General features: G+C 69.5%; 58 protein-coding genes (2 of these 58 running past the window's edge). 36 read left to right on the top strand and 22 right to left on the bottom strand.

Annotated features, from left to right (window positions below):
• The 3 genes in view from G6N31_RS18190 to G6N31_RS18180 are tightly spaced (at most 6 nt apart) and all read left to right on the top strand, a layout consistent with a single transcriptional unit that may run on beyond the window.
• Positions 1–128, top strand: the end of a protein-coding gene (locus G6N31_RS18190) for a glycosyltransferase family 2 protein (RefSeq protein WP_098000761.1). It extends 529 nt beyond the left edge of the window; only the last 128 of its 657 coding nucleotides appear in the window; the start codon falls outside the window, past its left edge; its stop codon occupies positions 126–128.
• Positions 125–796, top strand: coding sequence for a TIGR04282 family arsenosugar biosynthesis glycosyltransferase (locus G6N31_RS18185; RefSeq protein ID WP_165776213.1), 672 nt, complete (start codon positions 125–127; stop codon positions 794–796). Before G6N31_RS18190 ends, G6N31_RS18185 begins: the two co-directional genes overlap by 4 nt.
• A 6-nt stretch (positions 797–802) precedes the next feature.
• Positions 803–1,432, top strand: coding sequence for a methyltransferase domain-containing protein (locus G6N31_RS18180; RefSeq protein ID WP_098000759.1), 630 nt, complete (start codon positions 803–805; stop codon positions 1,430–1,432).
• Here the strand turns inward: G6N31_RS18180 and G6N31_RS18175 are convergent.
• From G6N31_RS18175 to G6N31_RS18125, 11 genes are all read right to left on the bottom strand, one after another.
• Positions 1,413–1,901 carry a hypothetical protein gene (locus tag G6N31_RS18175; protein ID WP_098000757.1) on the bottom strand — a complete coding sequence of 163 codons (489 nt, stop codon included), beginning with the start codon at positions 1,899–1,901 and terminating at the stop codon, positions 1,413–1,415. The genes G6N31_RS18180 and G6N31_RS18175 overlap by 20 nt on opposite strands.
• Positions 1,898–3,160 (bottom strand): molybdopterin-dependent oxidoreductase, encoded by a 1,263-nt coding sequence (locus G6N31_RS18170; RefSeq protein WP_098000755.1) that lies wholly within the window; start codon positions 3,158–3,160, stop codon positions 1,898–1,900. The genes G6N31_RS18175 and G6N31_RS18170 overlap by 4 nt, the downstream gene beginning before the upstream one ends.
• An 11-nt stretch (positions 3,161–3,171) precedes the next feature.
• On the bottom strand, positions 3,172–4,524 hold the full coding sequence (locus G6N31_RS18165) for a hypothetical protein (RefSeq protein ID WP_098001071.1): 1,353 nt from the start codon (positions 4,522–4,524) through the stop codon (positions 3,172–3,174).
• 24 nt (positions 4,525–4,548) lie between these two features.
• Positions 4,549–5,163 carry an MSMEG_1061 family FMN-dependent PPOX-type flavoprotein gene (locus G6N31_RS18160; RefSeq protein WP_098001069.1) on the bottom strand — a complete coding sequence of 205 codons (615 nt, stop codon included), beginning with the start codon at positions 5,161–5,163 and terminating at the stop codon, positions 4,549–4,551.
• A gap of 8 nt (positions 5,164–5,171) precedes the next feature.
• Positions 5,172–6,335 carry an o-succinylbenzoate--CoA ligase gene (gene menE, locus G6N31_RS18155; protein ID WP_163722477.1) on the bottom strand — a complete coding sequence of 388 codons (1,164 nt, stop codon included), beginning with the start codon at positions 6,333–6,335 and terminating at the stop codon, positions 5,172–5,174.
• Between the two features lie 16 nt (positions 6,336–6,351).
• Positions 6,352–6,735, bottom strand: coding sequence for a VOC family protein (locus G6N31_RS18150; protein ID WP_098000753.1), 384 nt, complete (start codon positions 6,733–6,735; stop codon positions 6,352–6,354).
• A 22-nt stretch (positions 6,736–6,757) separates the two neighbouring features.
• Positions 6,758–8,296: a long-chain-fatty-acid--CoA ligase gene (locus tag G6N31_RS18145; protein ID WP_098000751.1), complete on the bottom strand. Its 1,539-nt coding sequence runs from the start codon at positions 8,294–8,296 to the stop codon at positions 6,758–6,760.
• On the bottom strand, positions 8,293–9,180 hold the full coding sequence (locus G6N31_RS18140; RefSeq protein ID WP_098000749.1) for an SDR family oxidoreductase: 888 nt from the start codon (positions 9,178–9,180) through the stop codon (positions 8,293–8,295). Before G6N31_RS18140 ends, G6N31_RS18145 begins: the two co-directional genes overlap by 4 nt.
• A 67-nt stretch (positions 9,181–9,247) precedes the next feature.
• Positions 9,248–10,171 (bottom strand): 1,4-dihydroxy-2-naphthoyl-CoA synthase, encoded by a 924-nt coding sequence (locus G6N31_RS18135; protein WP_098000747.1) that lies wholly within the window; start codon positions 10,169–10,171, stop codon positions 9,248–9,250.
• A 4-nt stretch (positions 10,172–10,175) separates the two neighbouring features.
• Complete coding sequence (locus tag G6N31_RS18130; protein ID WP_098000745.1) at positions 10,176–10,622, bottom strand: nitroreductase family deazaflavin-dependent oxidoreductase; 447 nt, start codon at positions 10,620–10,622, stop codon at positions 10,176–10,178.
• A gap of 11 nt (positions 10,623–10,633) precedes the next feature.
• A complete protein-coding gene (locus tag G6N31_RS18125; RefSeq protein WP_098000743.1) occupies positions 10,634–11,344 on the bottom strand; it encodes an HAD family hydrolase in 711 nt (236 codons plus the stop codon).
• Positions 11,345–11,386: 42 nt separating this feature from the next.
• Between G6N31_RS18125 and G6N31_RS18120 the strand changes: the two genes are divergently transcribed.
• From G6N31_RS18120 to G6N31_RS18105, 4 genes are read left to right on the top strand one after another with little or no spacing between them, the layout of a single operon-like run.
• Positions 11,387–12,130 (top strand): glycosyltransferase family 2 protein, encoded by a 744-nt coding sequence (locus G6N31_RS18120; RefSeq protein ID WP_234815136.1) that lies wholly within the window; start codon positions 11,387–11,389, stop codon positions 12,128–12,130.
• Positions 12,127–13,068, top strand: coding sequence for an acyl-CoA dehydrogenase family protein (locus tag G6N31_RS18115; RefSeq protein ID WP_098000741.1), 942 nt, complete (start codon positions 12,127–12,129; stop codon positions 13,066–13,068). Before G6N31_RS18120 ends, G6N31_RS18115 begins: the two co-directional genes overlap by 4 nt.
• Complete coding sequence (locus tag G6N31_RS18110; RefSeq protein ID WP_098000739.1) at positions 13,065–13,814, top strand: PIG-L deacetylase family protein; 750 nt, start codon at positions 13,065–13,067, stop codon at positions 13,812–13,814. The genes G6N31_RS18115 and G6N31_RS18110 overlap by 4 nt, the downstream gene beginning before the upstream one ends.
• A 32-nt stretch (positions 13,815–13,846) precedes the next feature.
• The gene (locus G6N31_RS18105) at positions 13,847–14,437 is read left to right on the top strand and encodes an SAM-dependent methyltransferase (protein ID WP_098000737.1); all 591 of its coding nucleotides are present in this window, start codon (positions 13,847–13,849) and stop codon (positions 14,435–14,437) included.
• Here G6N31_RS18105 and G6N31_RS18100 read toward each other — a convergent pair.
• A complete protein-coding gene (locus tag G6N31_RS18100; protein ID WP_098000735.1) occupies positions 14,431–15,681 on the bottom strand; it encodes a hypothetical protein in 1,251 nt (416 codons plus the stop codon). The two genes, G6N31_RS18105 and G6N31_RS18100, sit on opposite strands and share 7 nt — an antisense overlap.
• Before the next feature lie 22 nt (positions 15,682–15,703).
• Positions 15,704–16,921 carry a CynX/NimT family MFS transporter gene (locus tag G6N31_RS18095; protein WP_098000733.1) on the bottom strand — a complete coding sequence of 406 codons (1,218 nt, stop codon included), beginning with the start codon at positions 16,919–16,921 and terminating at the stop codon, positions 15,704–15,706.
• Positions 16,922–16,968: 47 nt separating this feature from the next.
• On the opposite strand from G6N31_RS18095, the gene G6N31_RS18090 reads away from it, so the two are divergent.
• Complete coding sequence (locus G6N31_RS18090; RefSeq protein WP_098000731.1) at positions 16,969–17,694, top strand: FadR/GntR family transcriptional regulator; 726 nt, start codon at positions 16,969–16,971, stop codon at positions 17,692–17,694.
• 5 nt (positions 17,695–17,699) lie between these two features.
• Here the strand turns inward: G6N31_RS18090 and fadD8 are convergent, their stop codons facing one another.
• The 3 genes from fadD8 to G6N31_RS18075 form a co-directional block, all read right to left on the bottom strand.
• Positions 17,700–19,343: a fatty-acid--CoA ligase FadD8 gene (gene fadD8 / locus G6N31_RS18085; protein ID WP_165776212.1), complete on the bottom strand. Its 1,644-nt coding sequence runs from the start codon at positions 19,341–19,343 to the stop codon at positions 17,700–17,702.
• A gap of 66 nt (positions 19,344–19,409) precedes the next feature.
• Positions 19,410–19,700 (bottom strand): hypothetical protein, encoded by a 291-nt coding sequence (locus G6N31_RS18080; RefSeq protein WP_098000728.1) that lies wholly within the window; start codon positions 19,698–19,700, stop codon positions 19,410–19,412.
• On the bottom strand, positions 19,700–20,350 hold the full coding sequence (locus tag G6N31_RS18075) for a TetR/AcrR family transcriptional regulator (RefSeq protein ID WP_098000727.1): 651 nt from the start codon (positions 20,348–20,350) through the stop codon (positions 19,700–19,702). Before G6N31_RS18075 ends, G6N31_RS18080 begins: the two co-directional genes overlap by 1 nt.
• A 47-nt stretch (positions 20,351–20,397) precedes the next feature.
• Between G6N31_RS18075 and G6N31_RS18070 the strand changes: the two genes are divergently transcribed.
• The 17 genes from G6N31_RS18070 (at position 20,398) to G6N31_RS17990 (ending at position 38,353) form a co-directional block, all read left to right on the top strand.
• Complete coding sequence (locus G6N31_RS18070; protein ID WP_098000725.1) at positions 20,398–21,321, top strand: oxygenase MpaB family protein; 924 nt, start codon at positions 20,398–20,400, stop codon at positions 21,319–21,321.
• Between the two features lie 121 nt (positions 21,322–21,442).
• Complete coding sequence (locus G6N31_RS18065) at positions 21,443–22,702, top strand: TetR/AcrR family transcriptional regulator (protein ID WP_098001061.1); 1,260 nt, start codon at positions 21,443–21,445, stop codon at positions 22,700–22,702.
• Between the two features lie 219 nt (positions 22,703–22,921).
• Positions 22,922–23,779 carry an MlaE family ABC transporter permease gene (locus G6N31_RS18060; protein ID WP_098000723.1) on the top strand — a complete coding sequence of 286 codons (858 nt, stop codon included), beginning with the start codon at positions 22,922–22,924 and terminating at the stop codon, positions 23,777–23,779.
• 41 nt (positions 23,780–23,820) lie between these two features.
• Positions 23,821–24,639: an MlaE family ABC transporter permease gene (locus G6N31_RS18055; protein ID WP_098001059.1), complete on the top strand. Its 819-nt coding sequence runs from the start codon at positions 23,821–23,823 to the stop codon at positions 24,637–24,639.
• Complete coding sequence (locus tag G6N31_RS18050; protein ID WP_098000721.1) at positions 24,640–26,226, top strand: MlaD family protein; 1,587 nt, start codon at positions 24,640–24,642, stop codon at positions 26,224–26,226.
• Positions 26,223–27,278: an MlaD family protein gene (locus G6N31_RS18045; protein WP_098000719.1), complete on the top strand. Its 1,056-nt coding sequence runs from the start codon at positions 26,223–26,225 to the stop codon at positions 27,276–27,278. The genes G6N31_RS18050 and G6N31_RS18045 overlap by 4 nt, the downstream gene beginning before the upstream one ends.
• Positions 27,271–28,308, top strand: coding sequence for an MCE family protein (locus G6N31_RS18040; protein ID WP_098000717.1), 1,038 nt, complete (start codon positions 27,271–27,273; stop codon positions 28,306–28,308). Before G6N31_RS18045 ends, G6N31_RS18040 begins: the two co-directional genes overlap by 8 nt.
• Complete coding sequence (locus G6N31_RS18035; RefSeq protein WP_098000715.1) at positions 28,305–29,420, top strand: MCE family protein; 1,116 nt, start codon at positions 28,305–28,307, stop codon at positions 29,418–29,420. Before G6N31_RS18040 ends, G6N31_RS18035 begins: the two co-directional genes overlap by 4 nt.
• The gene (locus tag G6N31_RS18030) at positions 29,420–30,754 is read left to right on the top strand and encodes an MlaD family protein (RefSeq protein ID WP_098000713.1); all 1,335 of its coding nucleotides are present in this window, start codon (positions 29,420–29,422) and stop codon (positions 30,752–30,754) included. Before G6N31_RS18035 ends, G6N31_RS18030 begins: the two co-directional genes overlap by 1 nt.
• Entirely contained in the window at positions 30,751–32,001 is a 1,251-nt protein-coding gene (locus G6N31_RS18025; protein WP_098000711.1) for an MlaD family protein, read from the top strand. The genes G6N31_RS18030 and G6N31_RS18025 overlap by 4 nt, the downstream gene beginning before the upstream one ends.
• A 45-nt stretch (positions 32,002–32,046) precedes the next feature.
• Positions 32,047–32,676 (top strand): Rv1363c family protein, encoded by a 630-nt coding sequence (locus tag G6N31_RS18020; protein WP_098000710.1) that lies wholly within the window; start codon positions 32,047–32,049, stop codon positions 32,674–32,676.
• A 2-nt stretch (positions 32,677–32,678) separates the two neighbouring features.
• The gene (locus tag G6N31_RS18015) at positions 32,679–33,482 is read left to right on the top strand and encodes a mannan-binding family protein (RefSeq protein ID WP_098000708.1); all 804 of its coding nucleotides are present in this window, start codon (positions 32,679–32,681) and stop codon (positions 33,480–33,482) included.
• Positions 33,483–33,484: 2 nt separating this feature from the next.
• Positions 33,485–34,072: a hypothetical protein gene (locus G6N31_RS18010; RefSeq protein WP_179964201.1), complete on the top strand. Its 588-nt coding sequence runs from the start codon at positions 33,485–33,487 to the stop codon at positions 34,070–34,072.
• Positions 34,073–34,137: 65 nt separating this feature from the next.
• Positions 34,138–35,103, top strand: coding sequence for an oxygenase MpaB family protein (locus G6N31_RS18005; protein ID WP_098000706.1), 966 nt, complete (start codon positions 34,138–34,140; stop codon positions 35,101–35,103).
• Positions 35,082–35,687 carry a TetR/AcrR family transcriptional regulator gene (locus tag G6N31_RS18000; RefSeq protein ID WP_234815134.1) on the top strand — a complete coding sequence of 202 codons (606 nt, stop codon included), beginning with the start codon at positions 35,082–35,084 and terminating at the stop codon, positions 35,685–35,687. Before G6N31_RS18005 ends, G6N31_RS18000 begins: the two co-directional genes overlap by 22 nt.
• A gap of 67 nt (positions 35,688–35,754) precedes the next feature.
• Positions 35,755–37,314, top strand: coding sequence for a long-chain-fatty-acid--CoA ligase (locus G6N31_RS17995; RefSeq protein WP_098000704.1), 1,560 nt, complete (start codon positions 35,755–35,757; stop codon positions 37,312–37,314).
• A gap of 109 nt (positions 37,315–37,423) precedes the next feature.
• Positions 37,424–38,353 carry an o-succinylbenzoate synthase gene (locus G6N31_RS17990; protein WP_234815151.1) on the top strand — a complete coding sequence of 310 codons (930 nt, stop codon included), beginning with the start codon at positions 37,424–37,426 and terminating at the stop codon, positions 38,351–38,353.
• Here the strand turns inward: G6N31_RS17990 and G6N31_RS17985 are convergent.
• Complete coding sequence (locus tag G6N31_RS17985; protein WP_098000702.1) at positions 38,329–39,987, bottom strand: glycine/sarcosine N-methyltransferase; 1,659 nt, start codon at positions 39,985–39,987, stop codon at positions 38,329–38,331. The genes G6N31_RS17990 and G6N31_RS17985 overlap by 25 nt on opposite strands.
• 244 nt (positions 39,988–40,231) lie before the next feature.
• Positions 40,232–41,041 carry a potassium channel family protein gene (locus G6N31_RS17980; protein ID WP_098000700.1) on the bottom strand — a complete coding sequence of 270 codons (810 nt, stop codon included), beginning with the start codon at positions 41,039–41,041 and terminating at the stop codon, positions 40,232–40,234.
• Between the two features lie 206 nt (positions 41,042–41,247).
• On the opposite strand from G6N31_RS17980, the gene G6N31_RS17975 reads away from it, so the two are divergent.
• Positions 41,248–42,210 (top strand): GlxA family transcriptional regulator, encoded by a 963-nt coding sequence (locus tag G6N31_RS17975; protein ID WP_098000698.1) that lies wholly within the window; start codon positions 41,248–41,250, stop codon positions 42,208–42,210.
• A gap of 11 nt (positions 42,211–42,221) precedes the next feature.
• Positions 42,222–42,977 carry a DJ-1/PfpI family protein gene (locus G6N31_RS17970; RefSeq protein ID WP_098000696.1) on the top strand — a complete coding sequence of 252 codons (756 nt, stop codon included), beginning with the start codon at positions 42,222–42,224 and terminating at the stop codon, positions 42,975–42,977.
• Here G6N31_RS17970 and G6N31_RS17965 read toward each other — a convergent pair.
• On the bottom strand, positions 42,952–43,809 hold the full coding sequence (locus tag G6N31_RS17965; protein WP_098000694.1) for a type IV toxin-antitoxin system AbiEi family antitoxin domain-containing protein: 858 nt from the start codon (positions 43,807–43,809) through the stop codon (positions 42,952–42,954). The genes G6N31_RS17970 and G6N31_RS17965 overlap by 26 nt on opposite strands.
• A gap of 115 nt (positions 43,810–43,924) precedes the next feature.
• On the opposite strand from G6N31_RS17965, the gene G6N31_RS17960 reads away from it, so the two are divergent.
• The 3 genes from G6N31_RS17960 to G6N31_RS17950 are packed head-to-tail and all read left to right on the top strand — an operon-like array spanning position 43,925 to position 46,925.
• Positions 43,925–44,707 (top strand): alpha/beta fold hydrolase, encoded by a 783-nt coding sequence (locus tag G6N31_RS17960; protein ID WP_098000692.1) that lies wholly within the window; start codon positions 43,925–43,927, stop codon positions 44,705–44,707.
• A gap of 2 nt (positions 44,708–44,709) precedes the next feature.
• Entirely contained in the window at positions 44,710–46,356 is a 1,647-nt protein-coding gene (menD, locus tag G6N31_RS17955; protein WP_098000690.1) for a 2-succinyl-5-enolpyruvyl-6-hydroxy-3-cyclohexene-1-carboxylic-acid synthase, read from the top strand.
• 23 nt (positions 46,357–46,379) lie between these two features.
• Positions 46,380–46,925: a DUF3592 domain-containing protein gene (locus tag G6N31_RS17950; RefSeq protein WP_098000688.1), complete on the top strand. Its 546-nt coding sequence runs from the start codon at positions 46,380–46,382 to the stop codon at positions 46,923–46,925.
• On the opposite strand, the gene G6N31_RS17945 is transcribed toward G6N31_RS17950, so the two are convergent.
• Positions 46,886–47,572, bottom strand: a complete 687-nt coding sequence (locus G6N31_RS17945) for a DsbA family protein (RefSeq protein WP_098000686.1) — start codon at positions 47,570–47,572, stop codon at positions 46,886–46,888. The genes G6N31_RS17950 and G6N31_RS17945 overlap by 40 nt on opposite strands.
• 85 nt (positions 47,573–47,657) lie before the next feature.
• On the opposite strand from G6N31_RS17945, the gene G6N31_RS17940 reads away from it, so the two are divergent.
• The 3 genes from G6N31_RS17940 (at position 47,658) to G6N31_RS17930 (ending at position 50,020) form a co-directional block, all read left to right on the top strand.
• A complete protein-coding gene (locus G6N31_RS17940) occupies positions 47,658–48,779 on the top strand; it encodes a glycosyltransferase family 4 protein (RefSeq protein ID WP_098000684.1) in 1,122 nt (373 codons plus the stop codon).
• A gap of 119 nt (positions 48,780–48,898) precedes the next feature.
• Positions 48,899–49,315: a nitroreductase family deazaflavin-dependent oxidoreductase gene (locus tag G6N31_RS17935; RefSeq protein ID WP_234815133.1), complete on the top strand. Its 417-nt coding sequence runs from the start codon at positions 48,899–48,901 to the stop codon at positions 49,313–49,315.
• Positions 49,316–49,333: 18 nt separating this feature from the next.
• Positions 49,334–50,020 (top strand): demethylmenaquinone methyltransferase, encoded by a 687-nt coding sequence (locus G6N31_RS17930; RefSeq protein WP_098000680.1) that lies wholly within the window; start codon positions 49,334–49,336, stop codon positions 50,018–50,020.
• An 8-nt stretch (positions 50,021–50,028) separates the two neighbouring features.
• Here G6N31_RS17930 and G6N31_RS17925 read toward each other — a convergent pair whose 3' ends face one another.
• The gene (locus tag G6N31_RS17925) at positions 50,029–50,400 is read right to left on the bottom strand and encodes a helix-turn-helix transcriptional regulator (RefSeq protein WP_420089976.1); all 372 of its coding nucleotides are present in this window, start codon (positions 50,398–50,400) and stop codon (positions 50,029–50,031) included.
• Positions 50,401–50,439: 39 nt separating this feature from the next.
• Positions 50,440–51,390, bottom strand: a complete 951-nt coding sequence (locus G6N31_RS17920) for a TerC family protein (RefSeq protein WP_098000678.1) — start codon at positions 51,388–51,390, stop codon at positions 50,440–50,442.
• A 124-nt stretch (positions 51,391–51,514) separates the two neighbouring features.
• Here G6N31_RS17920 and G6N31_RS17915 point away from each other — a divergent pair, with 124 nt between their 5' ends.
• The 3 genes in view from G6N31_RS17915 to G6N31_RS17905 are tightly spaced (each overlapping or abutting the next) and all read left to right on the top strand, a layout consistent with a single transcriptional unit that may run on beyond the window.
• Entirely contained in the window at positions 51,515–53,029 is a 1,515-nt protein-coding gene (locus G6N31_RS17915) for a proton-conducting transporter transmembrane domain-containing protein (protein WP_098000676.1), read from the top strand.
• Complete coding sequence (locus G6N31_RS17910) at positions 53,026–55,566, top strand: DUF2309 domain-containing protein (RefSeq protein ID WP_098000674.1); 2,541 nt, start codon at positions 53,026–53,028, stop codon at positions 55,564–55,566. The genes G6N31_RS17915 and G6N31_RS17910 overlap by 4 nt, the downstream gene beginning before the upstream one ends.
• A protein-coding gene (locus G6N31_RS17905; RefSeq protein WP_098000672.1) for a P-II family nitrogen regulator crosses the window boundary here: on the top strand, positions 55,563–55,860 show its 5' portion. 65 nt of this gene lie beyond the right edge of the window; 298 of the gene's 363 nt are visible here — the first part of the coding sequence; it begins with the start codon at positions 55,563–55,565; the stop codon falls past the right edge of the window. The genes G6N31_RS17910 and G6N31_RS17905 overlap by 4 nt, the downstream gene beginning before the upstream one ends.

The raw sequence follows: 55,860 nt of genomic DNA, 5'->3' as shown, positions 1-55,860 counted from the left end.
CCGGGGACTGGCATGTGGTGGAACGCAACGTTCGGTACGGACCGCGCACCGGCGGCCGGTCCAAGGTGTCGGGCTCACTGCGCGGCAGCGTGACCGCGGCCGTGGACTTCTGGCGGGTGATCTCGTGACGGTGCGACCGGTGACGGTGTTGGTGGTGGCCAAGGCCCCGGTGCCCGGGCTGGCCAAGACGCGGCTGGCCGCGACCGTCGGTGCCGACGCGGCGGCCGATGTGGCCGCGGCAGCGCTGCTCGACACCCTCGACGCGGTGGCCGCCGTTCCGGTGGCGGCGCGGGTGGTGGCGATGACCGGCGACCTGGATCGCGCGTGCCGGTCCGACGAGATCCGGGAGCGGCTGGCGTCCTTCACCGTCGTGCCGCAGCGCGGGGTGGATTTCGCCGAACGCCTGGTCTTCGCGCACGCCGACACCGCCGCCGCAGCGGGCCCGCAGCCGATCGTGCAGATCGGGATGGATACCCCGCAGGTGAGCGGCGAGCTGCTCGCGCGCTGCGCCGACGTCCTCGCGGACGCCCAGGCGGTGCTGGGCCCGGCCGCCGATGGGGGCTGGTGGGTGCTCGGAGTGCGATCGGGTGCGATGGCCGAATGCCTGCGGCCGGTGCCGATGTCGCGACCCGACACCGGTGCGTTGACTCTGAAAGCGTTGCGCGACAAAGGGTATACGGTTTCCCTGGCCGAGGAGCTGGCCGACGTCGACACCGCGGCCGACGTCGAGGGCGTGCGGCGATGTTGTCCGCCGGGCAGTAGGTTCGCCGCGGCAACCCGGTCAGCGGGTCTGTGACGCGACATGATGGGAAACCTGTACGACCGCGCCCTCGACGGGGAACGCTGCTGGATCCGGCGCGACGACGGCGAGGTCAGCAACCTCCCGGTGCGCAGCTGGCTCGGCGGCCGGCACGCCGACGCGCAGTTCGACCGCGCGATCGTCGATCTCTGCGAGGGCCCGACCATCGACCTGGGGTGCGGTCCCGGCCGCCTGGTCGTCGACCTGATCCGACGGGGCATCCCGGCGCTCGGTGTCGACCAGTCGGTCACGGCCGTGCAGTTGGCCAGGCGCAACGGAGCGCAGGCGCTGTGCCGCGACATGTTCGACGTGCTGCCGGGAACCGGCCGGTGGCGCACCGCGCTGCTGGCCGACGGCAACATCGGGCTCGGCGGCGATCCACGCCGCCTGCTGCGCCGGGTGACCGAACTGCTCTCGCGCGGCGGGCGGTGCATCGCCGAGTTCGACCCGACCATCAGCGGCGTGCGGACCGGGATGGTGCGGCTGGAGTCGTCGAACACGATCGGGCCCTGGTTCCGCTGGGCGTCGGTGGGGGTGGACTGCGCTGCGGAGTTGGCCGACGACGTCGGGCTGGCGCTGACCGGCCTGCACCCGGCCGGCAGTCGGGTGCTGGCTAGTCTGGCGATCCGCTGATCCGTCGGGACGCGCGGGCGAGACGGACCACGTAGACCGCGGCGCTGACCGCGAACATCGCGGCCACCAGCAGCAGCCACCGGCCCAGGAAGGGCTGTTGGGTCTGGCCGGTGGCGGCCAGGTACGCCGGGGCGCCCTGTTCGATGATGCCGGGCAGGAAGATCAGCAACGTCAGGCCGGCGCCCAGCGCGGGCACCCGGACGAAGTTGAGCGCCGGCACCCGCGGGGCGGGCCGGAGGCGTTGCGCGGCAAGCAGAATGCGGTCGGCAAGCGCGTACAGGGGGAACAGCACGAGGTCGTGGAGGAGGATCGCGGCGGCGAACCACACCACGATGGACTGCCACCAGGTGTTCGGGTTCCACAGCGCGGCGAACCCGATGGTCGCGACGACGTAGCCGCACAGCGCGAATCCGGCGATCAGCGTGAGCAGGTGCAGCGGGCCCGACCCGTAGAGCCGGCGGAATCTCATCGGTCGCCGCCCGCCGCGAAGTCGATGGTGCCGACCCACTTCGTGTTGTGCACACCCGGCAGCGCGGGCACGATCACGCGCGCGGGAAAGCCGTGGTCGAGGGACAGGTCGACCCCGTTGACCCGAAGTGCCAGCAACGAATCCGGGTGTGCCACCTGGTTGGCCGCCAGCACCGCGCGATTGAACGCGCCGAACCGCTCGATCGAGAACACCCGCGCCGGTCCGCGGTCGGCCTGGCCGGTCAGCGCGGCGAGGTCGCGCAACGGCACCCCGGTCCACGTCTGCACGGTGGACCACCCTTCCACGCACGCGATCGGCAGCACCGCGGTGTGCTGCGGCATGGCCAGCAGCGCGGCACGGTCCAGCTGCACCGGGACCGGACCGCCGAGCAGCGTCAAACGCCAAGCGGGACCCGTGATTTCGGGGGTGATGCGCGCCGCGGCGGCGGTGCGGTTGACCGGGAATCCGTTGGGCCCGTCGCCGGCGTCGCGGCCACGCGGCAGCAACAGCGCGGCGTGCCGGGTCCAGCCTCCGATGGTCTGCCCGGCGGTGAGCACCGCGACGAACAGGGCGCCTCCGCCGACCAGCGCCAGGGCGCCCCGCCTGCTGACGGTCGGTTCGGCGGGGTCCGCCGCAGCCAGCCCGTCGGGTTCGTGCGGCTCGGGCTCGGTGTCGGCACGGCTGGTGCGCAACACTTCTCGCATCGACCGGGAGCGCAGCCCGCGCCACATTCTCGGCAGTTTGATCGCCACGTGCACCGCGAACCCGGCGATGAACACCCACGCGCCGTAATAGTGGGCGGTGTAGAAGCTGAACCCGAAGATGTAGTCGTACTGGATGTTCAGCACGCCGGTGACGATTTCGAACAAGGCGCCGCCGACCAGCATGATCAGCGAGATCCGTTCCAGCAGCTGGGCGGGCGACCGGAACGGCGGCCAGCTGAAGAAGCGGGGGATGACCGACCACAGCTTGGCCAGCACGACCGGGATGAGCACCAGACCGAGGCCGACGTGCAGGCCCTGGGTGAGCCTGTACAACCACGACGGGTCGGTCGGCCAATCGAAGGTGGGCAGCTTGAGGAATCCGACGTCGCCGGGAATGGCCTGCCCGAACTGCGGGCCGTAGGCGATGTAGGACAGCAACCCGGTGATCGTCACGATCGGCAGCGTCACCAGGAGCACCGCGCCCAACACCGAGGTCAGCCACAGCCCGCGCAGGGGACTACGCCAGCGCGGTGGACGTGGTGGTGTTCCCCTCATCGACGGCCGCCTCACCAATTGGTGAAGATGACGTGATTGAGCACCAGGGCGCCCAGCGCGTTGACGGCCAGCCACCAGTGCTGCGATCTCGGGGGCAGCAGTGCCGCGGCGGCGGTCAGCCATACGGTGAACGGCAGCCAGATCCGTTCCACCTCCGCTTTGCTCAGCATGCTCAGGTCGGCGGCCAGCACGGCAGCCAGCGCGCCGAGCACCAGCAGATGGAGTCCGGCGCGGCGGCGCAGCGCGCCGAGGTCGAACACCCGCGCGATACCGGCGACGCTGCCCAGACCGATCGCGAGCACCGTCGCGGCGAGGTTGCCCCACACCCAGTAGGAGAACGGCCGGTCACTGGCGATGCCCTGCCAGTACCGCTCCTGCACCAGGTGGTAGCCGTCGAACCACCAGAATCCGGCCGCGGCGAACACCGCGACCACCGCGACCGCCGCCAGCACGGCAGGCACCAGCGCGCGCATCGCGGCACGCCAGTGCGTGGCACACAGCAGCACCGCCACCGCCGGCAGCGCCATCAAGCCGAGCCCGTAGGACAGGAAGATGGCCCAGCCCAGCAGCAGCCCCGCACCCGCGGCGGCCACGATCGGCCACCGGACCGTGCCAGCGACGGCGAGGGCCAGCAGCGCGATACCCCAGGCCGCCACGCCCACGAAGTAGCCGTCGGCCGACACCGCGATCCAGATGGCGGTCGGCGCGACGGCGACGAACGGCGCCGCCAGCCGGGCGGTGTCCTCGTCGGCCAAAGCCCGCACCGCGACCAGGATCGCCGCCGCCGCACTCGAGCCGACCAGCAGGCACAGCGTCCCGGCCCAGGCGCCGCCGCCGAGGCCGATCCGGTCCAGCCAGACGAACGTCAGCAGCGCGCCGGGCGGGTGGCCGGACACATGGGTGATCCACGAGTCGGGCTGGTAGTCGAGTATCCGGTCGGAGAAGGTGCGGACGGCCTCGCCGACGTCGTCGACGGTGGGCACCTGGCGCAGATACTCGTGGCGCGCTGTCAGGCGGCCCGCGAAGCCGCGCTGCCAGCCGTCGACCATCGCCAGCGAGAACGCCCAGGCCGCCGACGTCGCCCAGGCCACCACGAGCAGCACCCGCCACGGCAACCGACGGGCCAGCCGCTGTCCCCACAGCACCGCGGCCACCGCGATCAGGATCGCCGGGCCGGTGCCCCAGCCGATGTGGTTCTCCCACCAGCCGAAGACGGGCGCCGCGCCGGCGAATGCCGCGAAACGCTCCTCGTCGGCGTTGATCAGCGGGGTGACGCCCAGGTCCAGGCGCGGAACGACGAACGCCGCGGCCACCAGGATGACGCCGAGGGTGACCGCCACCGCTTCTCTACGACCGGGCCGCACCACCCCACCCTAGGAGCATGCGGGTCAATACAGCATCGTGCGCATGTTGGTCTCGTCGAAGTACGTGCTGAGCTGGTCCTCGTCGGCCCACGCGTTGAGCATCTTGACCAACTGCGCGGCGCTGGGCACCGCCGTCGGATCCCAGGTTTCCGGCTGCCAGGCATCCGAGCGCAGGAACGCCTTCGAGCAGTGGAAGAACACCTCTTCGACCGTGATCTCGAGCGCCAGGATCGGGCGCTTGCCGTGCACCGCCAACGCGTCGAAGTAGTCGGCGTCGGCCATCACCCGGGCGCTGCCGTTGATGCGCAGGGTGTCACCGCGGCCGGGGATGACGAACAGCGTGCCCACCCGCGGACGTTCCAGCACGTTGAGGTAGCCGTCGACCCGGCGATTGCCCGGGCGCTCCGGGATGGCGATCGTCGCGTCGTCGAGCACGTGGACGAACCCGGCGGGGTCGCCTTTCGGGGACACGTCGACCCGCCCGGCGGAGTCGGTGGTGGCGACGAAGCCCAGCGGGGACCGCGCCAGCCACAGCCGATGCGCGGGGGCCAACCGGTCCTTGACCTTGTCGGCGACCAGCGAAGTGGGATACCCCACGATCGTGCGCAACTCCTCGGCGGTGGTCACTTCTCGACGCATGCGCCCCATCATGCCGTCGACGACCCCGGCCCGGCCCCGTACGTGCGGGCCAGCGCGCGGCGGTCCACTTTGCCGATGCCGTGGCGCGGCAGCGTTTCGACGATGTGCAGCTCCCGCGGGGCGGCTGTCGGCGCCAAGCGCCCCGCGACGTGTCTGCGGATGTCCTCCAGCGTCAACGTCGCTGCGGGTTCGAGCACCACCGCCGCGACCACCCGCTGACCCAGCCGCTCGTCGGCGACCCCGAACACCGCGCACTCGGCCACCGCGGGGTGGGTGTGCATCGCCGCCTCGACCAGATCCGGCAGCACGGTCAGGCCGCCGGTGCTGATTCCGTCGTCGGCGCGGCCCAGCACCCGGAGAACGCCGGCGTCGTCGATCATGCCGACGTCGTCGGTGCGGAACCAGCCGGTCTCGGCGAACGGGTCCGGCGTGACCGGGTTACGGTAACCCAGCGCCACGGTGGGCCCGCCCAGCGAGATCCGGCCGGTCTCCGAGACCGTCACGCTGACCCCGGCCAGCGGGACACCGTCGTACACGCAGCCGCCCGCGGTTTCGCTCATGCCGTACGTCCGCACCACCGGAACCCCTGCCGCGGAAGCCTTTTCGGACAGCGACACCGGCATCGGGCCGCCCCCGATCAAGACCGCGTCGACATCGGCCAGCGCGTCAGCGGCCGCCGGATCGCGCAGGGCCTTGTCCAACTGCGCGGCCACCAGCGACACATAACGGCGGCCGCCACCCAGAGTGGCGACGGCCGAGACCAACTCGGCCGGCTCGAAGCCGGGGCGAACCGCGACCGGATCGACCCCGGCGATCAGGCTGCGCACCAGCACCTGGAATCCCGCCACGTGATAGGCCGGCAGCGCCAGCAGCCACCGGCCCCGACCGCCCAGCCGGTCATGCGTCGCGCCGGCGCTGGCCGTCAGCGCCGCCGCCGAGAGCAACGCGCCTTTCGGCGCACCGGTCGTACCCGACGTCGACAACACCACCGCGACCGCGTCATCGATCGGCTCGCCGGCCCGCAAAACCGTTGTCAGCAGCGAGGTTTGTGTGGCGTCGGTGGCCGGCACCGGCAACGCGCACACCCGCCCGGCCAGCACGTCGGAGACCACCGGCAGCGCGGACAACGCGGCCGGGCCGGAATCGATCGGGAGGGGGCGCAGCGTGGCGATGGCGGGTCCTGGAGGGCTAACGGGTGTCGCGGCGCAGCGGATGATCCTCGGGTACCTGCACGAAGATCAGGGCCACGCCGTCCGGGTCGGTCACGTGCATCTCGTGCAGACCCCACGGCTCCCGCCGCGCCTCCCGCGCGATAGCGACTCCGCGCGAGCGCAACTCGTCCTGAGTCGCGGCCAGGTCGCGCACCTGCAGCCACAGCGCGCCGGGGAAGGGCGGCGCCCCGGCGGCGGGGCTGCCGTGCCCGGCGATCTCGATCAGCGACTGACCCGCATAGAACACTGTGCCGCCGGCGTATTCGCGGGCGACCGCCAAGCCGAGTTGGTCCCGGTAGAAGGACACCGAACGGGCGTAGTCCTGCGGGCGGAACAGCACCCGGCTGGCCAGGATCTCCATGAAGTCGTGTCTACCATGCGCGTCAGCCGATGTGGCGATCCGCGTCGGCCCAGTACGGTTCGCGCAGCGCGCGTTTGAGGATCTTGCCGCTGGGCGTGCGGGGCAGCGCGTCGACGAGATCGACGCTCTTGGGCAGTTTGAAGCCGCCGAGCCGCGCGCGGGCGAAGGCGATCAATTCGGCGCCGTCGAGCGTGGCGCCGGCGGTGGGTACCACCACGGCCTTCACGGCCTCGCCCCAGCGCCGGTCGGGCACCCCGATGACGGCCACGTCGGCCACCTCGGGGTGGGTCATCAGCACGTTCTCGACTTCGGCGGGGTAGACGTTCTCGCCGCCGGAGACGATCATGTCCTTGACCCGATCGTGCAGGTAGAGGTAGCCGTCGGCGTCGAGGTAGCCGGCGTCGCCGGTGCGCAGCCAGCCGTCGGGGGTCAGGGTGGCCGCGGTGGCGTCGGGATTGTTCCAGTAGCCCAGCATGTTCTGCGCCGACCGGGTCCAGACCTCGCCCACCGAGCCCACCGGCAGCTCGGCGCCGTCAGTACCGACGATGCGAACCTCGACCCACGGATACGGTCGTCCGCACGAGCGCAGCAGATGGGGCTGGTGCTCGGCCCCGTCGAGCTGCGTGATCGACCCGGTGGTCTCGGTCATCCCGTACACCTGGGCGAAGATGCCGCCGAACCGCTCGATGCCGCGCAGCAGCACGTCGTCGCTGATCGGGGACGCGCCGTAGACGATCAGTCGGACCCAGGAAAAATCGGCGTTCGCCACGCCGGGGGTGTCGAGCAGCGACGCGATCACCGCGGGCACCAGCAGCATGTTGGTGACGCGGTGGCGGGCGATCGCGTCGAGGATCTCGGATGGCACGACGTCGCGCAGCAGCACCGTCGCGGCACCTTCCCACAGCCCAGCGAACACCCACCCGGAGCCTGCCATGTGGAACAGCGGCATCACCGCCAGGCTGACCGCGTCGGCGTCGAGCTGCCAGGGCCCGGCGGCCACACCGCCGGTCTTGCACACGTAGTTGGCGTTGCTGAGCATCACGCCTTTGGGCAGTCCGGTGGTGCCCGAGGTGTACATCAGGAACACCAGGTCGTCGGCCGCGGTGCGCACTCCGGGGTCGACGGCGGGATGGCCGGCCACCCAGTCGGTGAAGTCGGGCCAGCGCGCGTGCGTGCCGACGGCGATCACGGTCGCGTCGATGTCGGCTTCGATGGCCTCGAGGTGGGCGAAGAACTCGGCGCCGACGACAACGGCCGCGGCGCCGCTGTCGACGAGAATGTGGCGCATCTCCGGTGCGGCCAGCCGCCAGTTCACCGGCACGCCCACCGCGCCGAGCTTGGCCAGACCGAACGCGACGTCGAAGAACTCGGCGCCGTTCTTGTCGACGAACGCGACTCGGTCGCCGGGGCCGATGCCGGCGGCGGCGAAGGCCTGCGCAGCCCGGTTGGAGCGGGCGTCGAGCTCGCCGAAGGTGATGACCTCCTCGCCGACGATCAGCGCCGGCGCGTCGGGCCGCTGCCGCGCGTGGACCCGGACGATGTCGGCGACGGTGTCGATCATCGGTCTTTCGGCTGCACCCGCTGGCGCTTCATGATGGTGTCCACGGCGGCCGGGGCGATGCTGTTGAGCGCGTGCGCGGTGACCGCGATGCGCGGCGCGATGTGGACGGGCCGGTGCCGAGCGGCGGTGACCATCCAGCCGGCGGCCTCGTCGGCCGACAGCCCGGGCAGCCCCTGGTAGGCCTTGGTGGGTGCGATCATCGGCGTCTTGACCAGCGGGTAGTACAGCGTGGTCGCGTGCACGCCCCGGTCGGCCCACTCGGTCTCGATGATCCGGCTGATCGACGACAACGCGGCCTTCGATGCGTTGTACACGCCGAACAGCGGCGGGGACTCGGTCTTCACGCCCCAGGTCGACACGTTGATGATGTGGCCGTCGCCGCGCTCGAGCATCCCGGGGGCCAGTCCGCGGATCAGCCGCAGCGGCCCGTAGTAGTTCAGGTTCATCGTGCGCTCGACGTCGTGCCAGCGTTGCAGCGACTCGGCCAGCGGCCGGCGGATCGACCGGCCCGCGTTGTTGATCAGGATGTCGACGCCGCCGAACTCCGCGTCGACGTCGGCGACCAGACGGTCGATGGCGTCGAGGTCGGACAGGTCGCAGGCGTGTGCCCGGCCGGCGCCGCCGGCGTCGGTGATGCGCCCGACGAGCGCGTCGAGCAGGTCCTGCCGCCGGGCCACCACGATGACCGTGGCGCCGCGGCGGGCCAGCTTCTCTGCCGCGGCTTCGCCGATTCCCGACGATGCGCCGGTCAGCAGGATCCGCTTGCCGGCCAGGTCGACCGGGGTGTGCGCGGGCCGGTACTGCAGCAGGGTCGGCAGCACCGGGGGACGCATGCTGGTCAGCAGCACCTGGTCGGCCAACCGCCGGAGCGGATTCCTACTCACGTCTCGTCCTCTCGTGATTTCGGCGTGATTGTCGTCGCCCAGCGTCGATAACCACGCCGAAATCGCATCAGAAATAGCGGGGGAACGGCGACCAGTCCGGGTCGCGCTTCTCCAGGAACGCGTCGCGGCCCTCCACGGCCTCGTCGGTCATGTAGGCCAGCCGGGTGGCTTCGCCGGCGAACAGCTGCTGACCGACCAAGCCGTCGTCGAGCAGGTTGAGCGCGTACTTGAGCATTCGGATGGCCTGCGGCGACTTGCCGTTGATCTCCGAAGCCCACTGCAACGCAACGGTTTCCAGCTCTCCATGCTCGACGACCGCGTTGACCGCACCCATCGCGTGCATCTGTTCGGCGGTGTAGGGGCGGCCCAAAAAGAAGATCTCCCGGGCGAACTTCTGCCCGGTCTGGCGGGCCAGATACGCGCTGCCGTAGCCGCCGTCGAAGGAGCCCACGTCAGCGTCGGTCTGCTTGAAGCGGGCGTGCTCCCGGCTGGCCAGCGTCAGGTCGCACACCACGTGCAGCGAGTGCCCGCCTCCGGCGGCCCAGCCGTTGACCAGGCAGATCACCGGCTTGGGCATGAAGCGGATCAGCCGCTGCACCTCAAGGATATGCAGCCGGCCCGCGCGGGCCGGGTCGACGGTCTCGGCGGTGTCCCCGGACGCGTACTGGTAGCCCGAGCGGCCCCGGATGCGCTGGTCACCGCCCGAGCAGAACGCCCAGCCGCCGTCCTTGGGCGACGGACCGTTGCCGGTCAACAGGATCACCCCGACGTCCGACGACATCCGGGCGTGGTCGAGCACCCGGTACAGCTCGTCGACGGTGTGCGGGCGGAACGCATTGCGTACCTCGGGCCGGTCGAAGGCAATACGCACCGTGGGCTGCCGGGCGCCGTCGGCGACGTGGCGGTGGTAGGTGATGTCGGTCAGGCCGTCGAAGCCGGCCACCGGCTCCCACAGGCTCGGGTCGAACGGGTTGCTCGCAACGTCGGTCACGGGGTCACACGCTATCGAAGCGGAACACCGGGCAGCGCCCCGCCAGCGCTTCGAACTCGTCGGGGTGGGGTCCGGTCACCAGGCCGGCGTTGCGCATGAAGCTCACCCCGGTAGGCACCAGCACCGGGAACTGCCGCAGCAGCGGCCGGGCCTGCTCGACGGGCAGCTCGACGAGGCGGACAGGCTCGCGCCGGCGACCCCACAGAACCTCCGCCTTCGGGTTGGCCTGCGCGTTGCGCACCCAGTCGGCGCCGGGCAGCCCACCCACGACGTAGCGGTGGCCGTCCACCTCGAACGGTGTGACCGGTACCGAGCGCGGCTGCCCGGACCTGCGGCCGGTGACCACCAGCACCACCGGCCCGTCCTTGAGCAGTCCGGTCCGGTTCAGCAGGATCATCACCTTGTTGACGTGCTTGAGCCACCACGGCGGCCGAATGCGATCGCTACCCATGCTCATCGAAGTTACGCCGGCAAAGTGATGCCTGTAGCGCTGAGCGCGGCGCGCAGGCCGTCGGGACGTTCGGCTGTCGGCAGTGGGTCGACCAGGGCGAAGTGGCAGCCCACAGAGCGCGCGCCGCCGTCGGCTTCGTCGCTGTCACCCACCATCAGCGCCCGGTGCGGCGGCACCCCGAGCCGCTCCAGCGCGGTCCGGAAGATCGCCGGGTCGGGTTTGACCACGCCGACTTCGAAGGACAGCACGAACTCGTCGACGGCATCGGCCACCCCGAGTGCGTGAAACGCCGGCCGCACGTCGAACGCGATGTTGGACACCACGGCGGTCTTGATGCCGCGCCGGCCCAATCCGTCCAGCACCGCCCCGGTGTCCGGGTAGGGCGTCCAGCACCGCGGGTCGATCACCCTGCCGTACAACGCTTCTGCGTGGTGGCGGGCCAGGCCGGACTGCTGCAGCACATGCAGATAGGCCTCCCGGTGCAGGTGCGGCGCCAGGTCCCGGTTGACCCACGCCTGCAGCGCCTCCGGTGTCATCGACACCGACCGTCCGGTCGGTGCAGTCAGCCGCCGCATCAGCTCGGCCTGCACGTGGCCGTCGATCTCGCGGTCGTTCTCGGTGTCCAGCGTCATCCCGGCGAACCAGCTGTCGTCCTCTTCCAGCCGGAACAACGTCCCGGAGAAGTCGAACAGGACGGCCTGGTGGTCGGTCACGTCTCCCATGGTGCCAGGTGTGAAATCGACGCTCAGCGGCTAAATAGCGATGTGACCGCGATCGACTTGCCACCGCCGATCGTCGTGGTGGTCCCGGCGCACAATGAGGCCACTCATCTGCCGCGTTGTGTCCGCGCCCTGATGATGTCAGCGCTGTGCGTGCCGAACCCGGTCACCATCGTCGTGGTCCTCGACGCGTGCACCGACGGCAGCGCCGCACTCGCCGAAGAGTTCTCCCCGGAGGTGCACTTCGTCGAAGTCGACGCCGGGAATGTCGGGGCGGCGCGCGCGGCGGGCTTCGAGTACGCCCGTACCTCGCTGCCCGCGGTGGGCGAGGACGCCTGGTACGCGACCACCGACGCCGACAGTGTGGTCAACACGGACTGGTTGGTCCGGATGACAGACGCCGACCGTCACGGCGACGCGGACATGGTCCTCGGCGTCGTGCACATCCCGGTGTGGCGGCATTTCTCGCCGGCCGCCGCACGCCGCTATCTGCGCGCCTACCGCGCAAAAGGTGATCGCGGCGAGGGGCATGGCCACATCCACGGTGCCAACATGGGTTTCCGTGCCCGCGCCTACTGGCACGTCGGCGGATTCCGCCCGCTGTCCAGCAGTGAGGACGTCGATCTGGTGCGCCGATTCGAGGACGCGGGGCGGGTCGTGCACCGGGACCGGCACCTGTCGGTGGCGACGTCGGACCGGCGCAACGGCCGCGCCCCCGGCGGGTTCGCCGAGCACCTCCGCGACGTCGATGACCCGGACGGCACCCACCCATCGGGCGTGAGCGCATGAGCGCGCTGCTGGTCCGCGACTGGCTGGCCGCCGGTGAGCTGGACCTCCCGTTGCCTGGTCAGGGCGCGACGGCAGACCGGTGGGAACGGCTCAGCGCACTGGCTGAAGTCGACCTGGTGGCTGCGAGGCTGGCCGAGGCGCACACCGACGCGGCGGCCATCCTGGCCGAACTGGGCGGCCCCGCGCCGGCGCCGGACCAACTGTGGGGCGTATGGGCCGCGGAGTCCAGTGAGGAAGGGCTGACCGCTACCGACGGCGTTCACGGCGTGCTTCTCGACGGGACCAAGCCCTGGTGCTCGGGAGCGGGGCTGTGTTCGCACGCCCTGGTGACTGCGCACCGGGGGTCCGGCCAGCAGGGGCTCTATGCGGTGGATCTCAGCGCTGCGGGCGTGCGGGGCCTGCCTGGCACGTGGGTAGCCCGTGGAATGGCCGAATCCGACACGCGCGCCGTGGAATTCACCGCGGTGCCGGCGGTCGCGGTGGGCGGACCGGGCGAGTACCTGAGCCGGCCGGGCTTCTGGCATGGCGCGATCGGGGTGGCAGCGTGTTGGCTCGGGGGCGCCCGTGCGGTGGGCGCGGTGTTGTACGAGCGGGTGCGCAGCGGTCGCGCCGACGCACACACCGCGGCTCACCTCGGGGCTGTGGACGCCGCGCTCAGTGCCGCGGCTGCGACGCTGACGGTCGCCGCGAAGGAGGTGGACGCCGACCCGGCGAACCGTTCGGGGCGCGCAGAATTGGTGGCTCGCCGGGCCCGCGCGGTGGTGGAGACGGCGGTCGACGAAACTCTCACCCGCACCGCTCGCGCGCTCGGCCCGGCGCCGCTGTGCCTGGACGACGAGCACGCGCAGCGGGTCGCCGACCTGAGCGTCTACGTCCGGCAGAGTCACGCAGAGCGGGACCTGGAACGGTTGGGTGTGCTGGCCGCGGAGGCGGCATGAACACCGCGCGGCTCGCGGCCCAACCGCTCGCCGATGGTGGCACCGCCGTGCAGGAATGGGTCGAGTCACCGTTGTCGCTGCCCGAACTCGACATGCGGGGGTGCGCGGGGCTGGTGGTGGTCGGCGCCCACCCCGACGACGAGACACTCGGTTTCGGAGCCGCCATGGCGATGCTGGCCGAGACGGGTACGGAAGTGCAGATCGTCTCGGCCAGCGACGGTGGGGCGGCGTTCCCGGAGGCGTCGCGCGCCCGGCGCAACCAGCTCGAGCAGCAACGGCGAGCCGAGTTATGCCGGGCTGCAGTGGTTCTCGGGGTCAGGTCGCCGATCGGACTGGGGCTGCCCGACGGCGAGATCGCCCAGCATGAGGGGCGCCTGGCCGACCTGCTCACCGACCTCTTGGCCGCCCGGCCGGCCGGCACCTGGTGTGCTGCGACGTGGCGGGGTGACGGTCATCCCGATCACGAGGCCGTGGGCCGGGCGGCGGCGGTCGCGGCGTCTCGCACCGGAGCCGTCCTTGTCGAATACCCGGTGTGGATGTGGCATTGGGCGCGGCCCGGCGACCCCGCCGTGCCGTGGAGTACGGCGTCGGCGGTGGCTGCCTCCGCGACGGCACTGCGCCGCAAAACTGCTGCCGCCGAATGCTTCCGCAGCCAGTTCGTGCCTCCGGCCCCCGGTGTGGCGCCGGTCCTGCCCGAGTATGTGCTGTCGCGGCTGCTGGCCGTGGGAGAGGTGGTCTTCCGCTGACACCCCGTCTCCCCGACAGCTATTTCGACCGCATGTACGCCCAGGCGGGCGACCCCTGGCGCCTGGAGGATCGGTGGTACGAGCGACGCAAGTACGACATCACCACGGCCCTGCTGCCCTTCGCCCGTTATCGGCACGCCTTCGAGCCGGGATGCTCTGTCGGGGTGCTCACGCAGCGACTCGTCGGCCGCTGCGACCATGTCACCAGTACCGATGTCAGTGTCGTCGCGCTCGACGCCACCTCCCGGCGCCTGCACGACGCGCGCGTGCGGGACCGGGTCACCCTGTTGCGCGGGTCGCTCGATCAGCCCTGGCCGACCGGACCTTTCGACCTCGTGGTGCTCTCCGAGGTCTGCTACTACCTGCAGCCCGCGAGGCTGCGGGAGGTGCTCGAGCGTGAGGTGCCGCGCCTGCGGCCGGCGGCGACGGTGCTGGCCGCGCATTGGCGCCACGACGTCGCGGATTACCCGATGAACGGCGATGAGGCCAACGACATCATCGGCGCTGCCGAAGGATTGCACCACCTCGGCGGCTACCGTGACGCCGATGTGGTGATCGATGTCTTCGACACCGCGGGTGCACTGTCGGTGGCCGCCCGCACCGCGGTGCCCGGCGCTCAATAGCCGAGTACCGAGCCGACGTCGGATCTCTCCCAGAGATTGAGGAAGTTGGTCATCATCAACAGCCGGCTGCGGATCTGCTCGTTTCCGGCGATTGCCGGGTCGAAGCGGTCGGGCACCGAGTCCGGCAGCACTTTGAGCAGGAACCCCGGCACGTCGAGTAGCCAGGTCGTCCCCATGATCGCGACGTAAGCCAGCAGGTGGTCTCGGAGCACCGCCGCATCGAGGCGGGGTCCACCCGCGGCGGCGTACTCGGCGAGGAAGTGCTGTAACAGATGCTCGAAGTGACTGTCCCACATCGCTGTTTCCGCGCTGCACAGCGCGCCCCACACCGCCATCGCCAGGTTCATCCGCCCCACGCACCCCCAGTCCAGCAGCCCGCAATGCAACCGGTCGCCGGCGCGCCAGAACCAGGCGTTGTCGACGTTGGCGTTCCAGTGGCACAGCGCGACGGCATCAGCGTCGACAGCCAGGCGATCCCAGAGTGCGTCGTTCCGCGCGGTAATGACGGCGACGTCGTCGCGCAGGTGCGAGAGGAATGCCGCCGAAACGATGTGCGGCGGAAGCAGGCCCGGGTGCCGGCCGGCGAGTTCGCCCAGCAGATCGACGCGGCGGCGCAGCTGGTCGGCCGAGTAGGGCACCCGGTCCCCGACCGACAGCGATCGGATGTCGACGGCGAAGTCCGCCCCCGCGCCGACCAGGCCGGACTTGTCGCTACCGGCCAGGCGGCCCAGCGCGCTGAACAACGCCTCGTAATGTTGCAGCGGTTCGGGCATCGAGTAGTCGGCGCACTTGTCGTACTGCTCTTCGATCCCGTTGCTGCCGAACGTGATCCGCTCGGTGATCAGGATGCCGCTACCGGTTCCGGTGTGATAGTCGGCGAACAGGCAGCGCGGCACCGCGATCGGGAACGTCGCAGCGCGGGACAACAACGCGAAGCGGATCTCCAGCTCCATCTGGCCGCGTCCGAGATCGCGTGCAGGGTCGTCGAAGTCACGGGAGAACTTGACGAACAGTTGTCGCGGCAGCCGGCCGGGTCCGCGATAGGAGACCGTCAGCAGCGCCTTGCGCCCGGTGCTGCCGCCGTGAAACTCGGCGATGTCGTCGAGCGCGACGACGGCGTCATCGTCGGCGAGGGCGCCGGCACGTCGAAACGCCGCGGTGAGGAACGCCGGCCCCGCTTCCTGCAGCGACGCGGCGTCGGTGGGGAAGTCGAGACCGAGATGATCACCGGGGCAGCTGCGCATGCGGTGATTGTGCCGGGGGCCGTCACACGTAGCGGTGGCGCCCCGCCAACGCTCCGGTCGCGGTCTGCACGATGTAGACCATCAGGAACATCGCCCACGGGACGGTCCACCCGTGGGTCAGGTCGTGCAGTAGACCGAACAGGAACGGGCCGGTACCCGCGATCAGGTAGCCGATGCCCTGCGCCATGCCGGAGAGCGCCGCGGTGTCGGCGGCGGTGCGGGCGCGCAGCCCGATCACCGCCAGCGCCAGGGAGAACGCGCTCAGCCCGGTGCCGAGCAGCACGCTCCACAACAGCGGGTGCGCCGCCGGTGCCAGCATCAGACCGAGGGTGCCGGCGAAACCGAACACGGCCACGCCGACGATCCAGCCGCTCTGGCTGGAGCTGCGGGCCGCGAGCGGAGTCAGCACCAAGGACAGGGGCACCCCGATCAGCGACGTCACCGCCACCAGCAGGCCGGCCTGCACCTTGTCGATGCCGTTGTCGATGAAAACCTGTGGCAGCCAACCCATCATGATGTAGGCCATGAACGCCTGGCAGCCGAAGAAGACGGTGACCGTCCACGCCAGCGGATTGCGCAGCAGCGACGGACGGGCCGCGGCGGGTCGGCTGTGGACGGCCCAGGCGGTGCGGTGGCGGGCGGTGGCCGGAATCCACACCGCCAGCGCCAGCAGCGACACCACCGCCCACGCCATCAACGCTTCCCGCCAGCCGCCCAGCGGCTGCTCCAGACCCGGAGTCGCCGCGGAGCCGAGCGCGCCGCCGCCCTGCAGCGCCGCGGTGTAGATGCCGGTCATCAAACCGATCCGGGCGGGGAAGGACGCCTTGATCACCACGGGGATCAGCACGTTGGCCAGCGCGATACCGGCGCAGGCGATCAGGGTCGCCCCGACGACGACCAGCGCGCCGCCGATGCCGCGCAGCATCAGGCCGGCGGTCAGTGCGACCAGCGCCGTCGAGATCGCCCGGCCGAGACCGATCCGCGAGGACAGCCACGGCGCCGCGAGCCCGGCGCCGGCGAAGCACAGGGCGGGCAGCGTCGTCACCAATCCGGCCCAGGTCGCCGACACCGCCAGGTCGCCGCGGATGTCGGCGAGCAGGGTCGCGATGCTGGTCACCGCGGGACGCAGGTTCAGCGCCGTCAGAACCACGGCGATCGCGAGCAGTGCGCCGCCGGCGACCGACGTGCTTCGTGACGGGGTGGGCGCGCCGACGGTCGTCGGCTGCCGGTCGGTACGCATCCTGGTACCGTGCCATACATCCCATGATTGGACGAAAGGATATTCGTGTGCCGTTGAGCACAGCCCGGCGCTCGGGTCTGGTCGAGCAGGTCATCGAGCAGCTCCGGCACGCCATTGCAGGCGGGCAGTGGCGCATCGGGGAACGGATACCCAACGAGACGGTCCTGGTGGAGAAGCTCGGGGTGGGCCGCAACACGGTGCGGGAGGCGGTGCGTGCGCTCGCCCACGCCGGCCTCCTCGACGTTCGCCAGGGTGACGGCACCTACGTGCGCGCCACCAGCGAGGTGTCCGGCGCGCTGCGCCGACTGTGCGGAACCGAACTGCGCGAGGTTCTCGAGGTGCGCCGGGCGCTGGAGGTGGAGGCCGCCCGCCTGGCCGCCGCCCACCGCACCGCGGCCGACGTCGCGGAGATGCGCGCGCTGTTGGCGCGTCGCGACGAGCATGCCGCCGACGACACCGAGGAGTTCGCGCGCGTCGACGCCGCATTCCACCTCGCCGTGGTGCGCAGCTCAGGCAACCGCACCCTCACCGAGCTGTACCGGGGCCTGATGGAGGCGGTCACCGCCAGTGTGGTGACCACTGGGCCGGTGGAGCACTGCGATCACTGCGCGCTGCTGGACCAGATCGCCGCCGGGGACGGCGAGCGGGCTGCGCGCACCGCCGGCGAGTTCCTCGACCGGATCCTCGCCGCGTCACGTCGGCCGGCCGCCGAGTGTGCAGATTCTGACGCATCTGCCGAGTGGACGCGTCAACAAGCGCACACTCGGCGCTGACTTCATCAGCCGACCGAACGCCCCGCGTCGGCCCAGAACTGAGCCCGCACCGCCTTTTTGTCCGGCTTGCCGAGCGCGGTGATCGGCACCGAGTCGGTCACGACCACCTGCTTGGGCACGTGCACCGAACCCTTGCGCTCCTTCACCGATGCCTGGATCTCGGCGATCATGAGCTCCACTGCCGCGGCGTCCGAATCAGCGTCGGGCCGCAACACCACCACGGCCGTCACCGCCTCGCCCCACTTGTCGTCCGGAGTGCCGATGACGCACACCTGGGCCACCGAAGGATGTTCGGCCACAACGTCTTCCACTTCACGGGGGAACACGTTGAACCCGCCCGTGACGATCATGTCCTTGGTGCGGTCGACGATGTAGTAGAAGCCGTCCTCGTCCTCGCGGGCCAGGTCGCCGGTGTGCATCCAGCCGTCCCGGAACGTGTCCGCGGTGGCCTCGGGCAGGTTCCAGTACCCGCCGGACAGCAGCGGCCCGGACACGCAGATCTCGCCGACCTCGCCCTGGGGCACCGGCCGGCCGTCGGAGTCGAGCAACGCCACGCGCGCGAACAGTGTCGGCCGCCCGCACGACGTGAGCCGCTTCTCGTCGTGGTCCTTCTTCGACAGGTAGGTGATCACCATCGGTGCCTCGGACTGGCCGTAGTACTGCGCGAAGATCGGGCCGAAGCGGCGGATCGCCTCCTTGAGCCGGACCGGGTTCATCGCCGAGGCGCCGTAGTAGACGGTCTCCAGCGACGACAGATCGCGGGTGTGCGAATCCGGGTGGTCCATCAGCGCGTAGATCATCGACGGCACCAGCATCGTCGCGGTGATCTTCTGCTCTTCGATGACGCGCAGCACCTCGGCGGGGTCGAACTTCGTCATCACCCGCAGCTCACCGCCTTTGACGATCACCGGGGTGAAGAAGGCGGCGCCGGCATGCGACAACGGTGTGCACATCAGGAAACGGGGGTTCTCCGGCCATTCCCACTCGGCCAGCTGCACCGTGGTCATCGTGGTGATCGACTGCGTGGTGCCGATGACGCCCTTGGGCTTGCCGGTGGTGCCGCCGGTGTAGGTCAGCCCGCCGATGTGATCGGGCGGCAGATCGGCGGCGACCAGTGGCTGGGCCGGGTACTTCGCGGCTTCGGCGGTCAGGTCGACCGCGGTGACGTCGGCCTCGGCGAGCTCGGGCGGCACCGGGCCGATGGTCAGCACCTGCTTGAGCGACGGCACCTTCTGCACCAACCCCAGAGCCCGCTCGACGAACATCGGGTTCGGGTCGATGATCAGCGACGTGACCTCCGCGTCGGTGAGCACGTAGGCGTGGTCGTCGAGGGAACCCAGAGGGTGTAGGGCCGTGCGCCGGTAGCCCTGGGTCTGGCCGGCGCCGATGATCATCAGCACCTCGGGGCGGTTCAGCGACAGCAGCCCGACCGCCGCACCGGTGCCGGCGCCCAGCGCCTCGAACGCCTGGATGTACTGGCTGATGCGGTCGGCGAGTTCGCCGCCGGTCATCGTGGTGTCGCCGAGGAACAGCACCGGCCGGTCCTTGTGCCGCCGCAACGCCCCGGCGGTGAGGTGTCCGGAGTGCAGGAAATGACGGAGCATCGGGTCCGACGAGCGCTGGCGCGAGGAGGCATCGACTGCGGTCATGGCTACAGACTAGAACGTGTTCCAATTCCAGCAGAAGGGTCCGGGCGGAATCGCCGCGAAGTCGCGCTAGAGCACCCCGCACCCGGCGGCGCCGCACACGAGCGCGCTGCCCAGCAGCAGCGGCCACAGTGCGACCGTGGCGGCCACCGCGATCAGATCGGCGAAGACGGTGAACTGTGGGTTGAGCACCGATTCGACCTGAACCAGCACGGGAATGTGCAGCCCGGTGTACACCACGCCGAACGCGATGTAGATCAGCGCCGCCAGCAGCGCGCGGTCCAGCAACGAGGTGGCGTTGCCTCCGGCTCGGTATGCGTGCAGGAAGCGCCGCTTGGGGGTGAACTCGTCGTCGTCCATCAGGCGAAACAGTCCTGCGGCGGATTCGGCCAGGGCCGAAGGTAATTCAGGGCCATGGCCGAGATCTCGTCGAGGAAGCGCTCGCGCGGGATCGGGGGCCGGTCGAGAATGTAACGGACACAGAGGTGTTCGACCATCCGCACCAGCATCCAGGACGCGGTGTCCAGCGGTGCGTCCGGCCGGACCTGTTTCCGGTTGATGGTCAGATAGGCCACCGTCAGCTCACCGATGCGCTGCTCGAACGCCAGGAGTTTGCCCCCGGTGCCCAGGCGCGGTGTCTGCTCCATCACCGCGCGGAGGAACTCCGGGTGCACGTCGAGAGCGTCGAGCAGCGCCGCAATGGACTCGCGGACGTAGTCGGGTGCCGACAGGGTCAGACGTTCGGCGACGCTGGCGGCCACCCGCGCCGACAACTGATCGCTGTAGCGGTCGATCACCGCGCCGGCGATCGCGTCCTTGTTCGGGAAGTACTGGTACAGCGAGCCGGGGCTGATCCCCGCGGCCTGGGCGATGCGGTTGGTCGACGCGCCGTCGTAGCCGTGGGTGATCAGCACCTGCCGGCCCGCATCGAGGATGCGTTCCACCATCTCGCGGGAGCGCTGCTGGCGCGGAGCGCGGCGCGGAGCCGCCGGAGCCGGATCGCCGGTCATCGAAATGCGAATTGAACGCGAGTGATAGCTCGTGTGACCATGACGTCATGGTGGCACACGACGAGGGTGGGGCGCGACGGCCCCTGGGGGCACAGTCGCTGCTGTGGCGGTGGGCGGGGGACATGCGCATCGCGTTCGAGGGCGGCCCTGCCGGGTTGTTGCAGACGATGCACCCGGCCATCGGTCATGGTCTGATCGACCACTCCGACTTCTTCGACGATCCCGTCGACCGGGTGTTCCGTTCGCTGCCCGGGATCGTGGGCACGGTCTACGACGGACCGCAGGCCGACGCGACCGGCCTGCGGGTCCGCGACTTCCATCACCACATCAAGGGCGAACTGCCCGATGGAGGTCGCTACCACGCCCTGCACCCCGAGACGTTCTGGTGGGCGCACGCCACATTCCAGCGCATGGTGGACCGGATCGCCGAGCACTGGGACGGTCGTCGCCTCAGCGCGTACGAGCGCGAGGAACTCTACGCCGACGGGTGCGAGTGGTACCGGCGCTACGCGATGACCGACACCGTGGTGCCACCCGACCGGGCGGCGTTCGAGGCCGAGGTCGACCGGTATTGCGCCGAGGTGCTGCAGCCCAATCCGGCGTCGGACTATCTCATCGAGTTCATCGGGCGCAGCGCCATCCCGGACATGAGCGCATCCCCGGACTATCCGACCCATCCGCGCCTGCGACCGCTGGCCAACCTGCTGCTGCCCACCCTGCCGGTGCGCGCTGCCCTGGCGCCGCCGTTGCGTCTGGTCATCTTCGGCGGACTGCCACCGCTGGTGCGCGAGCGCTTCGACATCCGGTGGACCCGCGCCGACGAGGCGGCCTACCGGGCCATCCGGGCGACGGTCCGGACGGCGTGGCCGGCGGTGCCCGCGGCGTTCAAGTGGTATCCGCAGGCCCGCAAAGGCTGGCTGCGCGAGCTGGGTTCGGTGCCACGGACATTCACCGCCGAAGGGATTGCCTGATCTGAGAGACCCGTCGTCGGCGCCGGCGCGCGACCGCGCCGCGGCGTCAACAAGTGAATGACCGTTCGTTAGAACAGTGGATTGTCTCCGCGAGGGAGCGCGCCGCGTTAGGGTGTGCCGTATGGCAACGTCTGCGGCCGTCCGCGACGATCGCAGGCGTCCCAAGGATCGTAAGCAGCAGATCGCCCGGGCGTCAGCGGAAGCGTTCAGCGAGTTGGGCTACCACGCGGTCAGTATGGAGGACATCGCGTCGCGGGTGGGCGTAACGGCCGCCTCGCTGTATCGCCACTACTCCGGCAAGTACGACCTGTTCCGCGCTGCCGTGCTCGGGCTCGGCGAGCAGCTGGTCTCGGCCACCGACTTCGCCGACGACGACACCACGTCCGCACCCGGGGACCTCTGGGAGCGCATCGTTGCCGCGTTGATCGACACGTCGATCAAGACCCGCTCCAGCGGAGGGCTCTACCGCTGGGAGGCACGCTATCTTGCGCCGGCCGATCAGACGGTCCTCAACGATCAGGTGAAGCTGGTCAACCGCCGGTTGCAGCGACCGCTGTCGCAGCTGCGGCCCGGGCTGGACAGCCGGCAGCGATGGACCCTGACGGCCTCGGTGCTCAGTGCCCTGGCCAGCATCACCGACCACCGGGCCAAGCTTGCAGCCAACGAAATGCGTCGGTTGCTGGCCGACATGGCCCGGCAGCTGCGCGACGCCGATCTGCCGCCGCACCCCGTCGACGACGAGCCAGGACCCGCGCCGCGCCGGTGCGTCGACACCGCCGGTGAGTACGAGATGATCCTTGCCACCGCGCTGCGGCTGTTCAACGAGCACGGATACCGCGAGACCGGGATGGACGACATCGCCGCGGAAATCGGGCTGCCGGCCTCGAGCATCTACCGCTTCTTCAGCGGCAAGGCCGCGATCCTGACCGCGATCTACCGGCGGGCCGCCGACCGGGTGTCCGGCGATGCGAGCGCGATCCTGACAACGGCACCGGACGCCCGCACGGCCGTCGAGCGACTGATCGACGCGTACGTGTGGAGGTCCTTCGCTGAGCCCGAGCTGGCGTACGTGTACTTTGCCGAGCGGATCAACGTCCCACCCGAGGACCGGGCGGCCCTGCAGAACATCCAGCGGGCCACGGTCGAGGCATGGGTGCGTCAGGTGGTCGCCGCGCGCCCGGCGCTGTCGGCCGTCGAAGCCAGATTCGCTGTGCACGCCGCGCTGGGACTGGTCGTCGACATCGGACGGTTGGTCGGCTACCAGAACACCGAGGCGTCGCGGCAGACCGTCGCCGGACTGCTGCGGGTGCTCCTGCTCGCCGAGGGCGGCGACAAATCTGCGCATCCGTCAATCTCTGGCGACGCGGCTCCATCCGCGTAATAAGTTAATGAAAGATTCCCGAAACCTTGACGCAATCGTCGCGACGGTCATACGGTGACGACCATCGACGACTTGGTCACTTAAGTTGCTCAAGCGGGTGGGGCATCGGAATCGGAAGGCGTGGAACGTGGGCCTGTCATGCGCCTCGGCGAACGGCACGCACGGCCTCGTCTTCCGCGTCCTGCGTCGGGAAGCGCTGCGACGGAGCGGACTTCGGGCATGACGACCGGGGATCAGCCGGTCCGCCGCGATGATTCCGTGCACGTCATGGCCGACTGGGCCGGCGGGTACGTGCGGCGCCACCCGCTGGCGTCGCTGAGCACGGTCGGCGAACAGTTCGTCCTCGGTGTCCGGACGCTGCAGTACTTCTTCCTCGATCTGTTCACCGGGCGCTTCCAATGGCAGGAGTTCATCCGGCAGGGCGCGTTCATGGCCGGCACCGCCGTGCTGCCAACAGTGTTGGTGGCGTTGCCGATCGGGGTGACCTTGTCGATCCAGTTCGCGCTGCTGGCCGGGCAGGTGGGCGCGACCTCGCTGGCCGGCGCGGCCAGCGGGCTGGCGGTAATCCGGCAGGCCGCGTCGCTGGTGGCCGCGATCCTGATGGCCGCCGCGGTCGGATCGGCGATCACCGCCGACCTCGGCTCCCGCACGATGCGCGAGGAGACCGACGCCATGGAGGTGATGGGCGTCTCCGTGGTCCGGCGCCTGGTGGTCCCGCGGTTCGCCGCCGCGATCATGATCGGTGTCGCGCTCACCGGCGTGGTGTGCTTCGTGGGCTTTCTGGCCAGTTACCTGTTCAACGTGTACTTCCAGAACGGCGCGCCGGGCAGCTTCGTGGCCACCTTCGCATCGTTCACCACCACCGGCGACATGATCGTCGCCTTGATCAAGGCGGTGATCTTCGGCGCGATCGTCGCGGTGGTCGCCTGCCAGAAAGGGCTGTCCACCCAGGGTGGTCCCACCGGTGTCGCGAACTCGGTCAACGCCGCCGTCGTCGAATCCATCCTGGTGCTGATGGTCGTCAACGTGGCGGTCAGCCAGCTCTACATCATGATGTTCCCCCGGGTCGGGCTGTAGCAGTGGCCGCCTCGACATTCTCTCCGGCGGTGCTCGGCGGCATGCGGCGTGCCTACCGGCGCACCACCGCGCCGGTCATCCGGCTCGGCCACATGCTGGTGTTCTTCGTCCGCGCGCTGGCCGGGATACCCGTGGCGTTCCGGCACTACCGCAGCGAGTTCGTCCGGCTGCTGTCCGACATCGCCTGGGGCAACGGCTCGTTGGTCGTCGGCGGCGGCACAGCCGGCGTCGCCGTCGTGCTGGGCATCACCGTCGGCGCGCTGGTCGGGATCGAGGGCTACAACTTCCTGGACCTGCTGGGGCTGGGACCGGCGACCGGCATCATCTCGTCGCTGGTCAACACCCGAGAGCTGGCTCCGATCGCGGCGTCGCTGGCCTTCGCCACCCAGGCCGGCTGCCGATTCACCGCGCAGTTGGGGTCGATGCGCATCGCCGAGGAGATCGACGCGCTGGAATCCCTTGGCATCCGGCCCATCCCGTACCTGGTGACGACGCGGTTGATGGCTTCGGTGGTGGCGGTCATCCCGCTCTACGTCGTCTGCCTGGCGGTCAGCTATCTGACCACGCAGGTCGTCGTGCAGGTGATCAGCGGCGGCTCCACGGGGTCCTACCTGCACTACTTCACACTGATGCTGTCCGGTCAGGACATCGTGTACTCGGTACTCAAGACGATCGTCTTCGTCTGGATCGCCTCGACGGTGCAGTGCTACTACGGCTACTACGCCAGCGGCGGTCCGGTCGGGGTCGGTGTCGCCGCCGGCCATGCCATGCGCGCCAGCATCACCGTCGTGATCATGGTCAACATGCTGCTCACGATGGCGTTGTGGTCGGTGGACGCCGGGGCGAGGTTCGGGGGCTGAATGGCGAATTCCTTCGAGCTGGACGGGCGCGGGCCCACCGACCGGCAACTGCTCGGCTGCGGGGTGGCGCTGCTGGCCGTCGTCGCGCTGGTCACCGCGACGCTGTTGGTCAAGTCGACAGGTCGGCTGGAACCGGTGGTGCGCGTCGTCGCGGCCATGGTCAACGTCGGTGACGGTCTGCCGCAGCGCTCCGACGTGAAGTACCACGGGGTGCTGGTCGGTGCGGTCACCGATGTCACGCCCGCCGTGGACGGTGACCCGAACTTCGTGCACATCGACCTGAAACGGGAATACGCCGGATCGATCCCGGCCGGGGTGACCGCGCGGGTGGTGCCCAGCAACGTGTTCGCGGTGTCCTCTGTCCAGCTCGTCGACAGCGGCGCGCCCGGCGGGCCGGCGATCCCGCCCGGCGCCGTCATCCCGGAGAACACCGAGCTGCCGACCGTGCTGTTCCAGACCACGATCACCAAACTGCGCGACATCCTCGCCGCGACCGGGCGCGGCCGCGAGGACCACACGATCGGCATCCTCGCCGCGGTGAACGCGGCCACCGAGGGGCGTCGCACCGAATTGCTCACCAGCGGTGCGCAATTGAACCGGATGGTGGAGGAACTCGACAAGATCGTCGCCACCGAGCCCGGACCGACCACGGTGTCGGCGCTCGTCGACGCGACCCGCGGGCTCGCGCAGACCGCACCCGATCTCGTCGACGCGCTGCACCAGGCAGTTGCGCCGATGCGCACGTTGGTCGAGCAGGACGCACAGCTGACCTCGATGATCAACGGCGGCATCACCACGGTCGGCACCACCCACACCGCACTGAGCAATCACACCGACCGGATGGTGCGGATCACCTCGGAGTTGACCCCGGTTCTCGGCAGCCTCGCCCAAACGGCCCACCACTGGGTGCCGGCGTTCGTCAAGTTGAACGGCCTGTCGGACAAGTTCTTCGACGAGGTGTGGATCCACGAATACGACATCGGCAACATGCGGATAAACCTGTCGTTGACCCCGACCTACAGCTACACCAGGGCCGACTGCCCGCAGTACGCCGGGCTCAAGGGACCGAGTTGCTTCACCGCGCCACTGGTCCCGACCCGACCCGAACTGCCCGATCAGCTGTTGCCGCAGAACTACCAGCCGCCCAAGGATCTTGCGCCGCCCGCCGGCACCGAGATCGGCCCGAACGGCAACCTCGTCGCCGTCGGCCCGCCGCTGGTGAACCCCAACCCCAGCCTGGCGGATCCGAATCCGCCGCTGCCACCGTGGATGCCCCCGTCGCCACCGGTGCCCGGCACCGCCAATCCCGTGCTCGCCCCGACCCCGCAACCGCCGGTGCCGTTGTCTCCGATCGCCCCGGTGGCGCCCAAGCCTCCGCACATGCCCCCGCGCCCGCCGGCGCCCGCGCCCGCCGCGCCGGCGTCGTTCGGCGGCAGCGTCGGTCCCGTCGGCAGCCAGTACGAACGAGATCAGCTGGGCCGCATCACCGGGCAGCCGGCGACGGTGGCCACCCAGCTGCTGCTCGGCCCGGTGACCCGCGGCATGACGGTGTCGGCTGCCGTAACCAGCGGCGAGGAGCCTCGATGAAATACCGCGGTGCGCTGATCGGTTTGTCGCTGTTCATGGTGGTGTCGCTGACGTTGACGTGGCTGGTGTACGTGACGCTGCGCCGAGACGTCGCCGGCAGCACCGTCCCCTACGCGGCGATGTTCACCGATGTGTTCGGCTTGCGTGAGGGCGACGACGTACGGATGGCCGGCGTACGCGTCGGGCGCGTCGAGAAGATCGAGCTGCAGGGCGATCTCGCGAAGGTCTCGTTCGTGGTGCAGCGCGAACAACAGGTGCTGGGCACCACCGTCGCCTCGGTGACCTACCAGAACATCGTCGGCCAGCGGTACCTCGGACTGTCGCTGGGGCGCACCGGCGATCCGGGCCCGCTGCCGCCGAACAGCGTGATCCCGCTCGAGCGCTCGGACCCGTCGTTCGACGTGACGAAGCTGCTCAACGGCTACGAACCATTGTTCAGCCTGCTCAATCCGCGCGATGCCGACAACCTGACCAAGGGGGTCATCCAATCGCTGCAGGGAGACGAGGCCTCGATCTTCGCGCTGGTCAACCAGACCTCCCAGCTGACCGAGTCGTTCGCCGGCCGCGACGAGGAACTGGGCACGGTGATCACCGACCTGAACACCGTGATGGCCAACATGGCCCAGTACAACGACAGTCTGGATCAGGTTCTCACGCAGGTGCAGTCGGCAGTCTCGACCTTCGACCGGCAGCGGCCCGCCCTGGTGGAATCGACCGGGTCGTTGGCCCGGGTGATGACCCAGCTGTCGACGATCACCGACGAGGTGTACCCGTCGTTGAACGAACTCGTCGAGCGCGAACCCGGCTTCGCCGAGCACCTGGTGAGCATCGAACCGCAGTTGGCCTTCACCGGCGCCAACCTGCCATTGCTGCTCAAGGGATTCGCGCGGATCACCAGCGAAGGCTCCTACGCGACCGCCTACGCCTGCGACCTGAACGCCACCGGGTTCTTTCCCGGCCTCAACGACGTGACACCGATCATCGTCGACGCGGCAACCCCCGGCAACAAGGCCAGATACACACCGAAGTGCAGGAACTTGGCAAATGGCTGAACCGAAGAAGGCCCGGCGGCGGCCGCTGGAAGACCGCAACAAGCTCCTGCTGGGCATCGTCGCGGTCGCCGTGGTGGCGGTACTGGTCGGGGCCCTGCTGCTGGTGAAAGCCGCCGACATCGGTTACCGCCACTACCGGGCGCAGTTCCTGCAGGCCGCCGCGTTACAGCCGGGAAACCCGGTCACCGTGGCCGGTATCCCGGTCGGCGAGGTGACCAGCATGACGCTGGCCGGCGATCACGTCGAGGCGAGCTTCAAGGTGAGCAACGACGTTGCGCTCGGCGAGGATTCGCGCGCCGTCATCAAGGTCACCACCATCCTGGGCTCGCGGTACCTCGCGTTGCAGCCCGCAGGGGACGGCTCGATTGAGGGAGGCACGTTCGACCTGGCGCACACCGAGGTCCCGTACGACCTGCAGGAAGCCCTCACCGACGTCACCACCACCTACGAGCAGGTCGACTCCGACAAGTTCGCCGAGACACTGAGCATTCTGGGCCGACAGATGGAGGGACTGCCGGCGATCGTGCCGCAGGCCATGGAGAACACCCACACGCTGTCGACGATCATCGCCGACCGTCGCGACCAACTCGGTGCGCTGCTGGAGACCACCGAAACGGTCAGCACCACACTGCGCCGGCAGCAGGCCAACATCGCGAGCATGGTCCGCCAGGGCAACGACCTGGTGGGGGAGTTCGTGCTGCGCCGGGCGTCCTTCCACGCCATGATGGCGGCGATCACCAACCTGGTTCAGACCCTGAGCGACGTGGTCATCGACGACCGGCCCGAACTGGAAGCCCTGCTGGTCAACGTCCGCGAGCTCTCCGACATGCTCGCCCAGAACGACGATATGGTCCGCAACATCCTGCAGTCCGCCCCGGTGGCGCTACGCGGGCTGGCCAACGCCACCGGAAACGGCAACGCGGTCGACTTCAACGCCGCCAACGGCTTGCTCATCGATTCGTGGATGTGTGCCATCAGCGGCCGGGCCAAACAGTTGGGCATGATCGAGTACTTCAAGGACTGCAAGTGAGCACCAGGGCGAAGGTCGTTGCGCTGATCGCCACCGTGTGTGCGGTGGCGGTGGTCGTCGCCGCGATCGGACTGTCGTACATGAAGGACCGCCTCGACACCATCTCGGTCACCGCGCAATTCGACAGCGCGGCTGGACTGTACGAAGGCAACACGGTGGCGGTGCTGGGGATGCCGGTGGGCGAGGTCACCAGGATCGAACCGAAAGGTGGATACGTCGAGGTCGAGTTCACCGTGGACGGCGACGTGCGAGTGCCCGCCGATGTGCAGGCGGTGACGATCTCGAACTCCATCCTCACCGACCGGCAGATCGAACTGACCCCGCCGTACCGCGACGGGCCCACCCTGCAGAACCACGACACCATCGGGTTGCACCGCACCAGGACGCCGGTGGAGTTCGCCCGCGTCCTCGACGTGCTCGACAAGTTGTCCACCTCTCTGGAGGGCGACGGCAAGGGCAACGGACCGATCCGTGACGTCGTCGACGCCAGCGCGGCCATCGTCGACGGCAACGGCCAGCAGATGAAAGACGCGCTCGGGGAACTGTCGAACGCGCTGCGGCTGAGCTCCGACCGCGGCGCGGTGACCCGCGACCAGTTGACCGCGGTCATCAAGAACGTGAGTACTCTGTTCGAGGCGGCCGCCGACAACGATGCGACACTGCGCGAATTCGGCTCCAGTGTCCGGCAACTCAGCCAGGTGCTGGCCGACGAGAACTTCGGCACCGGCACCACCGGCAAGAAGATCAACGACGTGGTCAACCAGCTGGGCGAGGTGCTCGACACCCACCGCGACGCCATCAAGCAGATCGTCGCCAACGGTGACACCGCGCTGACGACGACCGTCGACCACCAGCGTGACCTCGCCGAGCTGCTCGATGTGGCACCGCTGACCCTGGACAACATCTACAACGCCATCGACCGGCAGAACGGTGCGCTGCGGGTGCACGTCCTGACCGACAAGGTCCTCTTCGACACCCAGACGGTCAAAGAGATGTGCAACATGATGGGGCTGCGACAACTGGGGTGCAGCACCGGGACCCTGCAGGACTTCGGTCCGGATTTCGGGTTGAGTTACATGCTGGACGGTCTCGCGGCGATGGGGCAGAAGTGATGGCCGGCCGCGCGAAGTCGGTCCTGGCCGTGGTGTTCGTCGCGACGCTGCCGTTGTCCGGTTGCGCCACCGAGGGATTGGCCAGCCTGCCGCTGCCGGCGCCGACCGGCGGTTCGGGCGGCTACACCATCAACGCGGTCTTCTCCAACGCGCTCAACCTGCCGGCGATGGCGAAGGTGAAACTCGGGGGCGCCGACATCGGCCAGATGGAGTCGATGGTGGCGAGCAACTACACGGCGGTGACCACGCTGCGCATCCAGGAAGGCGTCCTGCTGCCGGTGGGCAGCACCGCCGAGCTGCGGTCGGCCACCCCGCTGGGTGACGTGTTCGTGTCGATCAAACCGCCCGGCGACGCCGCGCCCGGCGGCCCGCTGCTCGGCGACGGCGACACCATCCCGATCGAATCCACCACCGCCGCAGCGACGGTCGAGTCGGTGCTGAGTTCGGCGGCCATCCTGGTCAACGGCGGCGCGGTGCGCAACTTCACCAACATCATCAATGGCCTGGGCAAGGCGACCGGCGACCAGGGGCAGGCGTTCGGCGACCTGATCCGCAGGACCAACGACACCCTCGGGACCCTCAACGCGCGCTCCGACGAGATCTCCACGGCCATGACCGAGACGTCGCGGCTGGTCGAACAGCTCGACGCCAAGAACGACTCGCTCAGCGAGGTGATGGACGCCGCCGCTCCGGCCACCAACACGTTGGCCGCCCACACCGATCAGATCGCCGACCTGGTGCTGCAACTCGGCGACACGTCAGCCCAGTTGCGCAAGTTCCCGTCGATCGCGGGCACCGACACCAGCGGCCGCAGCGTTATCGCCGACGCCAACACCCTCGCCGCGGCCTGGAACGACGTGGTGTTGACGCCGGATGCGACGTTGTACGCCCTCAACCGGCTGATGCCCCCGTTCGTCAAGTCCACCACCAGCAACGCGATCGCGGTCCGGGCCAGCATCGACCGGTTGATCCTCGGCTCCATCCCCGACATCGGGTTCGCCGGGGACAAGGGACTGCATGGGCCCAAGCGGTACAACTGGCACCAGATGGTGGGCTCCATCCAGTACACGCTGTTCCGGCTTCAGGAACGGATCGTGGGCAAGGGCCCCGGCGTCCCACAGCTGCCGGTCATCCCCAGCCCTACGGAACCGGGACAGACCGTCACGGTCCCGGGCACCGCCGCACCGCCCCCGGTGCCGCAGGCCCCGCCGGCGCAGATCTGGACGCCGCCACCGACTCCCGCGGTGCAATCCCCGCCGGGACCCGGCGCACCCGCGCCTGCGCCTCCGCCGCCGGCTGCACCCCCGGCCCTCCCGGCTGAGGCGCCGCAGTGATCGGCGCCGTCGCCGACCGCGTCGTCGGGGTGGTCCGGGCCGGTCACCGCCGCCGGGCCTGGCTGTCCGCGGGCGCACTGGTGCTGACCTTCGTCATCGCGACCGCGTACCTGTTTCTCGGTGCGCTGCAGGTCAATCCGCTCGCGTCGAGCTATCGCGTCACCGTGTCGCTGCCGGAATCGGCAGGCCTGCTGCCGAACCAGAACGTCACGATGCGCGGTGTGCCGATCGGCCGGGTCGAACGGCTCGACATCACACCCGCGGGCGTCAACGCCGTGGTGAGCGTCGACTCGTCGGTCGCGGTGCCGGCTTCCAGCGCGGTGCGGGTCTCCGGGCTGTCCCCCGCCGGTGAGCAGTACCTCGACTTCGTCGCCGAGAGCGACCAGGGCCCTTATCTGACCGACGGAAGCGTTGTGGCGCAAGACAACACCACGGTTCCGGTCAGCCTGGCCGAGCTGCTGGCCAACGCCGACGGCGCCCTGCGTCAGGTCGACACCGAGAAGCTCGAGCTCATCAAGAGCGAGCTCAGCTTGACCGAAGCCGGCCCGCAGAAGCTGGCCGACATCATCGACGGCGGCACCTTCCTGCTGTCGACACTGGATTCGGTGTTGCCCGAGACCACCAGCATGTTGCGCACCAGCCGCGTGGTCTTCACATTGGCGGCCGACAAGAACGCCGGCATCGGGGTGGCCTCGCAGAACCTCGACCAGACGTTCGCGGGGGTGAACCGGATGCGCGAGGGCTTCCGGACGTTGACCGAACAGACACCGCAGACCTTGACATCGGTCGACAACCTGTTCGCCGACAACTCCGACACGATGGTGTCGCTGTTGGGCAGTCTGGCCAGCACTTCGCAACTGTTGTATCTGCGGGTCCCGGCGCTCAACGCGTTGTTCCCGGACTACCGGACGTCGGTGCTCGACGCCATCGGTGCCACGATGCACGACAGCGGGCTGTGGGCCATCGGCGACATCTACCCCCGCTACTCGTGCGACTACGGAACCCCGCGCCGGCCACCGGCTTCGGCGGATTTCCCGGAGCCGTATCTGTACACCTACTGCCGCGACGATCACCCCGGCGTGCTGGTCCGCGGCGCCAAGAACGCTCCGCGCCCGGCCGGCGACGACACCGCGGGCCCGCCTGCGGGGGCGGACCTGGGCCGGACCACCGACCCGACACCCAAGGGGCGGTACACCATTCCGACGCCCTACGGTGGCCCGACCCTGCCGATCGAGCCGCCGCGATGACCGAGCGCGACACCAGCATGGACACCCGTGCAGCCAGGAGATGAAATGTCAGTGATGACCGACCGAGAGCGCGACGACGAGAAGACCGAGGCCGAACCCACGGACGACGCGCAGGCCGACGAGTCTGCCGCGGAGGCGACGGCCGACGGTGCACAGGACTCCGGCACACCGACCGGGGACGGCGATGGTCGCGGGCCGTGGCGCCGTCGCGTGGCGCTCGGCGCGGTGGCGCTGCTGTTGGTCGGCGCACTGGCCACCTCCGGATTCCTGGGGTGGCAACTGTGGCAGGACCGTCAGGTGGCGCGGGCCGGCGACGAGGCGCGCGCAGCGGCCGTCGAGTACGCCGAGGTGTTGACGAGCATCGATTCGGCGAAGGTGGACGAGAACTTCAACCAGGTGCTCGCCGGCGCGACGGGTGAGTTCAAGGACATGTACTCGCAGTCCAGCGCCGAGCTGCGGCAGCTGCTCATCGACAACAAGGCCAGCGCCCACGGCATCGTCACCGAATCGGCCGTCCAGTCCGCGTCGAAGGACGAAGTGGTCGTGCTGATGTTCGTCGACCAGTCGGTGTCCAACGCCGCCGTGCCCGACCCGCGCATCGACCGCAGCAGGATCAAGATGACCATGCGCAACGTCGACGGCCGCTGGCTGGCAAGCAAAGTCGAGCTGCGCTAGTGATGCGCCGATTCGTTCGGGGGAGCGCAGCCGCCATGGTGGCAGCGGCTGTGCTCGCCACCGCATCGCCGGTGTCGGCGTCAGCTCCCGCATTCTGTGGTGAGCTGGGCGGTCAGTGGGACGGACAATTCTGTACGACATCGGTCGTCTCGGAGCGCAAGGCTGTCCGAAACATCAAGATGGCGCTGCCCGGTGATCTGGTCGAGAATCCCGTCATCCGCCAGTATCTGACCACCCTGATGAACAACTGGCGCAACGCGGCGAAGAACATGGTCCAGGACAGCTTCGGCGAGCAGCAGTTCCAGATCTTCCAGCACGGTGACGCGATGACGGCCGTCTTCCACGAGATGTACTCGGGCACAGTCGGTACCGACGCTCTGGCGCATCCGAACGCGCCGATCATCAGCGACGCCTACCGCACCTTCACCTTCGCCGGCGGGCGGCAGCTGCAACTGGCCGATCTGTTCAAACCGGGCGTCGACCATCTGGCCGAGATCCCGCGTCTTGGTGCGCCGTTCATCGTCGCTGCCCTCGACGCCGCGCCTCCGCCGCACCAGCCGGGCACCTATCCGTTCACCCCGGACCGCTGGACGCCGGACAAGGTGTACTCCGGTGGCTACAAGGCCTGGGCACTGACCCCCGACGAACTGATCCTGTACATGCCGGACTATCCGGTGGGCCGCGACTCGCCGATCAACTTCGCCCCTGGCGCCATGCAGTGGTCGATGGACGGCGGCACGGTACAGCCCCGGATTCCGTTGTCGGTCCTGGCGCCGGTGTTGCGCCCCGAATTCGGCGGGGCCTGACGATGTCTCGCTGGCCGGCCGCGGTGCTGGCGGTGTTGTGCATGGCGGGCGCCGCGCCGGCCGGCGCGCAACCCGACGAGGGCGCCGCCGCACCGACGATGCCGGCCTTCGTGCCGCACCCGTCGGACTGGACGCCCGATTACACCGTCTGGCCCTACAACCTCTGGCAGAACCGAGTGACGCCGGAACAGGTCACCGCGCAGCGCGAGTCGTGTCAGTGGTTCAACGCCCAGTACGACGAGCTGATGACGCAGGCGTTCGGGTTTCAGCGCTTTCTGGGTGACCGGCGTGACGACTGGACAGATCCGGCAGTCCGGGCCACCGCGGACGTCGTCGTGGCCAACCTGAACCAGTCGGCGGCGTTCCTGCAGCCGCGCGCGGACACGTTGTTCATCGTCAACTACCCGGACCAGAGTGAGTATTCTCCGCTGTTCCATGGGGATTCGATCTACCGGCTCTGGTACCAGCTCACCCAGATCAGCGACAAGATCAGCAGAGAGGTCCCGGCGGGGCAGATCAACGCGAACACCGCGACGGCGAACGTGTACGGCACCGTGATCCGAGACTCCGGCGTCTGCGCGGGGGCGTGAACCCGTTGTTGACATGTTGACACAGATAACTAGTCTTTGTGTCATAGCCAACCCCGGGAGGCGTCATGGTCGCAGTCGTCAACGAAGCTCCTCAGCGTGCGGCACAGCCCGTCCGGCCGAAGGTGATGCGGGAGTTCCGGAAGCACTCCGGCAGCGTGTTCGGCGGGTTCTTCGGGGCAGCGGCGTTCGACGAGGTCGCCCTGGTCCCGGTGGCGGCCGCGGTGGACAAAACCGGCCGGTTCGCCGAGAACTTCGCCGATCGCGGTGTGCGCAGCGGTTTTTCGGCATTCCTGGCGATCTGGGGTGATGCGCACGACCGCGCGGCCGAGGGGGAGCGGCTCAAGACCATGCACCGCGAGGTGCGGGGCAGGGGCGTCGGTCATTTCGCCGACGTCCGCTACAGCGCGCTGGACCCCAAGCTGTGGAACTGGATCGCGGTCAGTGGCCTGTTCCTGGTGCTGAACTCCTTCACCCCCGCCACCGGGTACTCGCTCAACGACGCCGAGGAGGAGGCCGCGTACCAACAGCTGCGCGAGGCGTTCAGCGCATTGGAGTTGCCCGGCAGGCACGCCAAGCTTCCCACGACCTACGCCGCGGCCCGCGATTACTACGAGACGATGGTGCGGGAAGAGCTGGCCACCAACCCGTTCCTGCGTCGTGTCACCACCGACCTGACCCGGCTGCCCCTGCCCACGCTGGTGCTGCCGCCGGTGTTGCGCAAGGCGCTCACCCCGCCCTGGCTGGTGCTGCGCCCGGTGGCCGGGCGCGTCGTCAAGGTCTGCTCGTTCGGGATCCTGCACCCCGGCATCCGTGAGCTGACCGGATTCGACTGGCGGCCGCGGCACGACCGCGAGTTCGCGCTCTACACCGCCATGCTGCAGCTCGCGTGGCGCACCCTGCCCGATCGTCTGTTGCTCATTCCGTTGGCGCGCAACCGGATCGAGTACGAGAAGCTGGTGCACGTGCACCGTTCGGTCGCGCTGGATTCGTTCGCGCCACCGGCCGGCCGATGCCCGGTCGGTGGACCGTGATGCGTCGGCGCAACAACGACAGCCGGACCGAGCAGGAGTCGGCGATCCTCAAAGCAGCCGCGGAGGAGGTGTCGCTGGTCGGGGTGGGACGGCTCAGCATGGACGTCGTCGCCCGCCAGGCCGGCGTCAGCCGCAGCACGCTGTACCGGCGCTTTCCCACCCGCGACGCGCTGATCACCGAACTCGGCCGCCAGACCTTCGATTTCGCGATGGCCAGGCTGCAGACGGTGGCCATCGACGACGGCCCGCAGCAGGCCGCGGTCGCCGCGTTCCGCGAGGGGGTGCGGCTGTTGAGCGGCGAGCCGGTGATGCGCCGCTTCTTGCAACTCGAGGGCGGCTTCACCGCCACCGCCGACATGGTCGACGAGGCGCGCGAGTTCCTGGTCAGCGCGGCCCGGGCGATGGCCAAGGCGTTGCGCACCGCGGGTGCGACGATGCCCGACGACGCGCTGCTCGCCGTCTGCGAGCTGCACATCCGGCTGGCCGCCTCGTTGGTCCAGGTCGCCACGCCGACCCTGGATGTCGGCGACGACGCCGCCGTCACCGCCTACGCCCGGGCCCATCTGGCCCCACTGGTGCACTGACCATCGACGAGCAGGAGGTTTTGCGAGAAATGCTGAGCGCCGCAACGGGACATGGGACGCTGTGACCATGTCTGAGCTGCCCGAACCCCGCTTCCTCGACGATCGCCTCGCGCATTGGGCGCGAACCAAGCCCGACGCCGAGGCGATGGACTACCTGGACCGGAACTGGACCTGGGCGCAGTGGAACGACCGCGTCCGCCGTCTGGCCGGAGCGCTCAAGGAACGCGGCGTCGGTCGTGGGGACGTGGTGTCGTTCCTGGACATGAATCACCCGGCCTGTGTCGAGCTGACGTTCGCGGCCGCATCGCTGGGCGCGGCCAACGCGATCATCAACTTCCGGCTGGCGGCCGACGAACTCGATTATGTGATCAACGATTCGGGCGCCAAGCTGCTCGTCGTCGGCGCCGAGTTCAAGCCGGTCATCGACAAAATCGCCGACAAGCTGTCCCACGTCGACCAGATCATCACCGTGTCCCCGGAGGGCGACGACGAGTACGAGGCGATGCTGGACTCGGCCACACCCGTCGAGCGCGGCGACGACGTCGACCCGGAGGACGTCGCGATCATCATGTACTCCTCGGGGACGACGGGCCGGCCCAAAGGTGTCGAGCTGACCCAGAGCAACCTGATCGCCCACATCGTCAACAACCACGACGGGTTCACCTTCGACGAGGGTGACAAGAGCATGGTGTCGATGCCGCTGTTCCACGTCGGCGGATCCTCGTATGTGCAGTTCGGCATCCACGACGGTGTGCCGAGCGTGATGACCCGCGAGGTCGACGGCGGGGCCCTGGCCGGGGCCATCCTTAAGGGCGCCAACCGCACGTTCCTGGTGCCGGCGGTGCTGGCAAAGGTGCTCGAGGCGGGGGAGGACGCGGTCAAATTGTTCGCCGCGCTGAAGACCTTCGGCTACGGCGCCTCGCCCATGCCGCTGCCGCTACTGCGCCAGGCCCTCGAGGCGTGGCCGGACACCGACTTCATCCAGGTGTACGGGCTGACCGAAGTGTGCGGCGTGATCAGCCGCCTCATGCCCGAGGATCACCGCAACGAGCGGCCCGAGCGGCTGCAGAGCGCGGGGCGGTTGACCAACAACGCCGAGGTACGTGTCGTCGACCCCGACACCCTCGAGGAGGTACCCACCAACCAGCAGGGCGAATTGTGGTTCCGCACCAAGCAATTGATGAAGGGCTACCACAACAAGCCGGAGGCCACCGCAGAGGCGATCACCGAGGACGGCTGGTTCCGCACCGGCGACATCGGCCGCGTCGACGAGGACGGGTACATCTTCGTCGAGGACCGGCTCAAGGACATGATCATCTCGGGCGGGGAGAACATCTACTCGATCGAGGTGGAGAGGGTGCTCGCCGAACACGACGCCGTCGTCGACGTCGCAGTGATCGGGGTACCCGACGACAAGTGGGGCGAGGTGGTCAAGGCCGTCGTCGTCACCGAGTCGGAGGTCTCCGAGAAGGACCTGATCGCCTTCGCCCGGGAACGGCTGGCCGGTTACAAGTGCCCCAAGAGTGTCGACATCGTCGACGAGCTGCCGCGCAACCCCACCGGCAAGGTCCTGAAAAAGGAACTGCGCAAACCGCATTGGGAGGGCCGCGACCGCGCCACCGTATAGCCGGGTCCCTCCCGGGTTCCCGGTCGTCTTCCGTAGGCTCGGCACGGTGAAGGCTCACGCCGTGCCACTGTCCGACGTCCTCGACCGCCTGCACGTGGTGTCGTTGCCGATGCGGGTGCGCTTCCGCGGCATCACCGTCCGCGAGGTGGCGTTGATCGACGGGCCGCACGGGTGGGGAGAGTTCGGCGCCTTCGTCGAGTATCCGCCCGCCGAGGCGGCGCTCTGGCTGGCCTCCGGGATCGCGGCCGCCTATCAGCCACCGCCGCACCTGCGCCGAGACCGCATCCCGGTCAACGCCACCGTCCCGGCGGTGCCGGCCGCCGAGGTGGCCGAGATCGTGGCCCGCTATCCGGGCGTGCGTACCGCCAAGGTCAAGGTGGCCGAGCCCGGCCAGTCGCTGGCCGACGACGTCGCGCGGGTCAACGCCGTACGGGAGCTGGTGCCGACGGTGCGGGTGGATGCCAACGGCGGCTGGACCGTCGACGAGGCCGTCGCCGCCGCTCACGCGTTGACCGCGGACGGCGCCCTGGAGTACCTCGAACAGCCCTGCCGCACCGTGGCCGAGCTGGCCGAGCTGCGCGGCCGAATCGACGTTCCGGTGGCCGCGGACGAGAGCATCCGCAAGGCCTCCGATCCGCTGTATGTGGTGCGCAGCGGCGCGGCCGACGTCGCGGTGCTCAAGGTCGCGCCGCTGGGCGGCGTGGCCGCGATGCTCGAGATCGCCGCGGCGATCGACATCCCGATTGTGGTGTCCAGTGCGCTGGATTCGGCGGTGGGCATCGGCACCGGGCTGGCCGCCGCCGCGGCGCTGCCGGTGCTCGACCACGCCTGTGGCCTGGGCACCGGCAGCTTGTTCGTCGAGGACGTCGCCGACCCGCGGACGCCGGTCGACGGCTATCTGCCCGTGGCCACCGTGACCCCGGATCCGGCGCGACTGGCCGCGCTGGCCGCCACCCCGGCGCGGCGACAATGGTGGATCGACCGCATCCGGCGGTGCTGGCCGCTGGTGACGGCTCAGGCCGGCTTGCGGAACCGCTGAATTCCCCAGGCAAGGTGGCCCTGGTCGGCGGCGTCGACCCAATTGCGCAGCCCGAGAACCATTTTGTCGAGATACTCGGGCGAGGACTTCTGCTCGAGCTCGCCGCGCCGTGACTCCAGTTCCTGACGTACCCGGTCGTAATGGGTTCGCAGGTTGTCCACCAGGTCGATCTGGTCGAGCACCTCGAATCCGATGGCCTGCGCGGCCTCCCGGTAGAACCGCATCGAGCCCAGGTCGCGAAGGTTGAGCCGGTCGTACACCGGCTGCAGCACGCCGTCGGGCACGTCGTCGGTCTGCATGGGATCGGTGAACACCAGTTCACCACCGGGCTTGAGCAGTCGGAACGCTTCCTCGATCACCTTGCGGCGGTCGGCGGCGTGCAGGAACGCGTCCTGGGACCAGATGATGTCGGCGCAGGCCGGTGGCATCGGGACGTCGTCGAAACTGCCGTGCACGACCTGGATCCGGCGTTCCAGGCCGGCCTGGCGGTTCTTGGCCCGGTTGGTGTCGTTCTGGGTGTCGGAGATGTTGACGCACGTGACCGTGCACCCATGCATGCGCGCCAGGCGCCGCGCCGATCCGCCGTAGCCGGCGCCCAGGTCGATCACCGTCGCCCCGGCGTTTAGATTGGACAGCAGGCCGGCCATCCGGTCCACGGTCTCGACGCCGGCCGCGCCGATGTCGGTGGTGTCCTCATAGCAGCCGACGTGGATGTCCTCCCCGCCCCAGATCAACGAGTAGAAGTTGTCCGCGTCGTCGCTGTCGTAGTAGGCCTCGGCGGCCTCGGTGACCGTGCCGGCGTCGTCATCGTCCACCGACTTCTCGGCGACGTGGACGAAGAAGTCCGGCTCGTTCTCCTGGTAGGTCTCCTGGAAGTCGCCGTAGGTGCGGACCCGCTCGAAGCCGGCCTCCCGGATCAACCGTCGCACATAGTTCTTGCGCAACGGGAACATGTTGAGCGTGTACTCCGACCCGTCCGGGAAGGTGTACTTGAAACGGGCGAGGCCGTCATCGACATGTTCGGGTTCCGCGGTGACCTGCTCCCCGCAGTAGTAGTACTTGTGCTTCGACGAGAAGCCGTGGTCGAGCATCTCGTCGTAGTTGCGCTGATCCAGAATCAGGATGCCGTCGTGGCGCAACGCGGCGTAGAACTCGGCCAGCGCACGGCGGCGGTCCTGTTCGTCGTGCAGGTGGGTGAACGAGTTTCCCAGGCAGATGATGGCGTCGTACTTGCCCTGAATGCTCTTGTTCAACTGTCGCCAGTCGGCCTGGACGCTCTTGAGGATCAGCCCGCGCCTCTTGCCGTTCTCGAACGCCTTGGCCAGCATTGCGGCCGACCCGTCCGCGCTCGTCACGTCGAAGCCGGCCTCGGTGAGGCGCACCGAATGAAAGCCCGTTCCGGTCGCGACGTCGACCACACTCTTCTTGTCCCGCGCGCGCAGCACGTCGATGAAGAAGCGGCCCTCGGACTGGGCGCGCGCATCCCAGTCGATCAGTTCGTCCCACTTTTCCACGAAGCTCATCACGTACTCGCCGCGGTAGAGATCGGTGTCGCGATCAGCGAGCGGATCATCGCCGTAACTCTGTTCACGCAACCGAAGTTCAGCGTTGTCCCGGGTGGTCGTGGAAGTCATGAGACCTTTCTTTTTCCGTTGCCGTGCGCACGCTCTCGGAAAAAGTGGTCACGCGTGCGCTGATCCGTCACTCATGAGGAAATGCGCACGACGTCCGCGGTTTCGGGGGCGAAGTCGTTGCTGCGCCGTTCCCCGCAGGGCGGGGGACGGGCGACTCCCGCCGCACCCACACCGCGGTTCTACCGTAGTGCACCGGGGAGTTTTCGCGACCGCAGGGCAGCGACGGCGGGTGCCGGGCCCGTCCTCAGCGGTTGGACCACGCCTGGCGACGCGTCTCACTCGGGGCGTCGTCATGGCCGGGGTGGCGGCTGTGATCGCGGGTGAGTGTGCGCGGACTCTCGTGGGTGCGCAGCTGCCGGGACAGATGCCGGATCTCGTCGCGCAGCTCGTCGATCTGGGCGGCGGTGGCCGCACGGTTGGCGGAGTCCTCTTCGGACACGCGCTCGACGATCCACGATGCGACGGTCGCGGTGATGACACCGATGAGGCTGATTCCGCCGATCATCAGCAGCACGGCGATGACCCGGCCGGTGACGGTGACCGGATAGGCGTCGCCGTAACCGACGGTGGTGACGGTGACGATCGACCACCACACCGCTTCGCCGAAGTTGGTGATGCTGGCGTCGGCGGCGTGGCGCTCGGTTTCCAGCATGGCCAGTGACGCGACGTAGACCAGCAACGTCGCGCTGGCCGCGGTGTACATCACGACGCGGCCGCGGATCGCGTCGCCGCCGGCGCGGTGCAGCACCTTCACCAGTACCACCAAACGCAGCAGTCGCAGGGGACGCAGGAAGGGGAGCACGACGATCGCAAAATCGAGCAGATGCCGGAAGAACCACCGGACGCGCTGGGGGGCGAGCGTGAGCCGGACGACGTAGTCGACGACGAAGGTGACGTAGAGCGCCGTCATCGCCGTATTGAGGAGGGCATTCGTTGCACCGGAGGGCTGGGCGAGCACCTGCACCGAGTAGACGATCAGAAACGCGAAGGCGACCGCGGCCAGCGCCCATTCGCTGTGCGACTCCCATCGTTCGAGGCGGGTGGCGGAGCCCATCGATCGCAACCTTCCGGGGTCTGAGGCATCGTGCCTGCACGGCGTCGGAGCCGCCGACCGTCACGCTGCCGAGCTGTCTCTGCAGCAGGGGTACCCGCGACGGGCCCCGAAACCGAACTGTACCCACGCGGGACGGAGTGGAGTTGTCCTGATCTGTGGGATGCGTGGCCTAGACGACAAGGCTGGTCTGGCTCGACACTGGGTTCATGGTGCGCACGGTGCTGATCGTCGGGTTCGCCGGTGTGCAGGCGCTCGACATGGTCGGACCGTTCGAGGTGTTCACCGGCGCGTCGGCGTTCGCGGCCGCGACCGGCGGCGATGGTTACGACGTCCGCGTGGTCTCGTCGGGCGGCGCTCCGGTCAGCACCGGCACCGGGCTGACGCTGGTCGCCGAGCCGCTACCCGACCCCACCCAGCCGGTCGACACCGTCGTCATCCCGGGCGGCGTCGGCACCCACGCGGCGCGCCACGACGACGAGCTGATCGGCTGGATCTCCGCGGTGGCGGGGACCGCCCGCCGCGTGGTCAGCGTCTGCACCGGCGCGGTGCTCGCCGCTCAGGCCGGACTGCTCGACGGCTGCGTCGCCACCACGCACTGGGCCTACGCGGCGCAACTGGCCGCCGAGTTCCCGGCCGTCACCGTCGACCCCGACCCGATCTTCGTGCGCAGCTCGGCGAAGGTGTGGACCGCCGCGGGCGTCACCGCCGGCCTGGATCTGGCGCTGGCGCTGGTCGAGGACGACCACGGCACCGACGCCGCGCAGACCGTCGCCCGCTATCTGGTGATGTACCTCCGGCGGCCGGGCGGACAGACCCAGTTCGCCGCGCCGGTGTGGATGCCGCGCGCTCGGCGCACCCCGGTGCGTGATGCACAGGAGGCGATCGAGGCCGACCCCGGCGGGGCGCACAGCGTCGCCGCGCTGGCCGAGCGCGCCGCGATGAGCCCGCGCCACTTCACCCGGGTGTTCACCGACGAGGTCGGCGAAGCGCCCGGCGCGTATGTCGAACGCATCCGCACCGAGGCGGCCCGCCGTCAGCTCGAGGAAACCGACGACACCATGCCCGTCATCGCCGCCCGCTGCGGTCTCGGCACCGCAGAAACGTTGCGCCGCACCTTCATCCGCCGTCTCGGCATATCGCCCGACCAGTACCGCAAGACCTTCGCCTGAGGAGGCCCGCCATGCAGATCGCCATCATGCTCTACCCCGGCTTCACCGCGCTGGACTTCATCGGCCCCTACGAGTCGCTGCGCTACCTTCCCGGAGCCGAGGTCCGGTTCGTGTGGCACGAGCCGGGACCGGTCGCCGCCGATTCGGCGGTGCTGCTCGTCGGCGCCACCCACAGCTTCGACGAAACCCCGGCCCCGGACGTGCTACTGATCCCGGGCGGCTTCTCCTCGATGGAGCACGCCCGCGACCAGAAAGTGCTCGACTGGGTGCGCGGTGCCCACGAATCCACGACATGGACCGCGTCGGTGTGCTCGGGCTCGATGATCCTGGCCGCGGCCGGCCTGCTCGACGGCAAACGCGCCACCTCGCACTGGGCCGCGCTGCCGTTCCTGCGCACCTTCGGTGTCACCCCCGTCGACGACGAACGCATCGTGCGCGCGGACGACAAGACCGTCACCTGCGCCGGTGTGTCGGCAGGCATCGACCTGGGGCTGTGGCTGGCCGGCCAGATCGGCGGCGAAGCCAAGGCCAAGGCCATCCAGCTGTCGATGGAGTACGACCCCCAACCGCCGTTCGACAGCGGGCACATGTCCAAGGCCTCGGCGTCGACCAAGGCGTCCGCGACCGCGCTGATGGGCCGCGAGCTGGTCAAGCCGGCCGCGCTGGCGGCCTCGACCGGCCTGCTGTGGGGCGCCGCCCTCCAGCGACTTCGGCGTGCTGGGCGTCGCTCAGCGTCGACAATCACGCCGAAATCGCGGCGCGGATGACCGCAATGACGCGCTCGGGGTACTCGGTGAGGTCCAGCCACGTAAAGCGCAGCACCTGCCATTTCTGCACCACGATGTCGTTCTGACGCACCCGGTCGATCTGGAACTCCTCGGCACCGCTGTGGAACGCGAACCCGTCGACCTCGATGGCGACCCTGGCGTCGGGGAACGCGACGTCCACGCGGTAGCCACCCACCCGGTAGTTCGCCTGCCATCCGCGCAACCGGGCGCCGCGCAACAGAGTGTGGAGGAGCCGTTCGGCTGCCGATCGGGCGCCGCTATCCGCGGCCTGGAGTAGCAGCCGGGACCGAGGCGACCCGTATCTGCCGGTGTGGCGGAGATGGGCCGCCCAGAGCGCCGACAGATCGACTCCGTTCTGGAGCGCCCAGTCGAGCAGTCTGGCTCCGCCACCCCGTCGGGCGCTGGCTTCGACGACGGTCAGCGCCAGGTTCGTCACCCACATGCCCCTGATCTCGGTGAGGTCGGCCTTCGCAAGATCCCGCCGGCGCGGCCGGCAGCCGTCGCGTCTGCGACCGTTGCTGTCGCGCGGAATCGTCATCTCGACCTCGTCCGGGGCGAACCTGGTCAGACCGTGCCACCAGGCCGCGGTCAGTCCGCTTCCGGCGGCGCGCGGGCCGTAGCTCCACACCGCAGCTCGGATGCGTGCGGCGTCGGTGAACGGACGGTCGTCGACGAAGTACACACCACGCGCATATCGCACCCAGTGGCCGGATCGGACGCGGCGCTGCACCGCGCCGTGGCTGAGACCCGCCGACCGGGCCTGCGCCAACGTGATGACTCCGTCGTGACTTCGCAAAAGCGCCGCGAGCATGTTCTATCGGACGCGCGCGGGCGGCCTCCGGTTCCGTCCCCCGCGATTTCGGCGTGATTTTCGCTGCTCAGCGTCGACAACCACGCCGAAATCACTAGGCAGTAGCCTCGGCGGGGTGAATCTGGCTTATGACGACCGCGGCTCGGGGGAGCCGGTGCTGTTCATCGCGGGTCGCGGCGGCGCCGGCCGGACCTGGCATCTGCACCAGGTTCCGGTGTTCCTTCGTGCCGGCTACCGGTGTGTGACGTTCGACAACCGCGGCGTCGGTGCCACCGAGAACGCGGAGACCCTGACCACCGAGACCATGGTCGGCGACGTCGTGGACCTGATCGAGCAGCTCGGCCTCGCGCCGGTGCGCATCGTCGGGGTCTCGATGGGCTCCTTCATCGCCCAGGAGTTGATGGTGGTGCGCCCCGAACTGGTCCGTTCGGCGGTGCTGATGGCCACCCGCGGCCGTCATGACCGCACCCGCACCTTCTTCGGGCAGGCCGAGCGGGCGCTGCTGGAGTCCGGTGTGCAGCTGCCGCCCGAATACGACGCGAGACTGCGTCTGCTGGAAAGCTTTTCGCCCAAGACCCTCAACGACGACAACGCAGTCCGCGACTGGATCGACATGTTCACGATGTGGCCGCAGAAGCCCACTCCCGGGCTGCGGGCGCAGATGGCCGTCTCGCCGGAGGACAGCCGACTGCCGGCCTATCAGCACATCCGGACCCCGACACTGGTCATCGGGTTCGAAGACGACGTGCTGCTGCCGTCCTATCTGGGCCGCGAGGTCGCCAACGCGATGCCCAACGCCCGCTTCATCGAGATCCCGGCCACCGGTCACCTGGGTTTCATCGAGAAGCCGGAGGCGGTCAACACCGCGATCCTCAATTTCTTCGCCGATAGTCTGTAGGAGTGAACCCTTCGACGGCGCAGGCCCGCGTGGTCGTCGACGAACTGATTCGCGGCGGCGTCCGCGACGTCGTGCTGTGCCCCGGGTCGCGCAACGCACCGCTGGCGTTCGCGCTGCACGACGCCGACCGCGCCGGCCGGCTGCGCCTGCACGTGCGTATCGACGAGCGCACCGCGGGGTTCCTGGCGGTGGGCCTGGCGGTGGCCGAGCGCGCCCCGGTGTGCGTGGCGATGACCTCGGGCACGGCCGTGGCCAACCTCGGCCCGGCGGTCGTGGAGGCCAACTATGCGCGGGTTCCGCTGATCGTGCTGTCGGCCAACCGGCCCTATGAGCTGCTCGGCACCGGGGCCAACCAAACCTTCGAGCAGCTCGGCTATTTCGGCACCCAGATGCGCGCCAACATCAGCCTGGGCCTGGCTCCCGAACAAGCGGGGGCGGCCGCTGACCTCACCTCCCTCAACGCCCAGTGGCGATCGGCGACCTGTCGAGTTCTGGTGGCCGCCACGGGATCTCGCACCGCCAACGCCGGGCCGGTGCAGTTCGACATCCCGCTGCGGGAACCGCTGGTGCCCGACGCCGCCGAACCCGCGGTGCCCTATGCCCCCGAAGGCCGCCCCGGGGGTAAGCCGTGGACCCACACCCCGCCGGTGACGTTCGATCAGCCGCTCGACATCGACCTGACCCCCGACACCGTGGTCATCGCCGGCCACGGAGCCGGCGAGCACCCGAACCTGGCACATCTGCCGACCGTCGCCGAACCGACCGCACCGTATGCGCAGAACCCGCTACACCCGTTGGCGCTGCGGCTGATTCGGCCCAAGCAGGTGATCATGGCCGGCCGCCCGACGTTGCACCGGCCGGTGTCGACGCTGCTGGCCGACCCCTCGGTACCGGTGTACGCGCTGACAACAGGACCGCGCTGGCCCGATGTGTCGGGCAACTCGCAGGCCACGGGAACCCGGGCGGTGACCGCCGGGGCGCCGTCGCCCGGCTGGCTGCGCCGGTGCGCCGAGGCCAATTGCCACGCGGTCGAGGCGGTGCGCGGTCAACTCGCGGCGCATCCGTTGACGACGGGCCTGCATGTGGCCGCCGCGGTTGCCGACGCGCTGCGTCCCGGTGACCAACTCGTGCTCGGCGCGTCCAACCCGGTCCGCGACATCGCGTTGGTGGGCTTCAACACCGCCGAGGTCAAGGTGCGCTCCAATCGCGGCGTCGCCGGCATCGACGGCACGGTCTCGACGGCGATCGGCGCCGCACTGGCCCACGAAGGCGCGGGCGGGCGCACCGTGGCGCTGATCGGCGACCTGACGTTCGTCCACGACAGCTCCGGCCTGCTGATCGGGCCCACCGAACCCACCCCGCGCAACCTGACGATCGTGGTGTCCAACGACAACGGTGGCGGCATCTTCGAGCTGCTCGAGCAGGGCGATCCGCGGTTCTCCGACGTCTCGTCACGCATCTTCGGCACCCCGCACGACGTGGACGTGGGCGCGTTGTGCCGGGCCTATCACGTGGAGAGCCGCCAGATCGAGGCGGCGCAGCTGGCCGAGGCGCTCGACGAGCCGTTCGACGGGATGCGCGTGCTGGAGGTCAAGGCGGACCGGTCGTCGCTGCGGGCGTTGCACGCGTCGATCAAGGCTGCCCTGTGAGCGGAGCGAACGATCGGGCTCCTGTGAGCGGAGCCGAGGTGCTGCGGCGCCTCACGGCGGCGTGGCAGATCCTGGTTCCGCACCTCTACGGCGAGCCGGGGGAGTCGCGCAGCGCCCGCATCCTGCGACGGGTCCGGATCGGCATCGTCGCCGCGGCATGCCTGGTCACCCTGCAGTCGGTGCTGTTGGTGCTCGGGGCATGGCGCAACGACAACCAGATCGAGGACCACCTGGGCGTGGCCGAGGCCAACGTGCTCGACGCCGGGCAGCGGCGTTCGACCATCGAGTTCGTCACCCCCGACCGGGTGACCTACCGGCCCGAGCTGGGGGTGCTCTACCCCTCGGAGCTGGAGGACGGTATGCGCATCTACGTCGAGTACGACGTCAACAACCCCGACCTGGTGCGGGTGCGCGACCGTGACGCGTCGCTGGCGATCATCCCGGCCGGCTCCATCGCCGTGGTCGGGTGGATCGTCGCCGGCGCCGCCCTCGGCGCCACCGCGCTGATCCAGCGGCGCATCAACAGTACTCAGGAGCCGACGAGCTCGTCGAGCCAGTTGTCGTCGTAGATGTCGAGCTTCTGGCCGGCATCCATGTCGAACACGGTCGGGGTGCCGGCTTCATACGGGTCCACGTCGAACAGGATGGCGAAGTTCGCGTCGTCCATGTCGACGACGTCGACGCCCTCGGTGCCGTCGGCGATGGCGCCAGCCACCTCCTCGGGCAGGCCCGCACTGAGCGCCATGTCGCGCAGCTCCGCGCCGCCGAACGGCTCACCCCCGGGTGTCTGGTTCTCCCACAGCGTTTTGACGAAGCGCTGGAACTCGGCGCCGGTGGCCGCCGCGGTCCCCGCCGGCTGGGCGGCGACGAACATCGCATTGGCCACGGTGGCCGAGTAACCGTCGTAGTCCTCGTCGAGGAAGGTCAGCGGACGGTAGGTCACCTTCAGCGCGCCGACGGTGATGTAGTAGGCGATCGCGTCGCCGAAGTCTCGCTGCAGGTCCGCGCAGTGCGTGCACTGCGGTTCGGTGAAGATCTCGACGTGGGCGGGGGCGTCGTCGAACCCGGCGTCGATGCCGAAGCCATCCTCGGATATCGCCAACGGCGCCGTGACGGCCGACGGAACCGCGGCGCCGGAGAGCTGTCGGGTGCAGCCGACAACCCCGACCAGCAGGCACAACGCCGCGATGAGGACCAGCTTGCGGGAAGAGCGCATGGGCCTATCCTGCCCGTCGGCACAGTTCTCGCGACATATCCCTGGCGGCAACCTCGCGGACAGGTGCCGGTGTCACCGTCGCGGTGTGCGCGTTGCCATCGTCGCAGAGTCCTTCCTCCCGAACGTCAACGGCGTCACCAACTCGGTGTTGCGGGTCATCGAGCACCTGCGCCGCACCGGCCACGAGGTGCTGGTGATCGCCCCCGACACCCCGCCCGGGCAGCCCCCGGCCGACCGGGTGCACGACGGTGTCCGGGTGCACCGGGTGCCCTCGCGGATGTTCCCGACCGTCACGTCGCTGCCGTTGGGCATCCCGTGGCCGCGGATGTTCGGGGTGCTGCGCGGCTTCGACCCCGACGTCGTGCACCTGGCCTCGCCGGCGCTGCTGGGCTGGGGCGGGGTGCATGCGGCGCGCCGGCTCGACGTCCCGACGGTCGCGGTCTTCCAGACCGACGTGGCGGGCTTCGCGCAGAGCTACGGGGTCGGGGCGTTGTCCCGCGCGGCGTGGGCATGGACGCGCCGGCTGCACAATCATGCCGACCGTACCCTCGCGCCGTCCACCGCCGCGATGGAAGACCTTGCCGCCCATGGTGTCTCGCGGATCCACCGGTGGGCGCGCGGGGTGGACGTCACCGGGTTCGCGCCGTCGGCGCGCGACGAGGACCTGCGCTGCGCGTGGTCGCCGCGGGGCAGACCGATCGTCGGCTTCGTCGGTCGGCTGGCGCCGGAGAAGCACGTGGAACGGTTGGCGGCGCTCGGCGATGACGTGCAACTGGTCGTCGTCGGCGACGGGGTGGACCGCGGCAAACTCGAGAAGCTGCTCCCGAGAGCTGTTTTCACCGGTGCGCTCTACGGCGCGGAGTTGGCGACCGCCTACGCCAGCATGGATGTGTTCGTCCATCCCGGCGAGCACGAGACGTTCTGCCAGACCGTGCAGGAGGCGATGGCCTCGGGTCTGCCCGTGGTGGCTCCGGACGCCGGCGGTCCGCGCGACCTGGTGGCCCCGATGCATACCGGTGTGCTGCTACCGGTCGCCGAGTTCGAACGACGCCTCCCCGCAGCCGTGCAGCATCTGCTGGACGAGCGACCCCGTTATGCGGTGACCGCCCGACGCAGCGTGATCGGGCGCACGTGGCCGGTGATCTGCGACGAACTGCTGGGTCACTATGACGACGTACTGGGACGGCGCGGCGTGAGGGCCGCCTGATCGACGACGCCGGGGAAATGGTTGCGCTAGCGCAACTGTTGCGGTAGACGTGGGGGATGGCAGGCAGCGATTCGGCGCTGGTTCACCTCGGAACACGCGTCCTGCGGACACCCGCTTTGATGCGCGCCCCCATCCGGCTGTACCGGGCAGGCCTGGGTTTCGTGTTCGGGTCGCGCCTGCTGATGCTCGAGCACGTCGGTCGCCGCACGGGCCGCACCCGGTATGTCGTACTCGAGGTCATCGGGCACACGGCACCGGATGTCTATGTCGTGGCGTCGGGTTTCGGCGAGCGCGCGCAATGGTTCCGCAACGTGATGGCCCACCCGGAGGTGACCGTCTCGGTGGCGGCCCGGCGTCGGGTGCCGGCCACCGCGCGGCGGTTGTCCGCCCCCGAGGCCGATCGGGAGCTGCAGCACTACATCGATCGCCATCCGCGGGCATGGAACGCGCTGGGCGGGGTGTTGGACGGCACGCTGGACGGACGCGTCGAGCCTCCTGGCACCGAGTTGCCGCTGGTCGAGTTGCGACTTCGGTGATCGGGTACGTTCGGCTGCGTGAACCGCGCGTCGCTGGAGAAGGACCCCCATGAGGTCGCGTCGATGTTCGACGGGGTGGCGCGCCGCTACGACCTGACCAACACGGTGCTGTCACTGGGCCAGGACCGCTTCTGGCGTCGCGCCACCCGCGAGGCGCTGCGGATCGGTCCCGGCGACACGGTGCTCGACCTCGCCGCCGGTACCGCGGTGTCGACGGTGGAGCTGGCCGGCTCCGGCGCGTGGTGTGTGGCCGCGGACTTCTCGGTCGGGATGCTGGCCGCCGGCGCGGCGCGCGACGTGCCGAAGGTGGCCGGCGACGCGACCCGGCTGCCGTTCGGTGACGAGGTCTTCGACGCGGTGACGATCAGCTTCGGGTTGCGCAATGTGGTCGACCATGCGGCGGGGCTGCGCGAGATGGCGCGGGTGACGCGCCCCGGCGGGCGTCTGGTGGTGTGCGAGTTCTCCACGCCGACCAACGGGCTGTTCGCCACGGTGTACAAGGAGTATCTGATGCGGGCGCTGCCGCGGATGGCCCGCGCGGTGTCGTCGAACCCGGACGCGTATGTCTATCTGGCCGAATCGATCCGGGCGTGGCCGGACCAGCGCGAGCTCGCCCAGCGCATCGCCGCAGCGGGCTGGACCGACGTGCGGTGGCGCAACCTGACCGGCGGGATCGTGGCCCTGCACGCCGCGGTCAAACCCTGAGCGACCGATCAGGTCAGCGCGTCGATGAGGTCGCCGACGGTGTGCGCGGCCTCGAGTGGATGCCGGAGCCGGCCCTGCGGGTTGACGGTGTAGATGTTGCGTCGCCCGACCTTGGACTTCTCCAGGTAGCCGTCGGCGATCAGGTCGGCCAGCACGGCCTGCACCGACCGTTCGGTGATCCCGATGCGCAGACTCAACTCGCGGGCGGTCAGCGACTCGCCCTGGGCCAGGCACAGCAGCGCATGGGCGTGGTTGGTCAGAAACGTCCATCCCCGAGGCGATCCCCCGGAGGCTGCACCGTCCCGCATCGAGGGCGTGGTCTTGCGCGCGCCGGGCTTCGCCCCCTGCTTCGCCGTGTCCTTCTGCTTCGCCGCAACCATAGCGGCACCGATCATACTTTGTGATTCACGTCTTGTTCTTCAGTCTTGCGACGCCGTGGTCTTCGGCCGCCGCGTTGCCACGATGCTGGTGACGATGGACACCGCCAGCGTCACGACGATGACCGAGAGGGTCACCGGGATCGGGAGCTTGCCCACCGGGGTTTCCGACAGGATCAGCTTGGCGCCGGCGAAGCACAGCAGGAACGCCAGTCCGTAGTGCAGGTAGACGAATCGTCGCAGCAGGCCCGACAGGCAGAAGTAGAGGCTGCGCAGGCCGAGCACCGCGAATGCGTTGGCCGTCCACACGATGAACGTGCTCGTGGTGATGGCCAGGACCGCGGCCACCGAGTCGATCGCGAAGATCAGGTCGCTGGCCTCTACGGCCACCAGCGCGACGAACAGCAGGGTCGCCACGCGCTTACCGTCGATCCGGACGAACAGCCGGTCGCCGTGGTAGTTCGCGTCGGTCGGGATCACCCGACGGACCAGCCGCACCAGCAGGTTGCGCTGCGGGTCCAGTTGCTGGTCGTGTTTGAACGCCATCTTGTACCCGGTGTAGAGCAGGAAGGCGCCGAACAGGTAGGCCGTCCAGAAGAAGGCGTTGAGCAACTCGACGCCGACGAAGATGAAGACCAACCGCATCAGCAGCGCCCCGATGACACCCCAGAACAGCACCTTGTGCTGGTATCGATCGGGGACGGCGAAGTAGGTGAAGATCAGCGCGAACACGAAGACGTTGTCGACCGACAGCGCCTTCTCGATCAGGTAACCGGCGTAGTACGTGCCCGCCACCTCGCCGCCGTACAGCCACCACATCAGCAGGCCGAAACCCAGTCCGGCCGCGATCCAGATCGTCGACCAGATCGCGGCTTCCCGGAATTCGATGACGTGGTTGTCGCGGTGCATGAACAGATCCACCGCGAGCATCACCACGATGGCCGTCATCAACGCGGCCCAACCCCACACCGGTACGGACAGTGCGTCGCTCATCAAAGTGTCCCGTCCCTCGGCGCTCAACGATCTGGGCGCATCCGAATTTCACTAAAGATAACACGCGAAAAAATATTCGCACGATGCTTGACTCACGAAATGCGACACACGTACTGTCCTTCGTATGTTGGTCGACGGGACGGTCCTGGGAGCGGTGGTGGCAGCGCCGGCGCTGGTGGCGCTCGGTGCGTTCCTGGCCCGCGGGCGCGCTGTCCGCGCGCTGGGCCGCCTCGGGGTGCTGGTTGCCGGCGCCGGGTTCCTGACGGGTGTTGTGCTGGTCCTGCGGCTGTCGGCAGACGGCGATGTCGTCCGCGTCGAGGGCGGGGTCATCAGTCTTGCCGCGGAACGACTCTCGGCGATGCTGCTGCTGCTCGTCTTCGGTGTCAGCGCAGTAGTCCAGGCTTTCGCCACCAGGTATCTGGCCGGAGATCGACGCGCGGGGTGGTTCATCGGCGGTGCGGGCCTGCTGACCGCGGCGTCAGCCGCGCTGGCCACCGCCGCCACGCTGGTCGCCCTCGCGCTCGCCTGGACGCTCGCCGGCGTCGCGCTGTGCCTGCTGCTGGGCACCTACCGGCATTTGCCGGCCGCCCGCGACGGATTACGCCGCACCGCAACCGCTTTCGTCATCGGGGATGCAGCGCTGTGGTCGGCGGTCGCCCTGGTGACCGCTCGGTGGGGTCAGGTCCGGCTCGACGAACTCGCCGCCCACTCCGGTGGGGGCCTGCCCGCGGCGGTGGTGGCAGTCCTCATCGTCGTCGCCGCGCTGTCCCGCTCGGCGCAGCTGCCCTTCCATCGGTGGTTGCCGGCCACGCTGGCCGCGCCCACGCCGGTGTCGGCGCTCCTGCACGCCGGGGTGGTCAACGCCGGCGGCATTCTGCTGATCCGCCTCAGCCCGCTCAGCACTGCCGACCCCGCCGTCGCGCTCACCCTGCTCGCCGGGGCCGCCACCATGGGCTACGGTGCGCTGCTCGCGCTCGTCAAGCCGGATGTCAAAGGTGCCCTGGCCTATTCGACGATGGCCCAGATGGGTTTCATGATGTTCACCGTCGGCCTGGGATTGTGGGCCGCGGCGCTCATCCACCTGGTCGCCCACGGTTTCTACAAGGCGACGCTGTTCCTGTCGTCGGGCTCGGCGATCGCGTACCGCCGCCGGATGGCCGCGGCACCGCCGGCCTCCGTGCCGACCGGTCGGCGACGCGCCGCGGCCCTGTGGGCGGTGGCATTGTCCCTCGCTGCGCTCGCGGTCGGTGTCACGGTTGTGCCCGGGGTCACCGACCACGGTTCCGGCATGGCGCTGCTGGTCTTCGCCGGGATCACCGGCGCGGCCGCCACCTGGGGGTGGCTGATGCGGCGGCCGACGCGGGCCGGGGTGCTCACCGCTGCGGCGGTCCTCACCGCGGCCATGTGCGGCTATCTCGGTGTCGTCAGCGTCGCCACCACTTTCCTCACACCGGCGCTGCCGGCGGAGACGCTGCCACCCGGAGCGGTGGCCACGGTCGTCGCCGTCGCGGTGCTGATGCTCGCCGGGCTCGCTGTGCTGCGCAGGTGGCAGCACGGATCGGGGCTGCACCACGCGCTCTACGCCCACGCGCTGTCCGCAAGCCATCCGACGTCCACAGTGAAGGGAACCCGTCCATGACCAACGAGTCCACCGCCCGCGCCCAAGTGCGCACCGACATCGGGTTGGCCGCGCGGGTGTTGCCGACGCACTATCCGCTGGAGACGTTCATCGCGGTGAACCCGTTGGCCGGGCTGGAGCCGATCCCCTTCGAACAGGCCGTCCGCCGAGCCGGCGACCTGTACGGGGTCCGGGGCACGTTGTCGGAGGACCGGTACCGGAACCTGTACCGCGCCGGGCGGATCAGCGACGGCGACCTCGACCGGGTGCTGTCGCGACGCTACCCGAACCTGACCCGGGAGCCGCACGTGCAGCTGGGACCGCGCAGCCTGACCGCGACGGAACTGATGCGCGCCGATCTGTTGCACGGCGCCCCGGTGCCGGCGCCGGTACGCCGCAACCGCACCCGTGCCGAACAGTGGGCGCCGGAGCTGGCCGACGTGGTCGACGCGCACACCGCGCGGTGGTGCGCGGCGTTCTTCGGCACCGCGTCCTGGCCGATGCCGGGGCGCGAGCGGGGCTTCTACGCCGCGTGGCGTAATCTCGCGCCCCGCGATCGACGGCTGCCGCGCTCCGTCAGGGCCTCGTTGCGCGCGGTGCCCGAACGAGCCGAGGACGCGGTGCTGGAGGCACTCGGCAGGGCGGAGGTCGGGCACGAGGAGCGCATCACCTACCTACAGGCCCATCTGACCCGCCTGCCCGGTTGGGCAGCGCACATCCACTGGTGCACCGGGCGGCGCACCGACATCGACCTGACGCAGTACCTCGCGGTGCGGCTCAGTTACGAGTCGGCGCTGCTGGCCGGACGCTCGGGTGCGGCACTGCCGGCCGGCGCGCCACCGGTACTCCCGTCGGCGCGCGAACGGGTCACCCGCCTGGTGGAACACTGGGGCCTGACCGGCGTCACCGAGACGCAACTGGCCACAGCTGCCCGCATCCTGGCCGCGCTGCCGGTGTCAGCCCGGGAAGCCCTGTGGCAGAACGCTTTCGAGGGTCAGTACCGCGATGGGTTGTTGGCGGCACTGTGCCGGCCCCGAACGCCGGAGTCTGCGCCCGCGGACATCCAGGTGGTCACCTGCATCGACACCCGGTCCGAAGGTCTGCGCAGGCATCTGGAAGCGCGCGACGGTTACCAGACCTTCGGTTTCGCCGGGTTCTTCGGAGTGGCGATCCGCTTCACCGGCCTGCCCGGCGGCCAACCCGCCGATCTGTGCCCGGTCCTGATGGCGCCGGCATACGACGTCGCCGAGCGGGCCGTCGATGACGCGGCCGCAGCCCGCCGCATCGCTGGGCTGACCACGCTCACCGGCGCCGAAACCGCCTTCCACGCAGCCAAGGACGCGATCGCCGCACCGTTCACCCTGGCCGATGCGGCCGGCTGGGTGGCAGCCCCGTGGGCGGCCGCGAAGACGGTCAGCCCGGCAGCCAGCAGTGGTGTGCGCCGGTGGCTGGGTGACCTGATGGCCCCCGCGGCACCGACGCAGCTCGGCTGCGAAGCGATCCCGCTCGACGAGCGGGTGCTGTTCGCCCAGGCGGCACTGGCCACGATGGGATTGACCCGCGACTTCGGTGCCCTGGTGGTGCTGTGCGCGCACGGCAGCAGCACCGAGAACAACCCGTATCAGGCCGCGCTGGACTGCGGGGCCTGCGGCGGGCAGGCCGGCGGGCCCAACGCCCGCACCGCCGCGACGATCCTCAACCAGCCGGAGGTGCGGGAGGCGCTGCGCGGCAACGGGATCGACATCCCCCCGAGTACGCTGTTCGTCGCCGCGCAGCACGACACCGCCACCGATCGCGTGGCGCTGCTCGACAGACACCTGGTGCCCCGCAGCCATCACGGCGTGCTCGGCCAACTGGAGGCCGATCTGAAGGCCGCCGGGACCGCGCTGGCCGCCGAACGCTGCACGACGCTGCCCGGCGCCCGACCGCGGGCATCGGCGAAGCGCTCTGCGCGCCACGTGCTGACCCGATCGGCGGACTGGGCGCAGGTCTACCCGGAGTGGGGTCTGGCGGGCAATGCCGCGTTCATCGTCGCCCCCCGGGCCGTGACCCGTGGAATCGACCTGCAGCGCAGAGCTTTTCTGCATTCCTACGATGCCGACACCGATCCCGATGGCAGCGCCCTGGAAACCATCCTGACCGCCCCACTGGTGGTCGCGCAGTGGATCAACTGCCAGTACTACTTCTCCACGGTGGCGCCCGAGGCGTTCGGCGCCGGCACCAAGACGATCCACAACGTGGTGGGCACGGCCGGGGTGCTGTCCGGCCAATCCGGTGACCTGCGCCTCGGCCTGCCCTGGCAGTCGGTCGCCGCCGGTGACCGACTGATGCACGAACCGCTGCGGCTGCTCGCCGTGGTCCAGGCGCCACTGGACCGGATCGACATGATCGTGGACCGAAACCCGGTGCTGCAAAGGCTGTTCGGTAACGACTGGGTCGCCGTCGCGGCCCGTCGGGACGCCGGGTCGGCGTGGCACCGCTGGACCCGCGGCGGCTGGCACCCCTGGGACGAGACCGAGTCCACCGACCGCACCACCGAGAAGGAGCTGAGCCGATGACCCCCACCCTGTCCGCACTGACCCCGATGACCAAGATCGAGGTCGTCGTCCCCGGTGAGCATGCACCGGCGGTACGCGATCTGATCCGCAGTGTCGGCGCCACCGGCTTCACCAGCCTGTCCGGGGTTTCCGGTCTCGGTCATCACGGATTCCACCAGGGCCGACTGCTGTTCAACCAGCAGGCAGCGCTGGAACTCATCATCACCGTGGTCCCCGACGCCGGGGCCGAGGCGCTGCTGGCCGGCCTGCGGCCGCTGCTCGACGCGACATCCGGGGTGATGTTCGTGACCGAGA

It is taken from the genome of Mycolicibacterium duvalii (assembly GCF_010726645.1).
Classification (GTDB): Bacteria; Actinomycetota; Actinomycetes; order Mycobacteriales; family Mycobacteriaceae; genus Mycobacterium; species Mycobacterium duvalii.
Note: the sequence above shows the minus strand (reverse complement) of the source record. Positions and strands in the feature narration are given on the sequence as shown.

Bases quoted from the DNA above. Each gene is read 5' to 3' on its own strand.
- G6N31_RS18180 (WP_098000759.1), top strand. From the start codon at position 803: ATGATGGGAAACCTGTACGACCGCGCCCTCGACGGGGAACGCTGCTGG.
- G6N31_RS18175 (WP_098000757.1), bottom strand. From the start codon at position 1,901: ATGAGATTCCGCCGGCTCTACGGGTCGGGCCCGCTGCACCTGCTCACG.
- G6N31_RS18170 (WP_098000755.1), bottom strand. From the start codon at position 3,160: ATGAGGGGAACACCACCACGTCCACCGCGCTGGCGTAGTCCCCTGCGC.
- G6N31_RS18160 (WP_098001069.1), bottom strand. From the start codon at position 5,163: ATGCGTCGAGAAGTGACCACCGCCGAGGAGTTGCGCACGATCGTGGGG.
- G6N31_RS18150 (WP_098000753.1), bottom strand. From the start codon at position 6,735: ATGGAGATCCTGGCCAGCCGGGTGCTGTTCCGCCCGCAGGACTACGCC.
- G6N31_RS18145 (WP_098000751.1), bottom strand. From the start codon at position 8,296: ATGATCGACACCGTCGCCGACATCGTCCGGGTCCACGCGCGGCAGCGG.
- G6N31_RS18130 (WP_098000745.1), bottom strand. From the start codon at position 10,622: ATGGGTAGCGATCGCATTCGGCCGCCGTGGTGGCTCAAGCACGTCAAC.
- G6N31_RS18125 (WP_098000743.1), bottom strand. From the start codon at position 11,344: ATGGGAGACGTGACCGACCACCAGGCCGTCCTGTTCGACTTCTCCGGG.
- G6N31_RS18115 (WP_098000741.1), top strand. From the start codon at position 12,127: ATGAGCGCGCTGCTGGTCCGCGACTGGCTGGCCGCCGGTGAGCTGGAC.
- G6N31_RS18110 (WP_098000739.1), top strand. From the start codon at position 13,065: ATGAACACCGCGCGGCTCGCGGCCCAACCGCTCGCCGATGGTGGCACC.
- G6N31_RS18105 (WP_098000737.1), top strand. From the start codon at position 13,847: ATGTACGCCCAGGCGGGCGACCCCTGGCGCCTGGAGGATCGGTGGTAC.
- G6N31_RS18100 (WP_098000735.1), bottom strand. From the start codon at position 15,681: ATGCGCAGCTGCCCCGGTGATCATCTCGGTCTCGACTTCCCCACCGAC.
- G6N31_RS18095 (WP_098000733.1), bottom strand. From the start codon at position 16,921: ATGCGTACCGACCGGCAGCCGACGACCGTCGGCGCGCCCACCCCGTCA.
- fadD8 (WP_165776212.1), bottom strand. From the start codon at position 19,343: ATGACCGCAGTCGATGCCTCCTCGCGCCAGCGCTCGTCGGACCCGATG.
- G6N31_RS18080 (WP_098000728.1), bottom strand. From the start codon at position 19,700: ATGGACGACGACGAGTTCACCCCCAAGCGGCGCTTCCTGCACGCATAC.
- G6N31_RS18075 (WP_098000727.1), bottom strand. From the start codon at position 20,350: ATGACCGGCGATCCGGCTCCGGCGGCTCCGCGCCGCGCTCCGCGCCAG.
- G6N31_RS18070 (WP_098000725.1), top strand. From the start codon at position 20,398: ATGGTGGCACACGACGAGGGTGGGGCGCGACGGCCCCTGGGGGCACAG.
- G6N31_RS18065 (WP_098001061.1), top strand. From the start codon at position 21,443: ATGGCAACGTCTGCGGCCGTCCGCGACGATCGCAGGCGTCCCAAGGAT.
- G6N31_RS18060 (WP_098000723.1), top strand. From the start codon at position 22,922: ATGACGACCGGGGATCAGCCGGTCCGCCGCGATGATTCCGTGCACGTC.
- G6N31_RS18055 (WP_098001059.1), top strand. From the start codon at position 23,821: ATGCGGCGTGCCTACCGGCGCACCACCGCGCCGGTCATCCGGCTCGGC.
- G6N31_RS18050 (WP_098000721.1), top strand. From the start codon at position 24,640: ATGGCGAATTCCTTCGAGCTGGACGGGCGCGGGCCCACCGACCGGCAA.
- G6N31_RS18045 (WP_098000719.1), top strand. From the start codon at position 26,223: ATGAAATACCGCGGTGCGCTGATCGGTTTGTCGCTGTTCATGGTGGTG.
- G6N31_RS18040 (WP_098000717.1), top strand. From the start codon at position 27,271: ATGGCTGAACCGAAGAAGGCCCGGCGGCGGCCGCTGGAAGACCGCAAC.
- G6N31_RS18030 (WP_098000713.1), top strand. From the start codon at position 29,420: ATGGCCGGCCGCGCGAAGTCGGTCCTGGCCGTGGTGTTCGTCGCGACG.
- G6N31_RS18020 (WP_098000710.1), top strand. From the start codon at position 32,047: ATGTCAGTGATGACCGACCGAGAGCGCGACGACGAGAAGACCGAGGCC.
- G6N31_RS18015 (WP_098000708.1), top strand. From the start codon at position 32,679: ATGCGCCGATTCGTTCGGGGGAGCGCAGCCGCCATGGTGGCAGCGGCT.
- G6N31_RS18010 (WP_179964201.1), top strand. From the start codon at position 33,485: ATGTCTCGCTGGCCGGCCGCGGTGCTGGCGGTGTTGTGCATGGCGGGC.
- G6N31_RS18005 (WP_098000706.1), top strand. From the start codon at position 34,138: ATGGTCGCAGTCGTCAACGAAGCTCCTCAGCGTGCGGCACAGCCCGTC.
- G6N31_RS18000 (WP_234815134.1), top strand. From the start codon at position 35,082: ATGCCCGGTCGGTGGACCGTGATGCGTCGGCGCAACAACGACAGCCGG.
- G6N31_RS17995 (WP_098000704.1), top strand. From the start codon at position 35,755: ATGTCTGAGCTGCCCGAACCCCGCTTCCTCGACGATCGCCTCGCGCAT.
- G6N31_RS17990 (WP_234815151.1), top strand. From the start codon at position 37,424: ATGCGGGTGCGCTTCCGCGGCATCACCGTCCGCGAGGTGGCGTTGATC.
- G6N31_RS17985 (WP_098000702.1), bottom strand. From the start codon at position 39,987: ATGACTTCCACGACCACCCGGGACAACGCTGAACTTCGGTTGCGTGAA.
- G6N31_RS17980 (WP_098000700.1), bottom strand. From the start codon at position 41,041: ATGGGCTCCGCCACCCGCCTCGAACGATGGGAGTCGCACAGCGAATGG.
- G6N31_RS17975 (WP_098000698.1), top strand. From the start codon at position 41,248: ATGGTGCGCACGGTGCTGATCGTCGGGTTCGCCGGTGTGCAGGCGCTC.
- G6N31_RS17970 (WP_098000696.1), top strand. From the start codon at position 42,222: ATGCAGATCGCCATCATGCTCTACCCCGGCTTCACCGCGCTGGACTTC.
- G6N31_RS17965 (WP_098000694.1), bottom strand. From the start codon at position 43,809: ATGCTCGCGGCGCTTTTGCGAAGTCACGACGGAGTCATCACGTTGGCG.
- G6N31_RS17945 (WP_098000686.1), bottom strand. From the start codon at position 47,572: ATGCGCTCTTCCCGCAAGCTGGTCCTCATCGCGGCGTTGTGCCTGCTG.
- G6N31_RS17935 (WP_234815133.1), top strand. From the start codon at position 48,899: ATGCGCGCCCCCATCCGGCTGTACCGGGCAGGCCTGGGTTTCGTGTTC.
- G6N31_RS17925 (WP_420089976.1), bottom strand. From the start codon at position 50,400: ATGGTTGCGGCGAAGCAGAAGGACACGGCGAAGCAGGGGGCGAAGCCC.
- G6N31_RS17920 (WP_098000678.1), bottom strand. From the start codon at position 51,390: ATGAGCGACGCACTGTCCGTACCGGTGTGGGGTTGGGCCGCGTTGATG.
- G6N31_RS17915 (WP_098000676.1), top strand. From the start codon at position 51,515: ATGTTGGTCGACGGGACGGTCCTGGGAGCGGTGGTGGCAGCGCCGGCG.
- G6N31_RS17910 (WP_098000674.1), top strand. From the start codon at position 53,026: ATGACCAACGAGTCCACCGCCCGCGCCCAAGTGCGCACCGACATCGGG.